Genomic DNA, 56,304 nt, shown 5'->3' with positions numbered 1-56,304 from the left:
GCGTGGGTTCTTCGGGTACGTTTCATTGCTTTCTTTCTCTGCTTTCTGCCGCCTATCGGCTGCAAGGTTAAGCAAGAATATCACTTAAAACACTGTCCAGTTTTCCGGGTCCACCTCTGGTGACTAAGTTCAGCAAGTGTTTCTTGTGACCATTTGCGAGAGTTTCTAGTCATTAATACTAGCAACCCAAATTCAATTGGAGTTAGTAGGCGTGGGGGATTTTTATTAGTCTCAATCATTTTAACTCTCCTTGTTTGAAAAAACGTTGAGCTATTATGAAACCATCAAGAGTTTACAAACACGACAGCAACCTGACAAATACACGACATGATTCTTTGAAAAAATGAAATATGGATTTATTAGGTTAATCCAGGCTTTTGGATACCCGCGGGTTTCATTTTTCGAATTCTTTGGTAAGTTTCTTCAGGTTTTGGAGCTTGGTCATCTAACAAAGACATCATATCGATCTCAAAAATAGAAACAGCGATTTGATGATTTCCATGATTGTGAACAATAGTGCGATGATGAGGCAATTTAAAGGGCGCTTTTGCAGCACTGCCGCCATACTCCCCCGTGTTCACTAAGAGAACATGTTGGTACATATGATAATGTAAGGCATCAATCATGTTATCAAAAGTTGTAATGTCGTTATTTAGTGCCACTACCAAATATGCATCAGATATATCTCGCAAATCTGCTGTTAACTTCATATCGGTAGCGTCATAGCAAACAGAACCAGACAATCTATATCCTCGATTTTTTTCAATCGGTAGAGAGTTCTTCAATTCTATAATTAGTTGATATGGTCTCCATGGTGAAATATGGCCTAGCTCATCGTTGGTCATATTTTCCTTACCTTGCCAACGTTTAATCCATCGAATACCCTTTTCTGGTGAGTGATTTGGTATCAACCATAAGGCGCGATTAATTAACTTACCTTCATGCTTATGGAAAACAATTCCAGCAAAAATTATCGCGTTAGTTGTGGCAGATAGCGCTTCCAGAAGGTCAATATCGCCCTGATGAACTGATAGTTCTGGAAATATAATCAGGTTAGCTTCCGTTTTTATTTTCTGTTTTTTAATTTCAGATTTAGGTTTTAAAACATCATCGGTTGCCTTAAGCTTTTTTAGAATAATGTTGCAAATATCAGATAAATGATTTCTGTGCGCAACTCTTATGTCTGGAGTATTTTGCTCAAAATCCTCTTTTAAACTCTCGTTTGTTGGCATCAATGTTTGAACATTTATCACTCTTAAATTGCCATTAAGAGGCGAAACTGTTTTGATTCTTTCTATGTAAAAGGCAGTATCGGATGCCACACCAAAAATTCTCTTTTGGTGATCTTCTCTGGATGAAAGTCCCTTGAGTAGGGTGTCGATATTAATTTCAGTTGGCCATTCATACTCCCAGTTTTCAATATCTAAACCTGGCCATTGCAGTAAATTAAATAACAACTCAGTTACCCAACTAGACATTGGTGCTGTTTCACCAACCAGAGCTTCTGGTGAATGCATCATCCCTGTGGTGCGCTTAAACCAGCAACTCTTAATTCCATAATAAACACTCTGATTTTGACGGAAGAGTGCTTTTTGCGCAGTAAAGTCGCAGTCACTAATAGCACATGCCCTTAACAGACAACCCAATTCATAAAGCTTATTCGATGCAACATTATTGCTTAACCATGTTGGTTTTTTATACCTTGTATCCTCAATTAAGTCGTGGACGTCATTTACATGGGATAAAGAGAGTTTGACCTTATGAGGATTCTGTACGCTAAACCAATCTTCGCATTTAATCATGAGCAAATGCGGTAACAACTTTACATCAGGATTTATTTTTATTGCATCAATTGATGCCTTTGCAAGAGCAATCAGAGCGTTTTCATGAATAAAAGGATTTGATGGCGACTTGATAACAGAGGCGAGATTAGCTTCGCTACTCCATATTGATAAGTCAGGTGGTAATGGAACAATTTCCATTCCATAACTTCTTCTAATTTGGTTATAAATGACCCTCCTATCATCATCAATTGCTAAATAAAGACGATTAAACAATTCTGAATCATTTTCTAGCAGTAGGATTAATGATTGTTTTTTTTGTAGCTCATCAAGGGTGGCGAGCCAATGTTTTATACAGTCTATTACCTTCTCTGACTGCGTTATCTGCCAAGCTACAGTGGCAGCAGGTAATACCTGACTGCTATCGCCATGAACTAACTCTCCATTTGAGATTTTCAAAACGTAGCTGAGTACTAAGTCATTTTCTGATTTTACAGAATATGCTTTCCCAACAAGAACAAGGCAAGCTTGTTGAGTTAAATACCAAGGGGTAGCGTGTGTTTCTAACAGAGACCTTGTTGCATTCTCTAACCAATCAAAATACTCAGCGAGTTTAATTGAGTCTGGGACGTCAATGTCAGTGATTTTTTTTAATTCAGTTGCTGAAAATCTGCAAATTTCTGCCAAACAATAATAAGCAATGTATCTTTCACGTATTGGCGTTTTATCACTGAGTTTGTTTATTAATGAAGTCCAAACTGTTTCAACTAATTCTTTATTAGGAAAAAGTTGGAGCCCTTTTTTTAATAAAAGAGTGAGCGCAGGGTTTCTTGACCAACTTGCAACAAATCTTCTTGCAACAGCTTCTTGAGCTGCATCTAAAGCCAACATTTCTTTCTGGTTTGTTAGCTTTCTTCGTGATTTAAAAAGCTTTGTCCAACGATTAGCTGCAAACCTCAATAAGGTGTCTTCACGCACTTCTAATTTAGGTTGGTGGATAATCGCTAAGGGGTGCTGAGCAATGTCCTCATTTAGATGAGGTGCCTCTGCACGGGTGAAAAGGTTGTCTAATGAACTCTCTGCAAATTCTAATGAATCCATATCAATCGGACCACTAGCGAGAGACTGTATCCCTTCCATTTGTTTTACAGTTTCGCCTTCTTCACCGTTCCATTTAATAATCTTCGTTTTATCAGGATTTAATATAATCCCTTTGGGTAGTAAGTCTTGCAGTTCATTTACAAGGTTCTTTTTAATTAACTCTTCAGCACTTTCTATTTTTTCTTTATCAATTGAAATGATCAGTCTAATGTCATCAACATATCGACAATAGTCATGAATTGAAATATCTAGGCCATGAGAACGCTTGAGTGCTTTACAGGCGTTATCAAACTTAATTAAGTAAACGTTGGCAAAAAAACCACTCGCAACCAACCCCTGAGGTAGACCTTCATCTTTTAAGGGTACTTTTAAGCAATCATTCAAGACAAATTCGGTTTTATGCCATTGCCAATTAAACGCGTCATTCACTACATTCCAGAACGCATCTGTTTCGCTTTTAGCCAACTTATAAAAATCATCAACTAATTCTCTTAGCTCCTTTAACAATTCATCACGATGGATAGAGTCATAAAAAGCAGACATGTCCAGTTGAACTTCATATACCTGTTGAGAGCCCTCAAAAATTTGATTCAACTCATCTATTAAATTAGCAGATTTTGCTGAACGAGTTAAAAATCTCTCGTAATCCTGAAAGTACTTGCTGTATGTTGTGCTATTTCCCCATCCAAAATTTGCCTTTGTTTTTTTATCGTCCCATTTGCAAAATAAACGATTCCCATAACTACTGACATTATCTCTATCAGATGTAGCACCTTGGATTGTCTCTACCGCGTCTGCGACACACATCATAATTGCAGTGGCAATGGTCTGATCTTTAATGTTTATATGCGCCAAAGGACGTAATGGCTCACTGCCAATGTCTTTATTGGGCTTCCACTCCCATTGACCTTTGATTTTTTTAAATGACCAAACATCTCCCTTTGGCGCTGGTACGAGACGCATTGGAGAAGGTTTGTATGTTTGCTTTTTTAACTCTTCTGACCAATTATGGATGTTTTCTTCTAAGTTAAAAGTCGAGGCATCAAGCTCTAGCGTATCTGCATACCAATTATGCGAGCGAATGTAGCTATGACTTTTTTTCCACGCTTGGGCTAAAACAACAGGGTCAGACAAATAATCCAAGGTCGGCTTAAGCTGTTTATATTTAGGGTTGACTAAACTCATAATCTAAGCCACCGCCTGCGCCACCAAAGCATCGGCAATGGTTTGTTGAACGCGGCTTTTGAGTTGGTCGCATAGCGCTATCAGTGCATCGACTTTGGCGACGATGCAGTGTTGCTCTTGGATTGATGCTATCAGAAAAGGAATATTGGATTTGTAATAGAGGATGTAATCGGCACGTTTGCGTTTGCCACGACTATGTAACTTGCCGCGCTCGATAATGCGGCCTTTGGTAAAACTCACCTCTTCACGGACTTGGGTTTGAATATCCCAACCCGCTTTTTGAATGGCGGGCGTGATGAATTTAGTACAGATGTCACGTTCAGTTAATTTCATATTGGTATCTGAAGAGTCTTATTCAATTTATTGTGGCGAAAAATGCATCTTACTTCATTGATAATGATTAATTGCAGGATTCTTAGCACTTCTTAGCTGTTTGGGTAATATGCTAACCAATAGAACTTGCAAGCCTCATCAGGCTAGTATGAAACTCAAGCGCGCTTGAAATATTTCTATATTTATGGAAATATAGTGCATGGATAAAAAAACAGCTGTTGCACAACTCGGCGCCATCGCTCAGGAAGCGCGCCTGGATATTTTCAGGTTGCTGGTGCAAGCCGGTACGCCAGGTCTGGCGGCAGGGGCCATTTCAGAAACACTCAATATCCCCAACAGTACGCTGTCATTTCATTTGAAAGAGTTGAGCCACGCGGGCTTGATTGCTGCGCGGCAGGAGAGCCGCTTTATTTATTACTCGGCGGATTATGCCGCGATGAATGGCTTGCTGGCCTACCTCACAGAAAACTGTTGTGCCGGAGACACCGCATGTTGCCCGGATAGCTATTGCTCGCCCCCACAGAAAGGCTAACACATGAAACGGATGCACTTACATATTGCGGTGGCGGATTTGCCGCAAAGTATCACTTTTTATTCCACGCTGTTTGGTGCGCCACCAACCGTGGCCAAGCCGGATTATGCAAAGTGGATGCTGGATGATCCACGTGTGAATTTTGCCATCAGTGCGCGCGGCGCTGTACCCGGCATGGACCATATCGGCATTCAGGCCGAGTCGGAAGCAGAGCTGGCGGAGATCAAGGCCAGGCTCGATCAGGCGGAGCTGGCAACACTGACTGAAGCAGGCACAGTGTGCTGCTATGCAAAGTCGGACAAGCACTGGGTGCAGGATCCTTCGGGGATTGCGTGGGAAACCTACCATACGCTGGAAAGCGCCCCCACTTTTAATGATAGCCAGACCAGCAGCGACGCCAGTCAGGCTTGTTGTGCACCAGCGCCACAAAAGGTGGCGTTTATTGCGCGCAGCAAACCGTAATACCGGCAGCTTTTGCATCGCCACTCTATTAGGGATTAAAAATGACCGCATCCAATACACAAGCAAGCCCTGCAAGCGCGGGCATCGGCACGTTTGAACGCAACCTGACCTGGTGGGTGCTGGGTTGCATCGTGGTGGGAGTTTTACTGGGCAAACTGTTTCCAGATGCCTTCCAATGGATAGGCGGCATCAAGGTGGCCGAGGTCAACCTGCCAGTGGCGGTGCTGATCTGGCTGATGATTATCCCGATGCTGCTGAAAATTGATTTTAGCGCCATGCGTGAAGTACTGGACCACAGTCGTGGCATCGGTGTGACGCTGTTGATTAACTGGGTAGTCAAACCGTTTTCCATGGCCTTGCTGGCATGGCTCTTCATACGCCACCTGTTTGCCAACTGGCTGCCTGCGGAGCAGATTGACAGCTATATCGCAGGCCTGATTTTGCTGGCCGCGGCGCCATGCACCGCCATGGTATTTGTGTGGAGCGGGCTGTGTGGCGGCGAGCCAAAATTCACCTTGTCGCAAGTGGCGATTAACGATGTGATCATGCTGTTTGCCTTTGCGCCACTGGTGGCTTTGCTACTGGGTTTATCAAGCATCACGGTGCCATGGGCCACCCTGTTTTTATCGGTCATGCTGTTTATTGTGGTGCCTGTCATCATCAGCCAGTTATTGCGCAAGCAACTGTTACGGCGCGGACAAGGGGCGCTGAACAGGCTGCTTAACACGGTGCAACCGCTCTCGCTCTCGGCTTTGTTGCTGACTCTGGTACTGCTATTTGCTTTTCAGGGCGAGCAAATTTTAGAACAGCCGGTGATTATCGGCTTGCTGGCAGTTCCGATCACCATTCAGGTTTATTTTAATGCGATGCTGGCTTACTGGCTGAATAAGAAACTCAAGGTGGCCCACTGTGTGGCCGGGCCTTCTGCCTTGATTGGTGCCTCCAATTTTTTTGAACTGGCGGTCGCCACCGCCATTGCCCTGTTTGGTTTTCATTCCGGCGCCGCACTGGCAACGGTGGTGGGCGTATTGATTGAAGTGCCGGTGATGCTCTCGGTGGTGTCTATCGTCAACCGCAGTCGCTCATGGTATGAAGCTTGATTGATGCAGAAAGTCATCCAATGAATATTTTATTTTTATGCACCGGCAACTCCTGTCGTTCTATTCTGGGCGAAGCCACCTTTAACCACCTGGCCCCGCAAGGCTGGCGCGCCATGAGCGCGGGCAGCAAACCGACTGGCTATGTGCACCCGCGCTCACTGGCCCTGCTGGCCAAAGAAGGGATTGCCAACGAAGGTTACTTCAGCAAGTCGTGGGATTCTTTGCCCGTCACGCCGGATATTGTGATTACAGTCTGTGGCAGCGCGGCGGGGGAAACCTGCCCGGCCTATCTGGGGCCGGTGATTCGCACCCACTGGGGCGTGGACGACCCGGCACATGCTACTGGCACAGAGGCGGAGATTGAAGCGGCTTTTTACACGGCTTACCGTATTTTACGCGCGCGTATTGAAGCTTTTCTGGCCCTGCCGCTGGCACAACTGGCGACTGACAAAACCGCCTTAAAAGCAGCGATGGACAAAATTGGGCAGGAGATTGTTAACGCTTAAGTGCATACCCCCGCGCCAGTTTTTGCGTGCATCAAAAAAGCCCCGACCGAGGCTTTTAATATAGCTTGCGTGAGCGCACGGCACGGGTCACGCCTTAAGCCAATTTGTCATCCGATACCCGATATTTCGGGTCTTCCAGCAGATTCACTTCTATCATGTCTTTTGCGTTTTCCAGCAGCTCCTGACAATCCTTACTCAGGTGCCTGAGCTGCAATTGCTTGCCTGCGGCCCGATATCTGGCCGCCAGACTATCCACAGCCACCAGCGCAGAATGGTCTACTACCCTGGCCTGTTTAAAATCAATCACCACTTGCTGGGGATCCTCAGCAATATTGAACAAGGCCTGAAAGTTGGCCACCGAGGCAAAAAACAGCGTGCCATTCAGGGTATAGACTTTCTTGCCGCGAGCGTCTGTTTCCGCCTGCACCGTCATCTGCCTGGCGTGATTCCAGGCAAACACCAGTGCCGACACGATCACCCCGGCTATCACGGCAATCGCCAGATCGGCCACGATGGTCACGCCCCCTACCAGCAAACCGACAAACACATCCTGCCTGGGCACTTTGCCAAACAGGTTCAGCGTGCCCCATTCAAAGGTTTTTTCAGCCACGACAAACATGACGCCGATTAATGCAGCCAAGGGAATCATCTCGATCCATTTGGAAGCAAACAGAATGAAAGAGAGCAGGAACAATGCAGTCGCAATGCCTGACAGCCGTTTTAACGCACCATTATTGATATTGATCATGCTCTGGCCGATCATGGCACAGCCGCCCATGCCGCCAAACAAGGCGGTGACCACATTGGCGGCTCCTTGTGCCATCGCCTCACGGTTTGGGCGGCCACGCGTTTCTGTCATTTCATCAATAAGGTTCAGGGTCAGCAAGGTTTCAATCAGGCCAACGGCGGCCAGAATCAGCGCATAGGGGAAGATGATGGTAAGCGTTTGCAGATTCCATGGCACGTCTGGCACATGAAAACTTGGTAGCCCGCCTGCAATAGACCCTAGATCACCCACAGTTTTGGTCTCGAACCCGCCATAAATCACCCCGAAGGTGACCACCATAATCGCAGCCAGGGTCGATGGAATAGCTTTGGTCAACTTGGGCAGCAGGTAAATAATGACCATGGTCAGCACAATCAGGCCCACCATGGTGTATAACGGCGGGCCAGTCATCCAGGTCACGGTTCCATCCGGGGCGGTGGTTTTAAAGTGGCCAAACTGCGCCAGAAAAATCACAATGGCCAAACCGTTGACAAAGCCCAGCATCACCGGATGCGGCACCATGCGGATAAACTTGCCCAGCCTGGCTACGGCAAACAGTATTTGCAGCAGGCCCATCAATACCACGGTGGCAAACAGATATTGCACACCATGCTGCACGACCAATGCCACCATCACCACTGCCAGGGCACCGGTTGCACCGGAAATCATGCCGGGGCGGCCGCCAAATGCAGAGGTGATCAATGAAACCATCACGGCAGCGTACAAGCCGGTGAGTGGCGAAACATGCGCAATCAAGGCAAAAGCAATGGCTTCCGGCACCATGGCGAGAGCCACGGTCAAGCCGCTGAGCAGGTTCACCTTGACCTCCTCCAATCGAGACAATCGCTGGGGGATGGATAACATAAACTCTCCAAAAAATGTTGCGGCACTTGCTTGGCTGCGCTGCCAATGGCATGGTCAAGTGCGTCAATGAGAAAATAGGAACAGGGGTGTCAAACGTGGGCAATGCTGGGTGCAGCATGCATAGCCCGGATGAAGAAAAATGCGCAATCGAAAATGACATGCATATACAACACATTGTATGTGCTAAATTATATTTTCTTTTCCCCTGCAAGTCCAGACACCGCTATGCGGAGATTAAACTGCACGGGTGCAGGATATGGAAAACTAGCCTACCTCACGCGCAGAGCGTCCTGGCATCGAGTGCGCGACAAAGGGCTCAAACTGCTCGATAGGGAGCGGTTTGGTAAAATAATAGCCTTGGAAAGTATGACAGCCCAACCATTTCAGTCGGTGTAACTGTGCCTCGGTTTCCACCCCTTCTGCCAGCACTTCAAGACGTAAACTTTGACCGAGCGAGACAATGGCCTTCACAATACTTTCGTGATCACTGCCCTGTAGCATGTCGCGGATAAAAGACTGGTCAATTTTAAGCTGGTCGAAGGGTAAGCGCTTCAGGTAAGACAGCGAAGAGTAGCCAGTCCCAAAGTCATCCAGCGAGAAACAGACACCGGTCTGCTTGAGCGCTGTCATTTTATCGATAATATCTTCTATATTGTCCACCAGCATACTCTCTGTCAGCTCAAGCTTTAATTTAGCCGGGTCTATGCCTGTGTCAGCCACCAATGCTTGCACCTGAGGGACAAAATCGGGTTGCAAACATTGCTTGGGACTGACGTTCACCGAAAGCACAAGGTGCTGGTATTGTGCGTGCTGTGCCCAGCGTAATAATTGATGGCAGGCCGCACGCATGACCCACTGGCCAATCTCCACAATCTGACCGGAGCTTTCGGCTACCGGGATAAACTCTCCTGGCATGATCAAGCCGTGCTCAGGATGTTGCCAGCGCACAAGCGCTTCTGCCCCGACAATACTGTGATGCTGATCGTACTGTGGCTGAAAATGCAGCAAGAATTGCGCATGCGCTATTGCTTGATGCAAGTCCGCTTCCAGCGCCACCCGTGCACGCAATTCGGTTTCCATGGAGGCATCAAAAAAGCGAAAGGTATTTCTGCCGGCTTCTTTTGCCTGATACATCGCCAGATCTGCGCGACGTAGCTGCTCCTCAACGCTGGTCGCCACGTGCGGGTCAACCATGGCAACCCCGATACTGGAGGTTGTGTAATGCTGATAATGCGCCAGATTAAATGGTTGCTTGAAGGCAGACAGGATTTTTTCACATACTTGTGCCGTTTTGTGGGCGGCCTGTTGCGGGTCCTTGCTTAACTTATCAAGGACCACCACGAACTCGTCTCCACCGAGACGGCTGACCGTATCCGTACGACGCACAGATTGCACAATGCGCTGGGCGACCTCGACCAGCAAGGCATCGCCGACATCATGACCATGGGTGTCATTCAGCGATTTAAAGTTATCAATATCTACAAATAACAAAGCTACGCCCGAGCGAGTACGGGCGGCACTGTCCAGATGCATTGCCAGCTTTTCCTGTAGCAACAACCGGTTGGGCAACCCGGTCATGGTATCGTAATAAGCCAGTTGTCGAATGTGCGCGTCGGCCCGCTTGCGCTCGGTGACATCACGCATCACAACGACCCAATGGGTATACCAGCCGCTTTTATCATGGAGGGGTAGCGCATCCATTTCAAGCCAGATTTGATCACCCTGGTGATTGTGGGTGATGATATCTGCTTTGACCGGCTGCATGTTTCGCAGCGCAAACTCTACGTTTTGCAGCACTTCCTGCTGGGATTTTGTCCCCTGAAAAATCTCAAATGGAGACAGACCCATGACATCTTTCAGAGGCTTACCGGTAATTCGATAAAATGCCTCATTCAAAAAAACCACTTTTTGATGCATGGGTTCGTTTAAAGGCGCCTCGGTAATCATAAAAATATCATTTAACCGGGAAATACCACTCTGCATCAAGTCAAGCTGCTCGTCCGAATGTTGACGCTCGATGGCCAGGCCAAGAATCTGTGCATAGCTTTCCACAAACTCAATTTCTGCTGCCGTTGGCACATAGGGCTCTCGACGGTAAATCGCCAACATGCCCAAATGATGCTGGCTATGTGAAACGATAGACGCCATCCAGTAAGCCTGCAAGCCATGAGCGAGGGCGGCACTTTGGCAGTGACTGGCCAGCGGATGCGCGCGGATATGCGCTACTACCAGGCGGCGCTGCTCAAATCCAACCGCATCGCGCCCATCCACCGTAATCCCATCGATGGCACGCAGATAATCTTCAGGCAACTGTGTGGAGGCCGAATGCAGCAACCGCTGACCATCCTTATCCAGCATAAAAGCGGCACAAATTGCATCAGGTAATTGGGCCTCTATCAATTGAACCGCGGCATTCAACACTTCGGACAAAGGAAGATTCGCCAGCATCATCGCCTGAATTCTGGCATGTCCCTGTTTAATCGCCTCTAGCTGTTTGCGCGCTGATATATCCTGAAAAGAACCCTGTAAACGGACAATGTTTCCATCCGCATCCCGTACAGCCCGGCCCATGGTGCGTACCCAGATGCGCCTGCCAGTGGCCGTCATTTTTTCCAGCTCCAGATCATACGGCGTGCCGTCTTGCAGGCACTGGATCACTGCGTTCTTGATCAGCGCCCGATATTCAGGCACAAACAATGCAATCCCCTCATCGACGGTCGGCGAGTAGCCTGCCGGCATTTCATGAATGGCAGCCACTTCATCTGACCAGCTGACCAGCTCCGTCCTGACATCCATGCTCCAGCCACCAATTTGCGCCACACTACCTGCAATTTTAAGCAGGCTTTCAGCCTGGGTACGCCTGTCTACCTCATTTTGCAAGGCACGCGTGCGATGCACGACCTGTCGACGAATTTGTATATTCCATAATACGCTCAGGCCCAGCACAACCAGCAGCGCCAATGAGCCTGCCAGCAGCCACTTCAGGGGAAACTTTCTGGCACCCTGATACATAAATCCGTCCAGAGCGTAATTGGCCGGAATAATGCCAAGATCGGCATAGGACTGGGCAATGGTTTCCCAACGCTCTTCATTCATGTGTCCGATGGTGACTACATCGGTGAGCACATAGGGAGCCATCAGCGAAGCCTCTTTTTGCAACAGTTGCTGATCAATGCCGCGCTGGGCGACACCCGGCATGGTCGCAATCTGTGCGCCCAGTTCCTTGCGATGATTGAGTGCATACATCCAGCCTCTTTTGGTTGCACGCAGAAACTTTTCTACCCGTGCAGGATGGTCTGCCAGCTCCTGATCAGTGGTGAACAGCACGTCGCCGTAAAAATCCACACCAAACGTCTGGTAACTGATCATCGAGGGGGTATAGCCCATTTTTTCAAGATGGATGGGCTCATCGATGGCATAAGCAGAAATCACATCGACTTTGCCTTCAATCAGGTCTTGCAAGCGCCAGCTATGGGGCACAACCGTCATATTGGCCACATCGAGATGCTGCTTTCTGAGCAAGGCACTGAATTGGGTGGCGCCCTGATCGTTCGACAGCATAATCCGCTTGCCAATCAAATCGGCTGGATACGCGATATTTTGCTCTTTGAGGCTTAGCAATACATAAGGGGAATGTTGAAAGATAGCCGCCAATGCAACCACCGGTTTGCCAGAAATACGAGACAACAAAATATCCGAATCGCCGACTCCATATTGGGTGTGGCCTGTCAACACTTCTTGTAAGGGAGGTTTGTTTGCGTGGCCTTCTACAATATGAACATCCAGTCCTTCATCTTTGTAGTAACCATTGAGCTGGGCAGCGTAATAGCCGGCAAACTGAAACTGGTGGCGCCACTTTAATTGCAGGCTGATACTTTCAGTTGCGCTCACTGTAGAAACCACGACACCAAGTGCGATGCATGCCAGATGTAGAAGGTAATGACAGAATTTGGGGTTCATTAAAAATCAGCCAACATAAACGCGGGAGAATCCATACAGCACAACGATGAAGCGGGGCATCACATCATCTGTCACAGATCAAATATCCTCATCTTTATACAGGATGCTGGCGCTTTCCAAAAGCAAAAACAGCCATGCGTTTTCACGCAAACTATGCGCTTTAACAACGAGCGTTAATGGTTAATAAGTATAAAAAACTTAATCTGTTTTTTGCGGTTTGAGAAAAGGTGCAATCATTACCATCAACAGTGAGACGCCAGCGAGCATTTGATAAGCCTGCACAAAATTTCCGCTTTCATCACGGATGACGCCCATCAGAAATGGCCCGCTTGCTGCAATCAAGTACCCGACGGTGAGCACAAAGGCATTCCAGCGATTGGCCTCATCCGGCGAATGGGTATAGTCCAAGGGTAGCGTCATTGCCAAAGCAAATGCACCGCCGAGGCCACAAGCAGACAATGGCACCCATACCCATGGCCATGCACCGGGGGTAGCGACCATGCCAACCAGCCCAATTGTTGAGAGCATGGCGCAGCCAAACAACCAGCCGCGACGGTCCAGCTTCTTACTCAGCATACCTACCAGCAGGCTGGCCAACATAAAAAAAACAGTGAAGCCGGCTAACACGGCCCCTGCCGCTGTCACAGAAATACCGGCTTCCTGATACATGTCCGCCGTCCAGGTCAATAGTGAGTAAAACAAAAAGTTGATGCAGGCAAAGTAAATCGCAAGCAGCCAGGCTTTGGCGTTACGCAGTGGCAAACCGACATGTCCAGCATTGATTGATCCGGCTGGCAATAAATGTGTCGGATGCAGCACTGAAAAAGGCTGTCGTATCACCACATACCAGATGACCATTGCACTCAACCCAAACAAAGCCCATACACCCACAGCCAACCGCCAGCCAGCCACTTGCAACAGCCAGCCGGTTAGTCCGGCAGACAAAGCGCTGCCCAATGAAAGTGCCGTTGCATAAATACCCATCATCAGTGCTGCCTGCCTGGCAAAACAGGCTTTGACAATGCCGGCAAACATGGCGCCAGCCACTGCAATACCACCTCCTACCCCGATGGTCGCCAGCATCAGTTGCAAGCTGTCAGTAGCAAAGGCACGCAAACCAGTGGACAGACAAAGCAGCAGCAAGGCTGACAGCAGCACGCGATGGACACCGAACCGTCTTACTAGCCAAGGGGTGGGCAAAGCCAGCGCCCCCATCAGCAAGTCGGGAATCGCGGTCAGTAAAGAGGCCACGGTATGGCTGAGGCTAAACGCCGCAATCATGCTAGGCATGGCTGGCCCCATAGATACAATGCCGGGCCGCAAATCTATCGCCACCAGAATGATGGCCATGACAAGCAGCCATTCGATACGAGAAAAGTGAGGAAAAATATGGCGTTTGCCTGCTACTTTAGTACCCATGACATGGCCCTGACTATCGATTCAAACCACCACTTTACCGAGTACCGGCCTACAGCAAAATACGCTATTTGTCTGATAGCCGATGCGCCAGCAATGATCGTCACTAACCTGCTGGTATGACTCGTGTAAAATAGCGAGATCTCCCTGCAACCTGGAAAATATAATCGTGAGCACTGCGTTAAAACTTGCCACCTGGAATGTCAATTCACTGACTGTGCGTTTACCCCATGTACTCGACTGGTTAAACAGCCAGCGGCCAGATGTGCTATGCCTGCAGGAAACCAAGCAGGAGGACAGCAAGTTCCCGTATGCAGCATTGGCTGAAGCCGGGTTTAATGCGGTGCATAATGGTCAGAAAACCTATAACGGGGTGGCCATCATCAGCCCGCATCCCATTGCGCAAGTCCAATTTGACATCCCAGGGTTTGTAGATGCGCAAAAGCGCATTGTAGCGGCCACCATAGGAGGCATTCGTGTGGTGTCGGCCTATGTGGTCAATGGCCAGTCCGTAGATTCCGACAAATACCAGTATAAGCTGCAATGGCTGGCAGCGCTGCAAGACTGGCTGGCAGCAGAGCTAAAACAGCACGACAGACTGGCGGTACTGGGCGATTACAATATAGCTCCGGATGACACTGACTGCCATGATCCAGCGGCGTGGGAAGGGCAGGTACTGGTCAGTCCGCCGGAGCGAGAAGCCTTTCAGCGCCTGCTGGATTTGGGATTCCATGACAGCTTCAGGCTATTTAACAAAGAAGCCGGGCAGTTTAGCTGGTGGGATTACCGGATGGCGGCATTCCGTCGAAACATGGGGATGCGCATAGACCATATATTGGTCAGTGAAGCGTTGAGATCGCACTGCCTTGACTGCATCATAGACAAAGCACCACGTAAACTGGAGCGCCCCAGTGACCACACTCCAGTGATGCTGACACTGGGCATATGATTGCAATCAGCATCACTGGCATGCATCGCCTGCCATATAAAAATATGGTTTTTATCGGGTAATCATACAGTAGGCATCACAAACTTGATGCCTTGCAACACTTCTAGAATTTTAGACTTGAGTTGAGCGGTCAATTGCGCCTTGATTTCTTCCATGTGCGTTGCCACCAGCGCATTGATCTTATCTTCCAATGCCTTTTCCACAGCCGGCAAATCTGCTGTGAACTGATACTTGAACTCTGCAGTTTGCTTGGCAGCAAATTCGGAAAAAGCTTTTTCAAGTGACTGACGATATTCCAATGTCAGGTTGGACTCAACCACTTCGTGCTCGGTTGCCAGCTTATGCTGACTTTCGTCTTGCAGCTGTTTGACATACACCTCCAGCGATTGCTGCAATTCTTCTGACAGCTGCTGGCGTTTTTCAGCAAAACTTTCGTGTTGTACGGCCAGCAATCCTGATAGCGTTTCTTCAACGGCCTGCACTTGCTGCTTGCCAACATTGGTCATCGCTTCACGAAAAGCTTGCTCAATCGACTGTATGCTGTCACCAATTTGTGCACGGGCTTCTGTAATTAACGATTGCTGAATCAATTGCGCATAATCAGTAAACGTGCGCTGCTCAGCTTCGGCATGCCTGGTTAACATGGCCTCAAGTGGTTGCTGTAAGGATTGCTCCTGGCTCTGCACCTGTGATTGCATATGTGCACTGACCTCATGCTGCATGTGCTCGGCAAGCTCATTGCGCAACGCTGCGCTTAATTCTGGCAACAATGCCTGCTTGACCTGCGCAACCAGCTCCGCCATATCGACTGCGGCAGGCACATTGTTTTTAGATACTTTCTTGGTCAATACCGGAATATCGGTGTTATCCACGCGTGGCTCTCCTTGTTGCATTATGCAGGCGGCGCTTTGATATGTTGAATGTCATAGCCGCGATCACGATAGAACGCATAGCGTTGCCTGCCTGCCGCCTTTTCTGCGGCATCAGATCCAATAATCTCAAACAGATGGCGAAAGCGGCTGAAAAATGTCGGTTGCTCAGGCTGGCAGTTAAACAGCAGGTCATCCTGCTGGATCTGCGCAGGCTGCCATGCAAACAGCAGCGGCGTGTAAGCTGCATGACTGTCATCCGCCAATGCATTGGGCATAAATGATGGGCCGGGCTGCTGCCATAAAGCATCCGCCAGCGTGCTTGCATGTAACTGATCTCGCACATACACAGTCACTCGGCGCTGACGCGTCAGCGCCTGTTCAGCCAGATGCCTGATCAATACAATCGGATCGGCGACATCCGTATAAAACCGAATCTTGGTCATCGCATGGGTCCAGTCAATTTACAGCCTTGGAGCACATCAGTCACTTACACACCGGCTTCTTGCAGCAGATAGGTCACCAGCAAGGGCACCGGACGCCCGGTACCGCCCTTTTCCTTACCTGATTTCCAGGCAGTACCGGCGATGTCCAGATGCGCCCAGTCGTACTTTTTGGCAAAACGCGATAGAAAACAAGCTGCGGTAATGCTGCCACCAGCGCGGCCACCAATGTTGGCAATATCAGCAAAATTGCTGTCCAGCTGACTTTGATAATCGTCCCACAATGGCATTTGCCATGCGCGGTCATGCGATTTTTCACCCGCGGCCAGCAAGGCTTTGGCCAGCCCTTCGTTGTTGGCAAACAGGCCGCTTGGATGATGGCCCAACGCAATCACACACGCACCGGTCAAGGTGGCAATATCAATCACGGCGGCGGGTTCAAACCGCTCGGCATAAGTCAGCGCATCACACAAAACAAGACGCCCCTCGGCATCGGTATTCAACACTTCTATGGTCTGGCCTGACATACTGGTCAGCACATCTCCCGGCTTGGTAGCACGACCACTCGGCATGTTCTCACAGGTCGGGATCAGCCCGACCACATTGAACGGTAAATCCAGTTCACCAATCGCTTTAAACACACCAAGCACGGCCGCTGCGCCGCACATGTCATATTTCATTTCATCCATGTCAGCACCCGGCTTGAGCGAAATACCACCGGTATCAAACGTAATGCCTTTACCTACCAGCACCACCGGCTTCTGCGATTTTCTGCCTTTATGATGTTGCAAGACAATAAAGCGAGGAGGCTCTTCGCTGCCACGCGTCACACCGAGGAAAGAGCCCATTTTTAATTTTTCAATGTCCGGCTGCTCCAGCACTTCGACCTTGAAACCATAGTCTTTGGCGAGCTTTTCGGCCTGCTTGCCCAGATAGACCGGGGTGCAAATATTTGGCGGTAAATTGCCCAAATCTTTGGCCAGCGCAACCCCTTTGCCCAACCCCTCACCTTGCTTAAGGCCGGATTCGGCTGCAGCAACCTCTGCTTTTTCAACCAGTAAAATCACCTGCTTGAGTGGATGCGGGTCCGCCTTCTTTTCTTTGACTGCATTCACCTGATAAGTGGCATCGAGTGCCACCTCTGCCAATGCAGAGACTGTTTGCTGCACCGCAAATTTTTTGATAGTCAGGCTGGCAAAATCTGTTGCAACGGATTCAACACCGGCTGGCAACGCCTTGAGTGCGGCACGAAAAGCCTTGCGCAACACCGGCGCACTGAACTCGTCCGCTTTACCCAAACCTACCAGCATGACACGTGCAGCACTCACTCCCGCCAATTGCCGTAGTAACAAAGTGCCACCTGCCTTGCCTTCCAGATCGCCAGACTTCAATGCCGCCGAAATCGCTTTTTCGGAAATACTGTCGATCACTTTGGCAGCTTCCGTCAGCTTTTTACCTTCAAAAACACCCACAATCAAACAATCAGTACGCAATTTTTCCGGGCTACCGTTTTTTATGCTAAATTCCATCTTTGTCCTTTTATATTCAGCCTTGCAGGTTGAGCAATAATTCTATTATCTAGTGTTTTGAGCCGATTTCAAAGCGGTGCGTTCAAATTGAAAATTTTCAAACGTGCATTGTCCATGGAGCTGATGACCTCAGCTTCAGCCATTTTTCTGATTATCCTCGGGATCGTTGTCGCACAACGTGCGGGCAATATTGTGCGCCAAGTTTCTAAAGGCATTTTGCCAAATGATGCGATTGGCACCATCCTTACGTTCAGCCTGATCAAGCTGATGCCGATGATTCTGTCACTGGCTATCTTTTTATCAGTATTACTGACATTGACACGTTGGCATCGCGATTCTGAAATGGTGATCTGGTTCAGCGCAGGCCTGAGTCTGAAACAATGGCTATGGCCGATACTGCGTCTGGTGACGCCTGTCATTTTAATCATCACCCTGCTCAGCCTGTATGTCATGCCCTGGGCCACCGACAAAGCCGAAGCTTACCGGGAACAATTAAAAAAACGGGATGAGCTGGCATCCATCAGTCCTGGTACATTTAAAGAATCCAGCAATGGAGAACGTATTTACTTTGTAGAAAGTTTTGACAAACTGGGCTATGAAGTGAAGAACATTTTCGCCCAAACCAGGCAAGACAATAAAACCGGCATTATTACGGCCAACCGCGGCAGTCGATATCAAGCTGAAAACGGTGATCACTTTTTGGTACTGCACCACGGCCAACGTTACGAAACGCAGCCTAATGTGCTTGAAATCTCCACCACCGAATTTGAACGGTACGAGATTCGCATTGAAACCAAAGAATCGGCGCCGGAGCCCATTACCACCCAGGCCAAGTCGACTTATGATTTACTGACAGATCCGTCACAAGCTGACCATGCCGAATTTCAATGGCGGCTGGCCATTCCAATTTCTGCAACCATTCTGGTACTGATGGCGATTCCGCTCAGCTTCGTCAATCCGCGCGCTGGACGCTCACTCAATATCATGAGTGCCCTGCTCATTTTTATTGTATATAACAACATTCTAAGTATTTTTCAGGCTTGGCTCTCTCAGGGAAAAATCAATCCGTGGATAGGCTTGTGGCCAGTGCACGGCTGCTTTGTACTACTGACCGTTTATTTGTATTACAGACGGCAACATTTGCAGCCATTGGTGCCGCAACTGTTTAACCGTTTTTTTCGCAAGCCTTAAGCCCAGACCAAGAATCAAATCCAGACCGTGAACATTCTCAGAAAATACTTTTGGCGCGAAATCAGCTTTAACATCATGCTGGTGATGCTTGGACTGCTTGCCATGTTCTCGTTTTTTGACTTGCTACAGGAGTTGGATAGCTTGGGACGCGGACATTATGGCATTAACAGCATACTTATCTTCGTACTGCTTAGCGTTCCAGGGCATATCTATGAAGTTGCACCTGTGGCTGTTCTATTAGGTGTGGTTTACAGCCTGGGAACCTTTGGCGCCAATTCCGAGCTGATTGTCATGCGCACCAGCGGATTATCCTTGCTGGATATCAGCAAAATTCTGCTCCGCATAGGAGCACTGTTTGCGATTGTGACATTTTTAATCGGTGAATCAATTGCGCCGTTCACCGAAAAGATGGCTCAGCGTATCCGTATTCAGGCGACCGACTCGGTGGTCGCACAGGACTTTCAGTCCGGTCTGTGGATCAAGGATGGGCGAAGTTTCGTCAATGTTAAAACCGTGATGCCTGACAGTAGCTTGGTCGACATCCACATCTATGAATTTGACCAACTGTTCCGCCTGCGTAAAATCAGCTCGGCGGCAGATGGTCACTTTGAAGACGATCACTGGTCACTCACCAATGTGACGCAGACGACCATTGAGCGCAATCAGCAAGTTGAACAAAATGCCGTTAAGTCAAAACACCTGCAACAGGCCAATTGGGACTCACTGATTCGTCCAGAACTGCTGAATGTGTTGCTGGTGTTACCGGAAAAAATGTCGGCCTGGAGCCTCTATCATTTTATTGAACATTTGCATCGCAATGCGCAAAAAAGCACGCGTTACGAGGTGGCATTATGGTCCAAACTGATTTACCCCTTGGCCTGCCTTGTGATGGTGGTGCTGGCATTGCCATTCGGTTTCCTGCAGCAACGCGCAGGCGGCATCAGCGCCAAAATTTTTGCCGGTATTTTTCTGGGCGTGGTCTATCAGATCATGAACCGTGTATTTGTCCATCTGGGCGTACTCAATGACTGGTCCCCGCTGCTCAGCGCCATCAGCCCGACTTTGCTGTTTTTAGTCACCGGACTGGGCATGCTGTATGTGGTAGAGCGGCGTTAATACCGTACAATTAACTACGCACAATGCGGGTCCCCAACAGCCGGTCATGTAAAAAGCAGTGTTCGGGATCAATCAGTGCCCACCACAAGGTCAGCCCTGCCGGAAGCAGCAACACACTGACCACCGCATAACGCAACAAGGCCGCAGATAAAGTCAACCGCCCACCGGAGGCACTCACGACACGCAACCGCCAGGTTTGCGAAGCCAGTGTTTGGCCACTAGCCACCCAGCAACGTACAAAATAAGCCCCCATTGCCAGATACAACAACACCTGCAAGCCAAAACGCTTGAGTCCACTATTTGCCTCACCGACAAACAAGTAATAAAGCGCAGTCAGGCTGAGGGTCAACGCCAGCATCAGCAAGGTTTCATATACGACTGCCAGATATCGTCTGATCAATGCGCGCATCAACATTCCCCATGGATAACAAAAACCCCGCAACCGCGGGGTTTGATTGCAAGCAGTCAGAGTTATTTCTAATCTCGACTGACCTTTGATGCCTGCTTACTTTTGATCCCAGCTATCTTCCCACATACAGTGTTTGATTTTGTGACGGTTGGCAATCAGTTCATCAATACTAGGCTCGTCGTTCAAAGCACGTTTCAAGGCCAGCTTGATCGCTTCGTAGTTATTTTTGTACAAGTCAGCCTTGTCCAGATTGGCTTCTTTAGCACAGCCCGGATCCACCCACAGCAAAGCAATAATGCACAAGTCATTCACCAGTTCTTTAGGGATAATGCCTTCGATCACCGCATCGGTAATACCATCAGCCACGCCGGCTTGAACCACGCCACCGAACAGCTCAATATTCAGCGAATCTTTCAAAGTCACTTTAGGCACCATCATTGTAGCTGGACGCACCATCTGGTTGATATCACGTACAGCAAACATGGCAGTGTGGCCTTTGGTTTGCGCCATCATGTTGGCAAACGCAGTCCCTACCGGGCCATCAACAGCACCAATCACGATTTCAGGCATGGCGGCAGTCACATCTTTGCCTTCAGAAAACACGGTGGCTTCACCGGCTTTTAATACGATTTTTGACATGAAAATTCCCTTAATATGTCTGGAGGTTAAACAAAACTCAGGCGCTAATTATACCAGCTTGAGCACCATATCGACATGCGGGATATTGGCGTCGAGATAAGGCGAACTGCAAACGATAAACCCGGCGCGCGCATAAAAACCAATTGCATGACTTTGTGCTGACAGCTGCGCCTGTGCAACGGGCAGTTCCCGACATATGTTCACCGCATACTGTAACAGTGCCGCACCGACACCCCGCCCGCGCCATTCTTTTAATACTGCCATACGGCCGATATGACCATCCGGAAGCACACGTGCACACGCTACCGGCCTGGCATCAGCGCGTACCAGTAAATGAATGGCTTTGACATCAGCGACATCCCACTCTAATAAATCAGGGACATGCTGTTCGACAATAAAAACGATCTTTCGGATTTTCTGGCAGTCCGGCCATGCCCACTGTTGGTAGCTGCATTGTTCTATCGTGAGGTGTGTCAATATCAACCTTACTTAACTTTTTCGGTGAATAACAGCAATCAATATGAAACTGGACCGAAACACAACGACAGAAACTCGCGTGATAACACCGACGCTTTTCAGAAAAGGACTGAAAAGCGTCGAACCATCGGATGAGAAAGTGATTTACTCTGATTGGGATTGAACCGCCGCTTTTAATGGACTAAGCGCAATAGTCACTTCTTCAGGATAACGATACATCGCCCCTGTAATCATATCGGTAATCCCAAAATCCAGCAGCACGCCGGTCACGCCTGCACCAGTAGCACCACTCACGACCTTGGTTGTGGACTGTTCATACCCAGGCGCATTGCAAGTGACAATAATGTCATCCTTATCTTTGCCCACATAAATAGTGTTTGATGACGCACTGACACGACCAAGTTTACCATCGCCAACACGACTCACCTCACATAAAGTAGTTGGGGGTTCGAGTTTAAAGCTGATTGCCTGTTGAGTACCCTGAGTAACAGTCGCACATCCATTTAAAAGCAAATGGATAAATAAAGCAGGTAATACTATAAGTTTATTATTTTTCATACATCCCTTTTCGATGAGTCGTTATATTAAATAAAAAGTTAATGCCAACCTTAACTTTCTTTTCAAATTTTAAACGATTAAATGCACTTCTTCGCATGTCTCTTCATCAGAATTCAACCCAACATTTCAAATAATGATCTTGCAAACAACTTCAAAACCCACATGGGCGCGACCCGACTATCTGTAATGTTGCATTTGTGATTAGCGACAGGCATCATACCGCCTTCATTAAAATAAAATTTGAGGAAAAGTTATGTGTCGTTTTCAAACTGCAGCGGCCAGAATTTTGCTAGGGCTGGTGTTTTTCGGAGTAGTCATTTTAAAGCTGATGGCAATTTTAAACACGCCTGACGGCTATGTGCAATATCAGATGATGCTAGGGCAATTTGGCTTACCCGCTGTCTTTGCGCCACTGCTGATTTTGATTCAGTTTGTGTTCGGGTTGAGCTTGATTCTTGGCTTTAAAACCAAACTCTCGGCAATTGTGCTGGGCTTATTGGCTGTATTCATGGCGCTGGTATTAGGCCAGGCTTCATTGGATGCGCTTTTTGCTTATATGGGGATTGCCGGTGGCATGTGGCTGTTAAGCATTTACCCACAAACTGCATGCAGCCTGGATAACCGTAAGTAATTAGCAATTGCATGGTAGTACAAAAAAGCCGGGGACAATCCGGCTTTTTGCTTTCAGGTTTCCCGATTCAGGGAATATTATCCTTTGATTTTAATGCCTAATTGCTTAAGTTTTCGGTATAGGTGCGTACGCTCAAGGCCTGAAATTTCGGACAAACGGCTCATGTTATTTTTGACCAGACGCATATGATACTGAAAGAAATAACGCTCAAAATCATCGCGAGCCTCGCGTAAGGGTTGATCAAGATTGAGCGGCATATGCTGCTCAACCGTCTCGGCAGGTTGCCCGTGAAAATCGGCGAGAACTCTGGCGACATCAGCTTGCGTAATGACATCCTCCAAACTGGTCATCAGGAGATTTTGAACAACCGCCTCCAGTTCATCGAGATCTCCAGGCCAATCAGCATTGCGCAAGGCATTCAAGGCGGCAATATCAAACGCTTTGTAGTCTATTTTGCTGGCCTCGACCATCAAGGTCGCCATCGCATTGACCAGGTCTGGAATATCTTCTTTGTGTTCGTCAATACAGGGGACTTTGACGGCTGACCCTGCGAGCGTTTGCAACAACGACTGTTCAAGCAGTGATTTCTCTATCAACTTGGGCAATCCATGTTCACTGGCACAAATCACCCGTGCACCATACTTTTCGGCTTTGGCGATAATCAGGCTTAAGCCTTTTTGTTCGGTTTTACCCAGTCTGGTGACTTCATCAACAAACACCACGCCTTCGCGCGCCTGTTCCAGAATTTCCATCGGGGCAGACACCAGTTTGTCATACTCGGTGAGCGCCACCCACGGCGCGTTTTGCGGACGTAGAAATTTGGCACACAAGGCCACACTGCCGCCTTTTTTACCAATCAGGAACAAGACGTTTTTATGGCGCGCCAACTGCTCCAGGCGCTGCTTGAGCTCTTGAATGACGGCACTTTTGCCAAAACTGGAAAGGTTGACTTCGGTATGCGCCAGGTGTTCGGTATGTTTGATCGCAGCGCCTACAGTTTTGAGCAGTTTTTGCAGGGCAATAGGTTTTTCAAGGAAGTCGAATGCGCCCAGCCGTGTGGCTTCAATGGCAGTATCTATGGTGCCATGGCCTGACATCATGATCACCGGCATGGTCAGCAGGCCGGCATTGGCCCATTCTTTGAGCAAACTGATGCCGTCACAATCCGGCATCCAGATATCCAGCAGCACCAGATCAGGACGCAGCTTGAGACGTTCTTCTCTGGCCACTTGCGCATTTTCAGCCAGACGCACATGGTGACCTTCATCACGCAGGATGTCACTTAACAACTCGCGAATGCCAATCTCGTCATCAACCACCAATATATTTCGTGATGCCATGTTGCTGCACTTCCTCACACGATGCGCTCTACGCGCCGACGTTGTTGTTTATCTACTGGCAGGCTGATGGTGACACTGGCACCGCCCTGAGGCAAATTATCGATGCGAATTTGGCCTCGCTGCTCTTCTATCATTTTTTTCACAATCGCCAACCCCAACCCTGTGCCATGCGATTTGGTTGTGACATAAGGTTCAAATACTCTGGCCATGACCTCGGTTGGAAAGCCACTACCGTTATCCGTGACAGACAATTTTACACGCTCGCCATCATAATCGGTCAAAATGACGATTTGTGGGTCCTCCACCAGTGTCAGTGCATCCTGAGCATTTTGCAGCAAGTTATGCAGAATCTGCCGCATCATGGTGGCATCAATCTGTATTTCCGGCAGTTGGTGATGCAAGGCCAGCACCAGTTTAACTGAAGAAGCATTGTACAGCCGGCTGACATCTTGAATTAAAGCATTTAAATCCAGTTTAACCAACTGCGCAGAGGGCGTTCGCGCATATTCACTAAACTCGTTGACCATATTTTTCATGGCTTGCACCTGATTAACAATGGTATCGGTCGATTTAAGCAGCATTTCTGCATCACGGCTTTCCAGCTTGTCATGCAATTTGAGTTGCAATCTTTCGGCAGACAACTGAATAGGTGTCAGCGGATTTTTAATTTCATGCGCCAGACGTCTGGCCACTTCCGCCCAGGCAGCATCTCGCTGCGCCTGCGCCATGGTAGTCACATCATCAAACACCACAACCAGGCCGTGGCCCTCGCCTTCAGGCAGACGCGTTACCCTGAGCATCAATACTTGCTTGCCATGCACGCCTTCAATCTCTATCTGTTGGGTCAGGTGGCGCTCATCATCATCAAACTGCAAGGTTGCCTGATAATGTTGCATCACCACTTCTACAAACTGGTTGAGGTAAGGGCTCTCAACTGCGATTTCCGTAAACACCTTATTTTTGAATGACACCAGTGAAATACCGAGAATGCCAGTCGCTGACAAGTTGTACACGCGTAACTCTGCACGTTCGTTAATCGTCATCACACCCGAACTCAAGTGTGAAAGAATGGTTTCCAGATAAGCTCGCGCTGACTCTACATGCTGTCGGCTTTGCTCTGAGGCTTTCTTGGCTTCCTGCAACTGACGGGTCATACTATTAAATGACTTCACCAGAACGCTTAACTCATCGTTGCCAAACGAAGGCAACTGTTGGGAGTAATCTCCGGTTGCAATAAGACGCGTTCCCTCGGCCAGTACCGTCAATGGCTGCGCCATCCGACGGCTCAAGGCAAATGCGATAGCCAGTGCACCCAGCATGGCCAGCAGCAGGATCATGGTCAAGGTGAGCATGAAAATATCTTTGAGCGACTGCCGGCTGTACGAGAGTGTTTGGTACTCACGGTATACCTCTTGCACTGACTCCGCCGTATTTGACAGGGCTTTGGGCACGGGCTGCATTAATTGCAAGATGCGCATTTCACCGGTGATTCCAATCGCCTCAACCGGCGCCAGCACCCGCATGTAGAGCCCCTTCCCCACTACTGGCTCAATTTTTCCGTATACTGCAAGGCGTGCCTGCCGTAATTGTGGAACGGAAGGCAAATCGGGCAGAAAACTCCTGGGGTCAGCACTGCTAACCGCCAGAATAGCCCCTTGCGGACTCAACAGTGCGGCATCCTGGATACCGGCCTTTTCGCGTAAATCATTCAATTGACTGTAATGCGAGCCTGAATTTTGCAGCGCCAGTGAAACGGCCATGCTTTGCGATTTCTCTTTTACATCGGCCAGCATAATATCAAGCGCACGCTGACCAAGATTCAAGCCGCCATCCAGCGCAGACTCAACTTTCACGTTAAACCAGGATTCAATAGATCTTGAAAGAAAATTAACCGATACCAGATAGACAATCAAACCAGGAATCAATGCCATCAGCGCGAAGGTGACCAGCAATCTGAAATTAAGACGACTGCCTACCTGCTTGGTTTTGGCTGCCAGATACAAATGTCGTAGCTGATACCCGATCACACTCAGCATCAACAGTGCGAGCGCACCATTGACATAAAGCAGGACAATATAATAATCACCACTGATCGCCGTATTGGCACTGGCCAGCGACAACAGATAAAGCAAGGCAGCTGCCAGCGCTATACATAAAAAGAGCACGTAACGCATAAGTTAGCGCACACTCTCCTTAACCCACCAGCTAAAAGTTGGGCTGACCAGTTCCCATTCACTTTCACCCAACGCATCAACCTGCAATGCTTTTGGCAATTTGCTGCGATCCAAATGCATTTTCAGCGCAGCCTGATAGGATTGATTTTTTTCTAGCACGGCATGTGGCGCCAGACGCCAGTCACGAATGGCGCCGAGTTCGCGCCTCGCATCCCCCAGCGTATCAAATGCTTTCTGGGTCTTGTCAAACTGCAACAGATATTGTTTGGTCAGCGCATGGTAATTGAGGCTGATTGAGCGACGTTCGGTGACAACCTCGTCATCAAACCAGTATTTTAATGGCTTTGTAAGCTGGAATTCATAGAGAAAAGTCAGTGCAATCCCTTTACTCAAAGCTTCTTCCAGTGCATGCCCTAACTGCACATCCAGATCGGCATCCAGTGTCCAGGTTTCGTCTCTCAATACCATTTCTGCATTTTTCACGTGGGCGTGATTACCTGCTGCCTGCACCAGCAGTGCAACAACAGACAACATGATCAACAGTATCAAGTGTTTAGAGTTTTTGTAATAACGCATAAAACAATCCGTCATGAGCAGACGTAGGAAGTAATTGCCCGCCTTTTGCCAATACACATGGCAAATCCGATTCATTAAAGAGTACCGGTAACCGCTGCGCATCGGTATGCTGACTTAAAAAATGCTGGATTTGCATGTCGTTTTCCTGATGGAATACCGAGCAGGTCACATAGAGCAATTTACCGCCTTTTGCCAGCATTTGCCACAAATTAGACAAAATTTGCTGCTGCTGTGTGGCAAAGCGTTCGATATCTTGTGGTCGGCGCAACCATTTCATGTCCACATGCCGACGAACAATCCCGGAAGCACTGCAAGGCACATCTGCCAGAATACGGTCAAACGGGCACCCGTCATACCAGTCGGCGTTACCCGCATCCCCCAGTTTGACATGGGCCAGCAATGACAGCCTGTGCAGGTTGTCTGCGACACGCTGCAAGCGGACCGGTTCCAGATCAACCGCCGTCACCTCGGCTTCTACGCTTTCAAGAATATGGCAGGTTTTGCCGCCGGGTGCACTGCACGCATCCAGCACACGCATGCCGGTCTGTACATCCAGCAATGGCGCAGCCCACTGTGCACCGGCATCTTGCACACTGATCCAGCCTTCGGCAAATCCGGGCAATTGATGTACAGGGACAGGTTTCTCCAGTTTAACGGCCGCCCCTCCCAAAGCTTGCGCCGCCATGCCTGCCTGCAATAACGTCTCCAGATATGCCTGCACCGAGGTTTTACGCACATTGACACGCAAGGTCATGGGGGGATGCTGATTACCCTGTACCAGCATGGCTTGCCATTGCTCGGAATATTGCTGTTTCAGCAGGTCTATCCACCACTGTGGATAGTTGAAAACCACTTCTTCACGCGCAGTGAATCGCGATTGCAGTTCGGCGCGCTGGCGCAAAAAATTACGCAGCACAGCATTGACCAACCCTTTGGCCCAGCGCAGCCTGGTTGCGCCGGCAGCCTCCACGGCCTGATTCACCACGGTAAAATGATCAGCATCACTATGCAATAGCTGCGCCAGTGCCACCAACAACAGCGCGTGTATCCTGTCATCACTGACCGGCTTGGGCGTAAGTGCTGCAAGATAGGCCGCAGCCTCGGCATAAAACCGCAACGTGAGATAACTTAGATCCTGTGCAGCCGCCTGCTGCTGCGGGGTCGCCTGCCTGACACGGCTCAGCGCCTTGGGCATGGAAACCGTTAAATTATGACCGGCCAACACCTCGGTCACCGCATAGGCGGCAATCATCTGTGCAATCTGCAAGTGAGCACTCTTTAAATAAAAGCGTTATTCTACTTGATGCGCAGCAAATACACAGTTTAATCATCGATGAAACTCTACCCAACAAAAAAGCCTGTTAAAACAGGCTTTTCTGACGTTAGCCATCACACTGCGTGCGTTTAATATTGATGCGCCAGCGACAGCAAACGCCGTATCCGCTCTTCAGTTTGCGGGTGGGTGCTAAATAGTCCCGCCAGATCTGCACCTGACAACGGGTTAATAATCATCATTTGCCCAGTTTCGGGGTGCGCTTCAGCCACCGGATTGGGAATGCGATGGGCGTAACTGTGAATTTTTTCCAGCGCGGCGGCCAGCGCCTTGGGATCGCGACTGATCTCGGCGCCCATACGGTCCGCTTCATATTCACGTGAACGCGAAATGGCCATCTGGATCAGCGAAGCGGCCAGCGGCGCCAGCACCATGATCAAAATACCGATGATCGGATTGGGCCTGTCATCGCCGTCGCGATGGCCGCCGCCGAACATCATGCCAAATTGGGCAATCGATGAAATTGCCCCGGCAACAGTCGCAGAAATGGTAGAAATCAGTGTATCCCGGTTTTTGACGTGCGCCAGTTCATGCGCCATCACGCCGCGCAGCTCGCGCGCATCCAGAATCTGCATAATGCCCGTGGTGGCAGCTACCGCAGCATGTTCAGGATTACGGCCAGTCGCAAAAGCATTGGGCTGACTTTCGTTGATCACAAAGACACGCGGCATGGGTAACTGCGCATTTTCGGCCAGTTCTTTCACCATGCTGTAATAGCCCTTGAAACGCCCTTCGCCAAAATTGTTTTCTGGGTTAATTTCTACAGCACCGTACATTTTCAGTACAGCCTGGTCACTAAACCAATAGGCATAAAAGTTCATACCGCCCGCCAGCAATAATGCAATCAACATCCCACCCTGACCACCCAATGCCCCACCTACCGCCACAAACAGTGCGGTAATGGCTGCCATCAGCACAAAGGTCTTGGTCCAGTTTCCAAACATTAAAATCTCCTAGAATTCTTGCATGCGTTCACAATGCTATATGCGGTGATGGCGGCCGTTTTTCAATGCCCGCCATCAAAGAAACCTGTCGCCTGCCTGTACATGCTGCCCTTGCACAAACTGCTGGGCCGTTTGCCGCTTGCCACCGGGCATTTGCAACGCATGGATTTCCAATACGCCGCTGCCACAAGCCACTTGCAAGGGTTGGGTATGGATGACGATCCCTGGCGTACCCGAGCCTTCAGCGGCCTGCGCAAACCACACTTTGCACACCTGTTCTTTAAATTGGGCAGTCGCTACCGGAAACGGGTTAAATGCACGCACCTGTCGAGACAGCTGCTGCGCGGATTGCGTCCAGTCAATCGCCGACTCGGATTTTTCGAGCTTGTGCGCATAGGTCACCAGCGACTCATCCTGAACCTCAGAAGGTAACTGGCCGGTGGTTTGTAAAGTATGCATGGCGGCCACCATCAAACGTGCGCCTTCACGGCTAATCGCGTCATGCAGTGTTTGCGTCGTATCGGCCTCGGTAATCGGCACAGCCCATTTGCTGACCATATTACCGGCATCCAGCTTGGGCACCACTTCCATGATAGTGACACCGGTTTCGGCATCCCCAGCCAGTATCGCGCGATGAATAGGGGCAGCACCGCGCCAGCGTGGCAATAGCGAACCATGAATGTTATAGCAGCCCCGGCTGGGAAAATTGAGCACGGCGGTAGGAATAATCAGGCCATAAGCGGCCACAATCAACACCTCGGCCTGCACCGCAGCAATTTCGGCCTGTACCTCAGGCGGTTTCAGGCTTTCTGGCTGATACACGCGCAAGCCGTGTTGCAAGGCCAGTTGTTTGACCGGGCTGGCCTTGAGTTGCATGCCACGACCGGCTGGCCGGTCAGGCTGCGTCAGCACCATGCCGATCTCGTGTCCGGCATCCATCAGCCCTTGCAAAGCAGGCACCGCAAACTCCGGCGTTCCGGCATAGATCACACGCATGAAAAATCCTTTTTTAATAGCTGTTGCGGTCAATTTCACGCGCATGCTTGACCATTTTGGTGCGAATGCGGTTACGCTTGAGTGAGGAAAGATATTCGACAAACACTTTGCCCTTGAGATGATCCATCTCATGCTGGATGCAAACACTGAGCAAACCGTCAGCATCCAGTTTGAAGGTCTTGCCTTGCGCATCCTGCGCCTCCACCGTAATAAACTCGGCGCGAGTCACGCTCTCATACACCCCGGGCACCGACAGGCAGCCCTCTTCGTAATCCTGACTGCCGGACTGCGCGGTGATTTTAGGGTTAATCAATACCAGTAAATCGTTTTTTTCTTTGCTCAAATCGATCACAATCAACTGAATGTGCTGATCCACCTGGGTCGCCGCCAGCCCAATGCCGGGGGCATCGTACATGGTCTCTGCCATGTCTGCGACCAGTTGCCGCAAAGCGGCATCAAAAACCTTGACCGGTTTGGCGACGGTGTGCAGTCGCGGGTCTGGATATTGCAAAATCGGAAGTAATGCCATGCTCTACGATTCTCTCAACTTAAATAGCCTTTTAAAAACAGGGTAAAACGCCCTTTTTTTCGCCTTGATTAGATGTGAACTACCATGCTAGATTGGTCAAAGTTGCGCAACTGGCTTGCGCGGGTTCCAAGCTGTGGTTCCAGGCTGCTAATTACAGAGACGCGTTCATGACCAAAATTGTTCAAATTATAACCTCGCTCGTGCTTGCGTGTGGCAGCTTGTTTGCGCATGGTGAAGAAATTCCGCTGCGTCCGTCTCATCCCGACCGCCACGTGGTAGTGAAAGGCGATACGCTGTGGGATATTTCGGCAAAATTCTTGAAAAATCCATGGCAGTGGCCCCAAATCTGGCAACTCAACCGTGAGCACATCAAAAATCCGCACTGGATTTACCCGGGTGATGTGATTGTACTGGACACCAGTTCTGGCAAACCCGTGCTGAAACTGATGCGCGAATCCATCACCCTGGAACCCGGTGTCATTGTATCGCCGATCAAAGCTGAAGCCATTCCGGCTATCCAGCCCAATGTAATTTTGGCCTTTTTAAACAAGCCCATGCTGGTCACCGCCGAAGAGCTCAACGCAGCGCCGCGTATTGTCGCGGCACAGGAAGAGCGCCAGATATTAAGCCCAGGCACGCATATTTACGTTAAAAACATGCCAGAGACTCCGCGCCAATTCTGGGCCATTTATCGTGAAGGCGATCCAGTCAAGGACCCTGAAACAAATGAGAGATTGGGACTGGAAGCCCACTATCTGGGCGAGGCCAAATTATTGCGTAACGGCGAGACGGCTACGCTGAATATTACTCAGGCGAAAGAAGAAATTGCGGTCAGAGACAAATTGGCAGAGATGACAGATGACCTTTCACAGACTTATATCCCGCATGCGCCGGAAAAATTAATACGCGGTCAAATTGCGCGCATCAGTGACGGTATTGTGGAAACCGGCTCCGGCCGCGTAGTGGTATTAAACCGTGGCGAAAATGACGGCCTGGAAAATGGGCATGTACTTGCCATTTTGCGCAAAGGCGCCAGCATGACTGACCCGGAGTCAGACCCCAAACACCCGCAAACATTAGAGCTGCCAGACGAACCTCTTGGGCTGCTCATGGTGTTCAAAACGTTCCCGCGACTGTCTTATGCACTGGTCATGCAGGTTTCGCAACCTGTACACGTTGAGGATGTCGTCCAAACGCCTTGAAAAACCGTGCCAATGCAAACCGAACCACAGACAAGTGAAACGCAACACTGGATAGCCCTCAGTCTGGTACAAGGACTAGGCAGCGCAACGTTCTGCCAGCTGCTGCTTCACTTAAAAACACCCGAAGCCATTTTACAGGCGCCTTATACGGCACTGCGTGAACTCGTCAGTAAAGAGGTGGCAGAAGCGATTCAACAAGCACCTGAAAATCCTAAGCTGGCAATCACGCTAGAGTGGCTAGCATTGCCTGATAACCATCTGATTACCCTGGCAGACAGCACCTACCCCAAGCGCCTGCTCGACATCGACCAACCGCCACCGGTGTTGTATGCAAAAGGTAACTTGCAAGTATTGAATCGCCCTGGCCTGGCCATTGTCGGCAGTCGGCACGCCACCCCGCAAGGCGAAGCCACTGCCGAAAACTTTGCCGAAAGCCTGTGCCGCGCCGGATTCAGTGTGGTGAGCGGTCTGGCATTGGGCATTGACGGTGCCGCCCATCGCGGCGCACTCAAAGCAGACGGCGCAACCATTGCGGTAGTAGGCACCGGACTGGACATTGTCTACCCTGCACGACACAAAGCGCTGGCACATGCCATCGTACAAAACGGCTTGATCCTTTCAGAGTTTGCGCTGGGCACCCCGTCGATCTCTTACAATTTTCCGCGGCGCAACCGCATTATCAGCGGACTGTCTGAAGGCTGTCTGGTGGTAGAGGCCAATCTGGACAGCGGCTCACTGATTACTGCCAGACAGGCCACCGATCAAGGCCGTGAAGTCTTTGCCGTGCCCGGCTCCATTCACTCCCCGGTTTCCAAGGGCTGTCATGCGCTGATCAAGCAGGGGGCAAAACTGGTGGAATCTACCGAAGACATTTTGAGTGAAATACGCCTCGCGGTATCGCCTGCCAGTGCGTTTTCGATTAGCCCGAATGGGCTATTACCCGAACGGGCCATACTCCCCGATGAAGCCAGCACTGTATTGGCTTGCATGGGGTTTGACCCGATCTTTGGCGAGCAGATTGCGGCCCGCTCAGGCTTGACGGCCAGTCAAGTTTCGACCATGCTAACACTACTTGAGTTAGAGGGTGTGGTCGCGAATCTGGCCAATGGCCAATTTCAACGATTAGCGTAACTACCCCATTGTGTTGGCAACGCACACTGAAGTGCCTCAATGTCGAAGCAAAGTGACCAAGTACACTTATTGGAGAGTGAGCATGTTGGAAGTATTGATATTTATCTATCAAAACTATTGGGACAAACACGAGGCAACAGACCTCAAGGAAACAGACGAAGCCATCATGGCTTACGAACTGTCTCAGGCTGGATTTAATCATCAGGACATTTTACATGCTGTTGACTGGGTCAAGGATTTACGCAGATCAGTGCAACAACCGCAATATCAGCATGACCCGGCAGCTATCCGGATTTTCTGCGATATGGAGCGCAGCAAAATCAATGATGAAAGTCTCAATTTTCTGAGCCTGCTGTACAGAAGCGACATTATTTCTGCGTACGAACGTGATTTGATCATTGATCGTGCCATGGTGTTGCCGCAGGAAACGCTGAGTATGGAAGATATTCGCTGGATCACCATGATGGTACTCTGGGATGATACCCGCAAGCAGGACTACCTGTTTGTGGAGGATGCCCTGTTTAACCCGCAAGGGATTTCCTTGCAGTAAAGAGGTCGGCAGTTACAAAAAAGCGCGATAGACTCGCGCTTTTTTATTGCCCAGTGCATGCTTAAGCGGGAAGTTGTTCAATAATCTGGCGTATGGTGCCTGCCTGATTCAGCGTATAAAAATGCATTTTATTCACACCCGTCTGCGCCAGCTTGGCACAAATCTCGGTGACCACATCCACACCAAATGCGCGCAACGACGGCAGATCATCGCCGTAAGCTTCCAGACGCATGCGTAACCAGCGCGGAATTTCAGCGCCACACACACTGGAAAAACGTGCCAGCTGGGTATAGTTATAGATCGGCATAATGCCTGGAATGATCGGGGCCGTAATGCCCACCATTTGCGCGGCTTCCACAAAACGAAAATACGCATCCACATTATAGAAATACTGTGTAATGGCAGAATCAGCGCCTGCATCCATCTTGCGCTTGAAATTGTCCAGATCCTTTTGCGCGGAACCAGCTTCCGGATGAAACTCAGGGTAAGCCGCCACCTCAAGATGAAACCAGTCACCGGTTTCGGCACGAATAAATTGCACTAGCTCGTTGGCATATTTGAAATCGCCGCTGCTCACTTCACCGGAAGGAATATCGCCACGCAAGGTCACCAGACGCTTGATGCCTTTGGCCTGATAAGCTTGCAACAACTCACTGATTTCAGCCTTGCTCGAAGAAATACAGGAGATATGCGGCGCAGCGCCATAGCCCTCGGCCTGAATTTCCAGCACGCTCTCCATGGTTCGGTCACGGGTAGAGCCGCCCGCACCAAAGGTCACCGAGAAAAATTCAGGCTTAAACGGCGCCAGTTGCTTGCGCACCTCGCGCAGATTAGCCATCCCCTCCGCAGTTTTAGGGGGGAAAAACTCAAAACTGTAATCGATTTTATTATTCACTTGTTTAATCTTTATCCAAGACAATGGCACTGAATATCCAGGCAATCACACTGTATACCAGCGCACCGAGCACACCTGACATGAATGAGCTGACCGAGAAACCCTGCAGCCAATCACCCGCCAGCCAGAAAATCAATCCATTAATCACCAACAGAAACAACCCGAGTGTCAGCAAAGTAATGGGCAGCGTCAAGATCACCAGCACAGGTCTTACCAGCATATTGGCCAGGCCGATCACCACAGCCGCCAGCAAGGCGGCACCAAAACTGGCTACATGAATACCGGGCACCAGATAAGCGACCGCCATCAGTGCCAATGCATTTAATACCCAGACTGCAAGTAGTTTAATCATGATACGCCTCTGTTCAGATGATGATACGAGGCAGTGTATCACCTAAGCGTCATTGCGACATCCGGTCAGGCATGACAGCATGCGCGCCGTGCAGTTTGTCGTTTCACTGACTCAAGTCAGTCAATTGAAAGCCAGATGCACAGCAGCTACGCGCCATGTGACTGTCAGGAATTCAGCCAGTCCTGCACGAGTGGTCGTGCAGGACTGGGCATGCAACATTAGTAACGATAGTGCTCAGGCTTGAACGGGCCGTTCTTGCTGACGCCGATATAAGCCGCCTGTGCATCAGACAATGTGGTCAATTGCGCATTGAGTTTTTTCAACTGCAACACAGCCACCTTTTCATCCAGATGCTTGGGCAAGGTGTACACACCGACCGGATACTTGTCAGTCTGGGTGTACAGTTCGATTTGCGCAATCGTCTGGTTGGCAAAGCTGGAACTCATGACATAGCTTGGATGACCGGTGCCACAGCCCAGGTTGACCAAGCGGCCTTTGGCCAGCAGAATAATCCGTTTGCCATCCGGGAAAATAATGTGGTCCACTTGTGGCTTGATTTCTTCCCACTGGTATTTTTCTACACTGGCGACATCGATTTCGTTATCAAAGTGACCGATGTTGCAGACAATGGCCTGATCTTTCATTTTGGCCATATGGTCATGGGTAATCACATGGTAGTTACCAGTGGCTGTCACAAAAATATCGGCATGCTCGGCAGCGTAATCCATGGTCACCACACGGTAGCCTTCCATCGCGGCCTGTAAGGCACAAATCGGATCAATCTCGGTCACCCACACCTGTGCAGACAACGCACGCAACGCTTGAGCCGAACCTTTACCGACATCGCCATAACCGGCCACCACAGCCACCTTGCCGGCAATCATCACATCGGTGGCACGCTTGATGCCATCGACCAGCGATTCACGACAACCGTACAGGTTATCGAACTTGGATTTGGTCACGGAGTCATTGACGTTGATGGCAGGGAAAGCCAGCTTGCCTTCTTTATGCATCTGGTACAAACGGTGTACGCCAGTCGTGGTTTCTTCCGTCACGCCTTTGATTTGACTCAACCGGGTGGAGTACCAGTTTGGCGCCACTTTGAGTTTTTCTTTAATGGCATTAAATAAACAGACTTCTTCTTCTGAACCGGGGTTAGCCAATACAGACAGGTCTTTTTCAGCACGGGTGCCCAAATGCAGCAACAAGGTCGCATCGCCACCATCATCCAGGATCATGTTGGAGTAACCGCCATCAGACCACTCAAAAATACGGTGGGTGTAATCCCAGTACTCTTCCAGCGTTTCACCTTTGACGGCAAACACAGGGGTCCCTGCCGCGGCAATCGCAGCAGCTGCATGGTCTTGCGTTGAGAAAATATTGCAGGAAGCCCAGCGCACATCAGCCCCCAGGTCTTTCAGCGTTTCAATCAGCACCGCTGTTTGAATGGTCATATGCAGAGAGCCGGTAATACGCGCACCCTTCAATGGTTGGGCAGCCGCGTATTCTTCACGAATCGCCATCAAACCCGGCATTTCAGTTTCAGCAATCGCGATTTCTTTACGACCCCAGTCGGCCAGCGCGATGTCCGCAATGACATAATCTTTGATATCAGCCACAGTATTCATGTTTCAAATCCTTAAAAAAATGAAAACTGGGCAGGAAAAGCTTGATTGAACATTCGACTTAACAAAAGCTCGCCCACTTTTTTCCGTGCCCGCACAGTTAAAAGTGAACGCCGTTGGAATGCTATTGAGTAGCAAACGCTCTGAGCCTGGGAGTCGGGAAACTCTCGCAGCGTTCCTCAGAAGTTGTGGATTATACCGTCAACCCTGCCATTTTACAAAAAACCGCAGTAAGCAAATCCCTGAATACACAGACCAAGCTCTGTCAAATCAATTCCCTGACGGTGCAAAAAATCCTGTATGTCCAATTTTTAAAACTGAAATACCAACGCAATCTTTATTCACAGAATCAATTCTGATGCCTGATGTCATGCTAGTCATACCACGTCAACACACGCGAACCAGATCTCAGGAAAGGTAGCCATCATGACCCAATACCAAGTAATGGATGAAGAAAATCATTGTATTGCAACCTGTCAGCATTTACAGGAAGCCATGTATACGGCGCAGGATTTCACACTCTGGGATGAGGAACATTATTACCACGTGGAGGAACTGGACATAGAAGTGGTTTGATCCTGATCAATGCTCTGGCGCATCTGCTGACTTGCCAACTTCAGCAAACCACGCAGCAACCTTCCAGGCACCAAGCAATAGAACACAAGCAATAAAAAAGCGCCCGCATACGGGCGCTTTTCATATACCAGCCAGATTAAGGCAGTATTTTCATGGCCACCTTAAGCTCTTCAGCTTTGTCCACATCCAGATGGCTAAGTACATCCACATTTGCCATGGCTTCACGATGCTGGCCATTGCTTTCTGCAATCATCCCGAGATAGTAAAAAGCCTGGGCATGTTGATCGTTCATGCTGACTACGCGATGCAGGTGTTGCTCAGCCATATTCAAATCTTTGGTTTCATACTCGGCGGCAGCCAGATAAAACCATGCTTCAGTATTGCCGGGCTCTTGGCTGGTCCACTCCTGCGCTACGGTTTTCAAGCCCTTCCAGTCTTTATGCAGATAGGGATAAACCACTTTCATAAAGTAAGGCCACTGTGCAGCAGGCTTACCCCAGAATGGCAATTCGCTTTTCACCACAATCGGCCCCGCAGGCTTGCTGATCAGCGCCTGCACCCAATCAATGGACATGTAGTAATAGTAGGCATCCTTGCCAGGGCTTTTCAGGGTAATCAAACCAACCAGTGCACCTGACTCATCGAACAGGCCACCACCGCTCGCCCCTTGTCTAAAACTGCTGGTTGCGCGCACGATCACCGAGTCATCCATGGTAAACAGGCCTTTAACAACACCTTGGGTGCTGACCGGGGCGGGGACAAAGCTGGGGTAACCAATGGTGAATACCGATTGCTCGTATCTCAATTCGCTACTTGATTTCATAGCGACAGGGGTCAATGGCAGATCTTCCATTTGCAGCATGCAGACATCATGCTTCCAGTCTGGCTTCACCCCTACAGCATGGTAGGCCGCGCCACCGCTGATCACGCTGATACTGCTGGCATTTGCCACCACATGGCAATTGGTCACGACCTGATTTTCAGCCACCACGACGCCTGAGCCTAACCCGTATTGTCCATTGATTAACCCAACCTGAATACGCAACACGCGACTATTGAGCGCTTGCATCAATTCAGGAGATGTTTCTGCCATTAATGGTGCACTCAGACACCACATCAGTAAACCCGTTAATAATTTCGACATACGGTGCTCCAATCTGTAACTGCTTCTTGATTGTTATCCTCATTGCCAGCGATTACCCTAAGGCTTTCAGTAATGATTCAGCAAGATGCATTCCAACTTGAGCGCTCCGTGTAAAGGGGGCTTTTTCAGATGAGGCTTACTCCGTGAAAAGCCACCAAAGTCAAATTAAATAATTAAAAAATACTTTTATAATCATAGTGATACATAGAAAAATATAGAAAGTAAGGGGGCAATTACATACGGGAGAAACCAATGCCGAGAAAGCCGCTCAGCCATGATCCAAAAGCTTAAATTCGCTCACCTGGGCAAAGATGCACCATAAGTGTGCATTAAAAATGCGAATGCACACTTACTTACCGCACCATCCATGCTACCCATAGACTTCTGCTGCTAACGGTGTCTCACGATCAGAAAGGGAGAGAAGCTTGTACAGGCTGCACCACTGAAATCGGGCGTGCTGTGTTGACTGACGTTGCGTCTAGCGGTCTGATTGAAGCAGGCCGTGGCGAAAAATGAGAGGATTTACGGGAAGCATGCTGCTGCAAAATGCGCCGCATTGCACCATTATTTTGCATCTCGGCACGAACCTCACCAAGTGACTGCCTGGCCTGCCGGGCGGCTGTTGCAATATCCACCAGCGGCGCCGGGTAATGCTGACCGATGATGCACCCATAGCGTCGTTGCAAATTGACCAGCATGCGCCAGGGCTTAAAACTCCAGCTATTTGGCACGGATCGCAGGGTAAGTAACCACGAGGAATACCGTGCCTGTGGCACACGCAGCCAGCAGTGGTGCCTGGTCTTCAATGCGTATATCGCGTTTAAACCAAACCCTTTGCAAGGGGGGATTAGCCAGGCTGCTGCATCCACTGCACAATATCGTCTAGCAAAGTACTTTGCCCGCGCAGCGGTTTGGCGAGCTTGGCGACCATGTCCACATGGTCATACGTGGCGTAATCGATCACTTGCACCGGCCCGCCATGCGTCTGAATGCTAGTGGCGAGGTTGAAGGTATTGCGGGGCCAAACCACTTTATCGCGCAAGCCAACCAATAACAGCATGGGCGGGTTGTGGCCATTCACGAAACGGATCGGTTGCGATGTCCACTCGCTGGCCTCAGGCGCAAAAATCGCTTTCAGCCGCGCCGAAGTCAGGGGCAGAAAATCATAGGGACCTGCAAGGCCTATCATGCCGGCAATCTGCTGTGGTTGCAGGTTCACCGCTGCCAGATATTCCGCATTGAGTGACAGCATGGCTGCCAGCTGTGCCCCGGCCGAGTGCCCCATCAGAAACACCCTGTCCGGGTTGCCTGAATATTCGGCAATATGCTGCTTGACCCAGCTAAACGCCAGTGCCGGATCTTGCATCAGCGCTGGAAATTTGACTTCAGGATACAGCCGATAGTCGGCGATCACCACAAGGTAGCCTCTGCTCACCAGCGCCTCGGCAACAAACAGATAATCCGACTTGCTGCCTGAATCCCAACTGCCTCCGTAGAAGAACAGGATCACAGGCAGAGGCTGCGCGGATATTGACTGTGGCCGGTAAATGTCGAGGCGCTGTCTGGGCGACATGCCATAGGCAATATTGTTGAAACACTGTAACTGCCGGGTGGGAATCATGGCGTTGAGCAAGGTGGCCGGTTTGCATGCCGAGAGCATCAGGGCAATCAAACCAGCCAGCGTTCGCCGCCGGAGAGGCAGGGGTAAATGATTTCTCATGGTCAGGCAGACCGGCAAACGCGCTGGAAATTCCGCGACAGCGAGAAAAGAATGAGGCTATCCCTTACCGGCAACCACCAGTGCGCCATACTCTTCCGGACTGATCAGACCTTTGGCTGCCGCCTGTGCCTGCGTTTCTGCATCGAGTACGGGCTGCAACGGCTCAATGCGCTTCCACTGCGCCAGTGGCGTTTCACAGTGCGCCTGTGGCACATACTGACTGGTCTGCGCGCGCGCATAGCGATGGATGTAGCGCGGACAATTGATAAACATCTCTTCCAGCGTCACACGCACCATCAATTCAGCCTCTTTATACTCGGCCAGCAAGGGATCATCGCGACTGACAGTTGCCGTGCCATGTACCCGTACCCGGTGCGGCGTTTCAAAGTCGATAAACAGCATGCCCATTTTTTGATTGGCAGTCATATTGCCCATGGACAGGAACATGCCATTACCATCATAACTGGGAAAAGCAATGGTGCGCGCATCCAGCACTTTAACAAAGCCGGGAGCCCCTCCTTTATACGAGCATGTCGGGAACCCGCGATGATCAATCGTGGAGAGAAAAAACATATCCCGGCTTTCGATAAATGCCTGATGTTCCGGGGGAATTTCGTTGACTACAATAAAGCTGTTGACCGCATCTGCCAGCGCTGTCGTCTCAAATTCGGACTGCATGGCACGATGTTGTGTTCCGTATAAAGATTCACTCACAAGCTTCTCCATTTTTTGTTAAATCCAGCATTGATAAGTCTACAGTGACCCGTTAGCAATATACACGCGATTGCGCCCCTGCTGTTTGGCGTTATAAAGCGCAGCATCGGCCGATTTCATCATTTGTGTCAGGCTGAGGTCCAGATGATGATGAGAGGATGCCACCAGCCCGAATGACGCTGTGTAGTGAATTTGCTGCCCGTTTTCGGTCACTACGCTATGGTCAATTTCCGAACGTAGCCGCTCAATCACGCGGGCTGCTTCATGCAAATCGGTCATTGGCATTAAGATCCCAAACTCCTCACCGCCCAAACGCCCAATCATATCGCTGGTGCGCAAGGCGCTCACGCATTTGAGGCAAAAATTCTGTAGTACCAGATCACCCACCAGATGGCCGTAGCGATCATTGATTTTTTTGAAATGGTCAATATCCACCATCGCAAATGAAAAAGGCGATCCATAGCGCTGGCTACGCCGGATTTCCGACTCAAGCTCAAACATAAAGCGGCGGCGATTGGCAATGCCAGTCAGAAAATCGGTAAAGGCAAACTTATCCACCTCGGCATGCAGACGATACATGCGCCATACCAGCACTACACTCACAATCAAAAACAGAGTGAGCAGCAAAGTCGCATACATCAAGCCTTTTCTGGTGTGCCCTTCGAGTTGTTTCTGACTCTCGCTGACATAGGCATTGGCCCGCTGCTGGGCAAACGCCAGCACTGACTCGGTAAGCTTGGCAATCTCAACAAACTTTGGACTGCCGTTGATTTCAATTATACGATCGGCCTCAACATAATGTCCGGTTTGCAGTTTCTCCAAAATCGCAGCCCGTATATGATACAAGGCCTGCAATTCGGCTTGAAGCTTAGAGATTTGCTGCTTGTCCCCTGAATAGCTGCTCGCGATTATCCGAATATTTTTTTCGAGCAAGCTCTCCTGATCACGAATAAACTGGATCGTGTCTTGCAGCGCCTGCCCCTTAGATTGCGCCAGGGTAGCGAATAGCAGGCTACTGCGAATCTGGTACAAACTTGTTTTCAGCTGGAGGGCCGCATTGGTCACGGCATAAGGATGTTCATAAAGATCGCGCGTGGTTTGATGCATGGCACGCATGCTGGAAAAGAAAATCCACAAAAAAAGCAAGGCGCCAACAAAAGCGATCATAAATCCTGAAATCAGGATATAAAGTATTCCATTCGGTCGTTGCGTTTTCACCGCGGCATCAATCAGAAATACATCGCATCAATAAAGGCATATAGTCCTCAACACAAAGATGAGCTACGTATTTAACAATGTGTGAATAAATGCCCACTCTCTGGGATCGACTGGGGTAATCGATAGTCGGTTGCCTTTTTGCAACACCCGCATAGTGGCCAGTGCAGGCGTATCACGCATTTCTTTCAAGCTCAGCAAGCGGGTTTTACGCACCAGTTTGACATCGACATTGACCCAGCGCGGATTCTCCGGCGTGGATTTAGGATCAAAATATTTGTGGCCCTGCACAAACTGGAAGCGATCCGGGTACGCCAGTGCACTCACCTCACACAAGCCGACAATACCGGGGGTCTCACAGTTAGAATGGTAAAACAGTACGCCATCGCCAACCAGCATCTGGTCACGCATAAAGTTGCGTGCCTGATAATTGCGAATGCCATACCAGTCCACCGTCTGGTTGGGAAACCCGGCCAGATCGTCAATTGAAACATCAGCGGGTTCAGACTTCATCAGCCAATAACGTGCCATGCGAGAAAACCTTCTTCTATATCGTGAATCTGCGTATCATAAACGAAGTCACCTCACTCTTAAAAAAACATGGCAAAAAACGTCCTCGGCACTCCGCTTATTTCTTGCAGTACCCGTCCGGTTACCGGCTTTATGCGTGACGGTTGCTGCAGCTTTCATCCAGAAGACCGTGGCCGTCATACGGTATGCGCTGAAATGACAGATGAGTTTCTGGTATTTTCGCAGGCACAAGGCAATGATTTATCCACACCAAGGCCTGAATTTGATTTTCCCGGACTCAAGGCGGGGGACAGATGGTGTTTGTGCGCAGCGCGCTGGCTCGAAGCGAGCGAAGCTGGCTACGCACCGCCCATTGTGCTGGAGGCCTGTCATGAAAGTTGTCTGGAAGTGGTGACGCTGGCAGACCTGATGTACCACAGCCTGCGTTGATTGATTTGAAATGAGTCCATGCACTGAAGATGTACTAAGGGGTTACCTGAGCCATTAATCCTGAACCAAAAAAGTTCAGGTGGTAACAGCCTAAGGTACATTAGGTTCACACGCCAGGGGAGCCTTAAAAGGACCCCCAACTTAGTGCGATCGCACAGCACCTGATGAGCCGAAACCTATAACAGAGACTAGTTCAAGGAATTTAGACTCAGGCAACGCCTTAGTACACCCCAGCTTATCGCAAGAATGTTGAATAATGATACGTCATTCACTATCAATAACGGTGAAAATTTTGTGAAATGAAGAGGGTTATAACAATTTATGCTGACCAGACAGCACATCATCAATCTGCTGCTGCATGGTAGAAATGCTTTTTTTCACCTGACCCACATCTACCCCACCACTACGCGTATTTAATAATTCGTGGGCAATATTTAATGCCGCCATAATGGCGATGCGCTCCACACTGACCATTTTACCTGCATCACGAATTTCGCGCATTTTACCATCCAGATATCCCACCGCCTGTAACAGGCTGTCACGCTCTTCATCAGTGCAGGTCACACTGAATGCACGCCCCATGATCTCGATATCGATTGGATTACTGGCCATACTCAAGCTTCCTCATCGGGCAATGCAGTAAGCAGACGCTCAAGCTGGACACTGGCTTGCGTCATATTCAGCTTAAGAGATTGCGACTCCTGATGCAAGCGCGTCACTTCCTGCCGCATCTGCATATTTTCCTCACGCAGAGTCTGGCACAAGGCAATTAACTTTGCCACACGCTCCTCAAGACTTTTAAAATCAGCATCCATCGTCGCACTATAATTGAAAAAATCCATTAAAGTCAACAGCTAAGCGCAGTTTTTAAAAGTGACTTAATAATTTCAAACCCTTGACACACCTCAGCTGAGGCTAGGATAAACCTGCATTCTCGGCTACAATCCGGCCAAGTTGTCAGGTGTCTTGCGCCGTATTCGCGGCAAAAGATGAAACTGGGAAACAGGTGCGTAACCATACGCGTTACTAATCCTGTGCTGCCCCCGCAACGGTAAGCAAGTGCGGATGTATCAATAGGCCACTGGGTAACACCGGGAAGGCGATACATCAAGACTTGCAAGCCCGGAGACCGGCCTCGCGACGATTAAGTGTTGAAACACCGCGGGGTGACGGGGTTCGAATCAAGAGATCATCAAGCCTGAATATCTCTTGCCATTCTTGTATTCCCATTTCCGCCATGCTTTCAACGTGTCCATTACGGCATGCGGGGTCGCATGCGCTCAGGGAATATCATGTATAAAAATATCTTTACGGCACTCATCGCCGCCTATCCAGCATTAGTATTTGCTGAAAATAATGCTCAAGACCACTCCTCGCTGCTGGCAGCACTCATGCTTGACGACATCACGGTCACCGCAACCAGAACGCCAATTTCAACCAAAACTGCGACAGGTGATATTACGATTATTGATCGTCAGGAAATTGAACGTGTTTCTGGCGGGGGATTGGTTGACTTGCTCAAGCTTCAGCCTGGCATTCAGATTCTTACCAATGGCGGCATGGGAAATGCGGCAAGCGTATATATGCGAGGAACAAATGCCGACCAACTGGTAGTGTTAGTGGATGGCATCCGCATCAACTCTGCCACAACAGGGACCACGGCCTTTGAAAATTTGCCGCTCTCACTCATTGACCGCATTGAAATACTGCGTGGACCCGCTTCAAGCTTGTACGGTGCAGATGCCATTGGTGGCGTCATCCAGATATTCACGCGCAGAAGCCAACAGAACAAAACCCTTTTTTACGGGAATGTTGGCGCGGGCAGTTACGATACTTATACTGGAAATGCAGGGTTTGACTCCAAATACAAAGCTCTGCAATTCGGTGCTCAAATGACCAGCTACGATACAAGAGGGATTTCTGCAAAAAAACACCCTCCCACTGCAATAGACAAAGACCGGGATGGATACAACAATCAGGGGGGCTCCGCTTACGCCACCCTTAACATTGCTGACGGGCACAGTTTGAGTGTCAATTTTTTTGAATCTGACGGCAAAAATCATTACGACAGTGGCTTTGAAAATTACGCTACGATGCACCAGCAAGTTTACAGTGCAACCTTAAAAGACCGTGTGACAGAATACTGGAACAGCACCCTGAAATTTGGCATCGGGAAAGACCGCTCATTCAACTTTGATAGACCAACGCGTCAAAGTAAATTCGAAACAGAACAGGCGCAATTAACTTGGCAACACGACTTTAAGCTCCCGGTTGGGGTGCTCACTTTCGCCTATGACAGACTCGAGCAGGATATCCAGACCTCCACCAATAACACGCGCAATATTGATCGCACCCGAAACAATGATAGTTTCACGCTTGGATACACTGCGCAACATGAAGCACACAGTGCACAACTCTCATTACGAGAGGATCACAACACCCAGTATGGCAACTTTGTGACCGGCGGGATTGGCTACGGCTACGCACTGTCACCCCAGTGGCAAATCACGGCGCAATACGGATCAGCATTCAGGGCGCCAACATTCAACCAGCTATATTTTCCCAACTTTGGCGACCCGACACTTCAACCGGAAAAATCTGATAACTTTGAAGCCAGTTTGCGCTATCAAAATGCAACAGTCCAAGCCAAGCTGACGATGTTTGACAATCATATTCGCGACCTCATTCAAAATGCTGGGCCAGTGACCGCAACCTGTGGCACAAGTTTTGCCGGATTCTGCCCTATAAATGCAGGTAAAGTGGAGATACAAGGCGTCACTGCAGAAGGGGCTTATGCATTTAATCAGCAGTGGCAACTGACGGGTAACTTTACAATACAATCACCACGTAACGAAAATACCGATAACTTATTAGCGAGACGCAGTCAGCGCTACAGTAATCTTGTATTGCAATATAAGTATGGCGACTGGAACTGGAGCACTGAAGTCACAAGTGCGTCAAAACGTTATGACAATGCTGCCAACACCAAAGTGCTGGCAGGTTACTCTTTACTTAACTCAACACTGAGCTACAAGCTAAATGAGGACTGGCGCCTGCAAGCCCGTGCCAATAACATTTTGAACAAAGACTATGTATTGGCCGCAGCCTCATCAACCGTGGATTACAACACCATGGGGACCAATGTGTTTATCAGCCTAAACTACGATATGAAGTAACCCCGGAAAGGTGGATTTTGCCCACCCCAAGCTGAATTGGGCTAAAATCCACCTCTTGCAATTTATTACAATATACTTTTAGGGAGACGCTGGCATGCCACGTAACATTTCAACTCAATCTCTGGCAATCGCGTTGGTCATTGCACTGATGGTCATTGTCACACGCGGCCATCACTTCGCATCTATCGATTTTTTGCCTAGCGCGTCTTATGCTGCGTTTTTTATCGCCGGTTATTACCTGCGCTCAACTCTCCTGTTTGTCGCCCTACTGGCTTTGTGTGCAGGTCTGGATATGGCTGCAGTGACCTGGGGCGGCGTGAGTAATTTCTGCGTTACACCTGCTTACGGTTTCCTGTTACCCGCCTATGGCACCATGTGGCTGGCAGGTCGCTGGACGTCAGACAACACACAATGGGCACTCAGCAGCCTGTTTAAACTGACTGGCATAGTCGTGGTTGCATCCGCCATTGCTGAGTTGTTCTCCAGCGGTGGCTTCTACTTCTTTGGTGGCCGCTACACTGACCCAACCATAGCCGAGTTCTTGCCACGCCTGGTGAAATACTTCCCCAAACAGCTGGAAGCGATTGCTTTCTGGGTGGTTGCGGCATTGATTGCGCACGTGGTGTTTGGTCTGGCCAAACGCTCTGTTCACGAAAAAGTTTAATTCTTTAGAATTTAGTATGGAAACGAATGATCGCGATAGCCGCCACAAGGCGCGCATGGTCCGCAAAAAAGCGGTCATCGATGAAAAAATAGAACAGGCCAACCAGGAAAAAGGCCTGCTGCTGATCCTCACTGGCAACGGCAAAGGCAAAAGCTCTTCCGCCTTTGGCATGGTGGCCCGCTCACTGGGCCATGGTATGCGTGTCGGCGTGGCCCAATTCATCAAAGGCCGCTCAGATACCGGCGAAGAAGCTTTTTTCCGCCAACACCCGGCCGTCACCTGGCATGTGCTGGGCGAAGGCTTTACCTGGAACACCCAAGACCGCCAGAGCGATACCGAAACCGCCATGCGTGGCTGGCAAATCGTGGCCGGGATGCTGCAAGATCCTGCGATCAATCTCGTGGTGCTGGACGAACTCACTTATACCTTCAAATATGGTTACCTGGACGAGCAGATGGTGCTGGATGCGATAGCCAAACGCCCACCCATGCAGCACGTGGTGATCACTGGCCGCGGCGCGTCCGAGGCGTTGAGAAATGCTGCCGACACCGTGTCTGAACTCATGGACGTGAAACACGCCTGGCGCGCAGGCATCAAGGCGCAGGCTGGGATAGACCTGTAATGCAAGCAACTGTAGCTACCTGCCATGCCATGCTGATGGCCGCCCCTGCTTCAGGGCAAGGCAAAACCATGACCACGGCCGCCCTGGCGCGGGCCTATAAAAACCGTGGCCTGCGCGTACAAGCGTTTAAATGCGGGCCGGACTTTATTGACGGCATGATTCTGCAAGTAGCGACCGGCAAGCCGGTGTATAACCTGGACCTTGGCATGTGTGGAGAAGCTGATGCGCAACGCCTGCTCTACAAAGCCGCACAAGAAAATGACGTCATTCTGCTCGAAGGCGTGATGGGGCTCTACGATGGCACGCCGTCGTGCGCCGATATTGCCGAGCGTTTTGGCATCCCGGTCGGCTTGGTGATCAATGCCAAATCCATGGCGCAAACCTTTGCTGCGATTGCGTATGGCTTGTATGCCTTCAGGCCCGCTTTAAAAAAGGCAGGCGTCATCGCCAACCAGGTCGGTAGCGATGGCCATGCCAAGATGATTCAAGCTGCGCTGCCAGCAGATATTCCCTGGCTAGGCGCGATGAAACACGACACGCAACTGAGCCTGCCAGAACGTCACCTGGGTTTGCATCTGGCACAGGAAATTACCGATATTGACCAGCGCATAGAAGCGGCTGCACAACTGCTGGGGCCAGAGATTCCATTACCGCCGGCAGTGCAGTTTGCAGCGCCAGAACCGCATATAACCGCACCACTGTTACAAGGCAAAACCATCGCCGTGGCCAAAGATGCAGCCTTCTGTTTCACTTATCAGGCCAACCTCGATCTGCTGCAAACCCTGGGTGCCACCATTCAGTTTTTCTCCCCCTTGCAGGATGCGCAATTGCCCGAGGCAGATGCTTACTGGCTCCCGGGCGGTTACCCAGAATTGCATCTGGATCAACTGCACCCTAACACCGCGATGCGCGAAGGTTTGCTCGCGGCTGTTCAGGCGGGTAAACCCATTTTGGCTGAGTGCGGCGGCATGCTTACACTGGGCGAAACACTGAATGGTCAACCTGTTTTCGGCCTGTTGCCGGGTAGCGCTGAGATTCAACCCAAACTACAAGGCCTGGGGACACAGCATGCCGCCTTTACCTATGCAGATGAGGAATCCATCAGCATAGGCGCACATACCTTTCACTATGGCCGTTTTGACACCACTTTACCGGTGATTGCGCAAGGCAAAGGAAAATATGGCGTGGGTGAGCCGGTCTATCAACAAGGCAGTATTACGGCCAGCTTTTTGCATTTTTACTTTCCGTCTAACCCAGCCCTGGCGGCACAGTTTTTCCTGCCATGAGTTTTGCCTATTCAGACGCCGATAAAGCGGCGATTTACAAGGTAATTGCCGAGCGGCGCGATATGCGGCATTTTCTGCCGACGCCGATTGCACCCGAATTACTGCAAAAACTGCTGCACGCCGCGCACCACGCGCCCAGCGTGGGATTGATGCAACCATGGCGTTTTATCCGCATTAGCGATGCTACCTTGCGCCAGTCTATCCACAAGCTAGTCGATGAAGAGCGCAAGCACACAGCACAAGCAATAGGCGAAGTTGAAAATACGGCTCGGATGGCGGAGTTTATGCGGCTCAAGGTGGAAGGTATTCTGGACTGTGGTGAAGTGCTGGTCGCGACCTTGTGCGACCAGCGTGAACAACATATTTTTGGCCGCCGTACCATGCCAGAGATGGACCTGGCTTCAGTCAGTTGTGCCATTCAAAACCTGTGGCTGGCGGCGCGCGCCGAAGGCATAGGCATGGGCTGGGTCAGTTTGTTTGACCCGCAACAACTGGCGCAGTTATTGAACATGCCTGAGGGCGCCAAACCGGTGGCGATTTTATGCCTGGGCTACGTGAACAGCTTTTACAAGTCACCCATGCTGGTAGAAGAAGGCTGGACCACAGAAAAACCGCTCTCAGAGATGCTGATGGAAAACGGCTGGCAAAATAACGAGGGGCAATCATGAAACGCTGGCCTGAGCGCATTGTTTGCCTGACCACGGAAACCGTCGAAGTGCTTTACCTGTTGGGTGAGCAAGACCGCATTGTCGGTATTTCGGGCTTCACCACACGGCCTGCAATTGCACGTAAAGAGAAACCCAAGATCAGTGCCTTTACCAGTGCCAATATCGAGAAAATCCTGGCATTGCAACCAGATCTGGTGCTCTGTTTCTCCAACCTGCAAGCCGATATTGCGGCCTCATTAATCAAAGCCGGTTGTCAGGTACATGTGTTCAACCAGCGTAGCCTGGATGACACATTGCAGATGATATTGACCGTCGGCGATCTGGTCGGCGCAAGTGAGAAGGCACAGCAGCTGGTAGACACTTATCAGGCACAACTGGCAGCTGCGCGGCAGCAAGCGGCCACCTGGACGCGCAAACCCAAAGTGTATTTTGAAGAGTGGGATGAGCCCATGATGTGCAGTATCCGCTGGGCGGCTGAGTTGATCACGGCCGCCGGTGGCGAGGATTGCTTCCCCGAACTCAGCGCCTTTCATAGCGCACGTGACCGCACAGTCACGGCAGAACAAGTGCTGGCCAGGCAACCGGACATCATCATCGGCTCGTGGTGTGGCAAGAAGTTTCAGCCAGAAAAAGTCAAAGCACGCGCGGGCTGGCATGCCATGCCTGCCATTCGTGACGGGCATGTGTACGAAATCAAGTCTGTCGATATTTTGCAGCCTGGCCCCGCCCTGTTTGGCGAAGGCCTGCCGCAACTGCAGGCCATCATGCAACGCTGGCAACAGCAAAGGAGCGACACATGAGCACCCATTTGATTTTAGGCGGCGCCCGCAGTGGCAAAAGTGCCTACGCCGAGCGCCTGGCCTCTGTGCTTGAACTGCCGGTGACTTATATTGCCACCGCACAGGTGTATGACGATGAATTTGCCAAACGCGTGGAACATCACAAAACCCGCCGCCCGCCTTACTGGGGCTTGGTAGAAGCGCCGTTTAACCTGGGCCAGACTTTGCTGGACAACGATGCACCCGACACCTGCCTGATTGTGGATTGTTTGACTTTGTGGCTGGCACAGTGCATCTGCCCTGACTGCGACAAACCGGAACGGCTGGACTGGCAGGCAGAAAAACAGGCCTTGCTGGCCGCACTGCCACAACTGCAAGCCCACGTTTTTTTAGTCAGCAACGAAGTCGGCATGGGCATTGTGCCGCTCGGTGAAATCAACCGCCAGTTTCAGGACGAACAAGGCCGCCTGAACCAGCATGTAGCCAGCGTGGCAAACCAGGTCAGTTTTATTGCGGCAGGCTTGCCCTTGAAGCTTAAATAACAAGAAAGAAATCAAATGCACAAGATATTATTGACGATTATTGCATGTGTAACTTCGCTCTCTGCGCAAGCCCATGTCCCCTTTTTAAAACCCAACCAGTTCAATGTCACGCATCACCGCCTGACGATTGAATCTGCGTTTACCGAGTTTCCGTTCCAGGCTGACTTTGCCATGGACTCGCCGAACTTTACGATCACCGCGCCCAACGGCACGGTCTCTGCCATTCGCCCAGTCGCAAAAACCAAAGCGGCGGTATATCTGGAACCGCAATTGACCGAAGAGGGCTCCTACCGGATTAGCACCGGCCAACGCGTTGGACCCATCTATAAAGCGGTCGAAACGGCGGATAAAAGGCTGTACTTTGCAGATGACATGAAACGGGTGACGGGCAAGGCCACCACCATGAATTACTACAGCTATGCCGACACGTATATTTTCAAGGGTCAACAAAAGTATGCGCCCAAGCCGTTTAACAAAGGCCTCGAAATTATCCCGCTGGCTTCACCTAATGGCCTGCTGTTAGGCAGTGCGCTGGCCTTCCAGGTACTGGAAAACGGCAAACCGGTGCCCAATGCGCGTATTATTGTGGTCACCGACAACGAGCATTTTACCAAGCGCAGAATTGAAGATTTGTATGACATTGATAACGTCAGAGCATCCAATATACATGCGAATGCGCAAGGGGAATTTAGCTTCTATCCGCAAAAAGCCGGGCTGAATTTTTTATTTGTGACTGTCCATCACCAGCTGAATGAGCTGCTGTGGGAAAGCCAGAATGCTTCGCTGACGCTGGAAGTGAATTTGCCCCCCGAATCACAAAGCAAGCCTTAAGCACACGCTTGTTAACAAAGGAAATCCTGATGACCACTTCAACATTTCAACTTAAAGGTGAATATATCGCCATATGCGACCTGCTTAAACTGGAAGGCGTGGCTGACAGCGGTGGTCAGGGAAAATCCATGGTGGCCGAAGGCTTGGTTTCAGTAGATGGTCAGATTGAACGCCGGAAAACCGCCAAAATCCGCGCCGGGCAAGTGGTGCAGGCATTTGAGTACACCATTCAAGTCGTCGCCGCTTAAGCGGCGTTAAACCCATATTTTCCATAAGGACTTGAAATGGCAACGCTGGACAGTTTGATGGATTTATTGGGGAAATTTGAGGGCAATAGTCATTCTATTGGCCGATTAATTTGCGCAAAAAAGACACAAAATGGATAAGTTGACGTTCAAGTAGATTGAAAATCGCCTAATGGAAAATCTGGGTTAACCCCTGCTGGCAGGTAAGGCGCCAGCGCTTTCCAATCCAGGTGCTGGCGCAAACTGTCCGCCAGCTTCTCCAGACTCTGTTCACGCAATTGCGTGTAGTCATACGCCACCTGGGTAGATATCCCCGCCCATTGCAACCATGCAGCGCAGGCTTGCGGGTGGTCAAACAGGCCATGCATATAACTGCCTGCCACCTGCCCATCTGCTGAGATCGCACCTTCAGCCTGATCCTTAATCAGGTGTGCCGGACGCGCTAAAGCAGACCCGGTACTGACGCCCATATGAATTTCATACCCTAACAATTCTGCATCAGCAAAAGCTAACTTGCCAGATACTTGCTTGAGCTGTTTGTGTGTTTCCAGCGTAGTTTCCATTTCAAGCCAGCCCAGGCCTGCACTACTGCCTGCCTCGCCTTCAATCGCCAAGGGATCATGCAACTGCTGGCCCAGCATCTGAAAACCACCGCAGATGCCCAGCAGTTTGCCGCCGTAGCGTAAATGCCGTGCAATGGCGCTCTCCCAACCATGGGCTTTTAGGGCTGTCAGGTCACCACGGACATTTTTGCTGCCTGGCAAAATGATCAAATCCGCGGCCGGGATAGGCTCACTCAAGCGCACAAACTGGAGGTCAACTTGCGGATGCAAACGCAGGGCATCAAAGTCGGTATGGTTGGCGATATGCGGCAACACGGGCACGATCACCGTGAGCTGAGCATCTGCTTTTTTCGTATGGCTGTTGGCAATGGCATCCTCTGCTTCAAGGTGCAAATCGTGCAGATAAGGCAGCACGCCGATCACCGGTTTGCCGGTACGGGCTTCCAGCCAATCCAGACCAGGCTGTAGCAGAGCAATATCGCCGCGGAATTTATTAATGACAAAGCCCACTACCCTGGCCTGCTCGCTGTCAGAGAGCAATGCCAGCGTGCCGACCAGGTGCGCAAACACGCCGCCTTTATCAATATCCGCCACCAAAATCACCGGGCAATCCACCGCTTCGGCGAAGCCCATATTGGCAATATCATTCGCGCGCAGATTGATTTCAGCCGGGCTGCCTGCGCCTTCGACCACGATGCAGGCATACTGTTGTTGCAGACGCTGATAGGATTGCAGCACTGCCTGCATGGCGGTTTTTTTGTAGTCGTGGTAAGTACTCGCTTCCTGATTACCCACTACCTGGCCATGAATGATCACCTGGCAACCGGTATCCGAATTAGGCTTCAATAGCACCGGATTCATATCGGTATGCGGTGGCAAGCCACACGCCATCGCCTGCACCGCCTGCGCGCGGCCAATCTCGCCGCCATCTTCGGTCACGGCCGCATTCAAGGCCATGTTTTGCGGCTTGAATGGCGCCACCGCCACCCCGCTGCGGTACAATACGCGACACAATCCAGCCACCAGCGTACTTTTACCGGCATCCGAAGTGGTGCCCTGAACCATTAATGTTTTCACTGCCTGCATATTCATTACCCGATTATCTCACACTCGCCGGGCTTGCCTGCGGTGCTGTGCTGCTTGATGACTGGCTAGGCGAACCGAAACGCTGGCACCCGCTGGTGGGCTTTGGCTGGCTGGTCAACCAGTTGGAAAAGCGGCTGAATCCAGCACACAAACAGCCATTCCGCAGCCAATATCTCAGGGGTGCCGTTGGCATCATCCTGCTGGTATTGCCCCCCATCCTTGCGATTGTTTTACTGATGCACCTATCCGTCTGGCTGGCCTTGGCGCTGCATGTGTATTTACTGTACTTTGCCATTGGTCACCGCAGCCTGCGCCAGCATGGTCTGGCTGTTTATCATGCTTTGCAGGCAGGTCAATTTCAGCAGGCGCAACGCGCGACCTCGTATATGGTCAGCCGGGATGTAGAAGCAATAGAACCGGTCAGTGCCACGATTGAATCGCTACTTGAAAACGGCAATGACAGCGTGTTCGGCACCTTATTCTGGTTTTTTGTGGCGGGTGGCCCCGGCGCGCTCGCTTATCGTTTGGTGAATACGCTGGACGCCATGTGGGGCTATAAAACCGCACGCTATTTTCACTTTGGCTGGGCCGCCGCAAGGCTCGATGATGTATTGAATTATATTCCGGCACGCCTGACCGCCATCACTTACGCCTTGCTCGGACACACGCGCCTCGCCTGGCAAGCCTGGCGAACACAGGCGCCGTTATGGGATAGCCCGAATGCCGGGCCAGTGATGGCGGCAGGCGCAGGCGCACTGAATGTGCAACTGGGCGGACGCGCCCGCTATCACGGCGAATGGCATGACAGGCCGCGCCTGGGCACCCAAGTGACGCCCACTGCTGAAGATATTCCCAGAGCCTTGCAACTGGTACGTCGTGGCATGCTGAGCTGGCTGAGTATTGCCTTATTGCTGGGAGCCCTCCCACATGCTTGAACATGGTGGCAACCTGCAACAAGCGGCGCAACGCTACGGCATCCCGGTGACCGAATGGCTGGATTTATCAACAGGCATCAACCCGCAACACTACCCGATTCCGCCGTTGCCGCCCTCGTTGTTTCAGCGCTTGCCCGCAGAAGCCGATGAACTGCTGGAAGCTGCAGCGGCCTATTATGGCTGCCAGCATGTGCTTGCCACGGCCGGGTCACAAGCGGCCTTACAAGTACTGCCACGCCTGCGCGCACCCTGCCGGGTGGCGATTCCACGCACCATGTATCAAGAACACGCCCATGCCTGGAAAACTGCCGGACACACATTAACCCTATTGGATACATCACCAAGCGACGAAGTGATTGCCCACTGTGACGTGCTGGTCGTGTGCAACCCCAACAACCCTACCGGGCATCGCTATGCACCGGAACAATTGCTAGGCTGGCACCAAACCCTGCAACAGCGCGGTGGCTGGCTGGTAGTGGACGAAGCCTTTATGGATTGCACCCCTGAGCACAGCATTGCCAGCCACTGCGAACAACCCGGCTTATGGGTGCTGCGCTCGCTGGGTAAATTTTTTGGGCTGGCAGGGCTGCGCGTGGGATTTTTATTAGGCGAACCGCAGGCGCTGATGCAAGTGCAGGCCTTACTGGGTCCATGGACAGTCACCGGCCCAAGCCAATTGATCGCCACCCTGGCACTGCAAAATCGCGACTGGCAACAAGCCATGATCAGTCAACTACAGCAAACCTCACTGAAGCTGGCACAAACACTCACCCGTTACGCCCTCGCCCCGCAAGGTGGCAGCGCCCTGTTTCAATATGTGACCCACCCCAATAGCCATGCCCTGCATCAGGCACTGGCAGAACAAGGCATCTGGACGCGCTATTTTCCAGCACCCAATGCGATGCGTTTCGGGCTACCTAACGAGGTGGATTGGCCCAGGCTGGAAGCGGCACTAAAACTGTCTACTTTAGAGAAGTAGTTTGCCTACTGATCACTCTCCAGGCCCTTGGCCTTTCTTTACTTTTTTATGAGAAAATGCACTCATTAAAAAAATAACTTTTCTAGGGTAGGTATGGTTGCCACCGAGTACCAAATCGAAAAAGATTTAATTCGCAAACTTGCAGAGCTTAAGTATGCGTATCGGCCCGATATTCGTGACCGCGAATCGCTGGAAGCCAATTTTCGTCAAAAATTTGAAGCACTCAACCGCGTCAACTTAACCAACGCCGAGTTTGCCCGCCTGCGTGATGAAATTATTACGCCAGATGTTTACCTGGCTGCCAAAAAGCTACGCGAGACCAACTATTTTCAGCGCGAAGATGGCACGCCACTGCACTACACCCTGGTGAACACCAAAGATTGGTGCAAAAACGATTTTGAAGTCATCAATCAACTGCGTATAAACACCAGCAATAGCCATCACCGTTACGATGTGATTTTGCTGATTAATGGCATCCCCGCGGTACAAATCGAGCTTAAAACCTTTGAGGTGATTCCGCGCAAGGCCATTGAGCAAATCGTCCATTACAAAAATGACGCAGGCAATGGTTACAGCAATAGCTTGCTGTGTTTTATGCAGTTGTTTATTGTCAGCAACCAGAGCAATACGCTGTATTTTGCCAATAACAAAAACGAGCATTTCAGCTTTAATGCCGATGAGCGTTTTTTGCCGATTTACCAATTGGCTGATGAGCAAAACAAAAAAATCACGCACCTGCACGACTTTGCCAATCTGTTTTTAGCCAAATGTACCCTGGGGCAGATGATTAGCCGCTATATGGTATTGGTCGCCAGTGAGCAAAAATTGCTCGCCATGCGGCCATATCAAATCTATGCAGTTAAAAAAATTGTCGATTGCATCCACCAAAACCGTGGCAATGGCTATATCTGGCACACCACTGGCAGTGGCAAAACACTCACCTCGTTTAAAGCTTCCACGCTGCTCAAAGATAACCCAGACATTGAAAAATGCCTGTTTGTAGTAGACCGTAAAGACAGAGGTGGACCCGGAAAACTGGACAGTGTTTTAAGTGATATTCTTGCTTAACCTTGCAGCCGATAGGCGGCAGAAAGCAGAGAAAGAAAGCAATGAAACGTACCCGAAGAACCCACGC

The 56,304-nt window shown here is 50.1% G+C and carries 55 protein-coding genes, 1 pseudogene and 2 riboswitches; of the genes and pseudogenes, 25 read left to right on the top strand and 31 right to left on the bottom strand.

Going from position 1 to position 56,304, the window contains the following annotated elements; translation table 11 throughout:
• Positions 1 to 359: 359 nt before the first annotated feature.
• Together Q9291_RS04325 and Q9291_RS04320 are read right to left on the bottom strand one after the other, a co-directional pair.
• Entirely contained in the window at positions 360 to 4,067 is a 3,708-nt protein-coding gene (locus tag Q9291_RS04325; RefSeq protein WP_306388800.1) for an RNA-directed DNA polymerase, read from the bottom strand.
• A gap of 114 nt (positions 4,068 to 4,181) precedes the next feature.
• Positions 4,182 to 4,400 (bottom strand): annotated as a pseudogene (locus tag Q9291_RS04320) (hypothetical protein); the annotation flags it as partial.
• A 199-nt stretch (positions 4,401 to 4,599) separates the two neighbouring features.
• Here Q9291_RS04320 and Q9291_RS04315 point away from each other — a divergent pair.
• Genes Q9291_RS04315 through Q9291_RS04300 form a run of 4 tightly spaced genes read left to right on the top strand, consistent with a single transcriptional unit; the run spans position 4,600 to position 7,000 of the window.
• The gene (locus Q9291_RS04315) at positions 4,600 to 4,932 is read left to right on the top strand and encodes an ArsR/SmtB family transcription factor (RefSeq protein ID WP_306388798.1); all 333 of its coding nucleotides are present in this window, start codon (positions 4,600 to 4,602) and stop codon (positions 4,930 to 4,932) included.
• A 3-nt stretch (positions 4,933 to 4,935) separates the two neighbouring features.
• Positions 4,936 to 5,394 carry an ArsI/CadI family heavy metal resistance metalloenzyme gene (locus Q9291_RS04310; RefSeq protein ID WP_306388797.1) on the top strand — a complete coding sequence of 153 codons (459 nt, stop codon included), beginning with the start codon at positions 4,936 to 4,938 and terminating at the stop codon, positions 5,392 to 5,394.
• A 41-nt stretch (positions 5,395 to 5,435) separates the two neighbouring features.
• Positions 5,436 to 6,494 carry an ACR3 family arsenite efflux transporter gene (gene arsB, locus Q9291_RS04305; protein ID WP_306388796.1) on the top strand — a complete coding sequence of 353 codons (1,059 nt, stop codon included), beginning with the start codon at positions 5,436 to 5,438 and terminating at the stop codon, positions 6,492 to 6,494.
• A 20-nt stretch (positions 6,495 to 6,514) separates the two neighbouring features.
• Complete coding sequence (locus tag Q9291_RS04300; protein ID WP_306388795.1) at positions 6,515 to 7,000, top strand: arsenate reductase ArsC; 486 nt, start codon at positions 6,515 to 6,517, stop codon at positions 6,998 to 7,000.
• 94 nt (positions 7,001 to 7,094) lie between these two features.
• On the opposite strand, the gene Q9291_RS04295 is transcribed toward Q9291_RS04300, so the two are convergent.
• From Q9291_RS04295 to Q9291_RS04285, 3 genes are all read right to left on the bottom strand, one after another.
• Positions 7,095 to 8,630, bottom strand: coding sequence for a SulP family inorganic anion transporter (locus Q9291_RS04295; RefSeq protein ID WP_306388794.1), 1,536 nt, complete (start codon positions 8,628 to 8,630; stop codon positions 7,095 to 7,097).
• Between the two features lie 264 nt (positions 8,631 to 8,894).
• Positions 8,895 to 12,590, bottom strand: coding sequence for an EAL domain-containing protein (locus tag Q9291_RS04290; protein ID WP_306388793.1), 3,696 nt, complete (start codon positions 12,588 to 12,590; stop codon positions 8,895 to 8,897).
• 198 nt (positions 12,591 to 12,788) lie between these two features.
• Complete coding sequence (locus tag Q9291_RS04285) at positions 12,789 to 14,009, bottom strand: MFS transporter (RefSeq protein WP_306388792.1); 1,221 nt, start codon at positions 14,007 to 14,009, stop codon at positions 12,789 to 12,791.
• A 166-nt stretch (positions 14,010 to 14,175) separates the two neighbouring features.
• Between Q9291_RS04285 and xth the strand changes: the two genes are divergently transcribed.
• Complete coding sequence (xth, locus tag Q9291_RS04280) at positions 14,176 to 14,955, top strand: exodeoxyribonuclease III (RefSeq protein ID WP_306388791.1); 780 nt, start codon at positions 14,176 to 14,178, stop codon at positions 14,953 to 14,955.
• A gap of 62 nt (positions 14,956 to 15,017) precedes the next feature.
• On the opposite strand, the gene Q9291_RS04275 is transcribed toward xth, so the two are convergent.
• From Q9291_RS04275 to Q9291_RS04265, 3 genes are read right to left on the bottom strand one after another with little or no spacing between them, the layout of a single operon-like run.
• Positions 15,018 to 15,827 carry a hypothetical protein gene (locus Q9291_RS04275; protein WP_306388790.1) on the bottom strand — a complete coding sequence of 270 codons (810 nt, stop codon included), beginning with the start codon at positions 15,825 to 15,827 and terminating at the stop codon, positions 15,018 to 15,020.
• A 20-nt stretch (positions 15,828 to 15,847) separates the two neighbouring features.
• Positions 15,848 to 16,270, bottom strand: coding sequence for a DNA polymerase III subunit chi (locus Q9291_RS04270; protein ID WP_306388788.1), 423 nt, complete (start codon positions 16,268 to 16,270; stop codon positions 15,848 to 15,850).
• Between the two features lie 44 nt (positions 16,271 to 16,314).
• Positions 16,315 to 17,796: a leucyl aminopeptidase gene (locus Q9291_RS04265; RefSeq protein ID WP_306388786.1), complete on the bottom strand. Its 1,482-nt coding sequence runs from the start codon at positions 17,794 to 17,796 to the stop codon at positions 16,315 to 16,317.
• Positions 17,797 to 17,883: 87 nt separating this feature from the next.
• On the opposite strand from Q9291_RS04265, the gene lptF reads away from it, so the two are divergent.
• Together lptF and lptG are read left to right on the top strand one after the other, a co-directional pair.
• Positions 17,884 to 18,987, top strand: coding sequence for an LPS export ABC transporter permease LptF (gene lptF / locus Q9291_RS04260; protein ID WP_306388784.1), 1,104 nt, complete (start codon positions 17,884 to 17,886; stop codon positions 18,985 to 18,987).
• A 27-nt stretch (positions 18,988 to 19,014) separates the two neighbouring features.
• Entirely contained in the window at positions 19,015 to 20,103 is a 1,089-nt protein-coding gene (lptG, locus tag Q9291_RS04255) for an LPS export ABC transporter permease LptG (RefSeq protein WP_306388782.1), read from the top strand.
• A 10-nt stretch (positions 20,104 to 20,113) separates the two neighbouring features.
• Here the strand turns inward: lptG and Q9291_RS04250 are convergent, their stop codons facing one another.
• From Q9291_RS04250 to Q9291_RS04235, 4 genes are all read right to left on the bottom strand, one after another.
• Positions 20,114 to 20,512: an RDD family protein gene (locus Q9291_RS04250; protein WP_306388779.1), complete on the bottom strand. Its 399-nt coding sequence runs from the start codon at positions 20,510 to 20,512 to the stop codon at positions 20,114 to 20,116.
• 96 nt (positions 20,513 to 20,608) lie between these two features.
• Positions 20,609 to 21,151 (bottom strand): formaldehyde-activating enzyme, encoded by a 543-nt coding sequence (fae, locus tag Q9291_RS04245; protein WP_306388777.1) that lies wholly within the window; start codon positions 21,149 to 21,151, stop codon positions 20,609 to 20,611.
• Positions 21,152 to 21,199: 48 nt separating this feature from the next.
• Positions 21,200 to 21,628, bottom strand: a complete 429-nt coding sequence (locus tag Q9291_RS04240) for a GNAT family N-acetyltransferase (protein ID WP_306388775.1) — start codon at positions 21,626 to 21,628, stop codon at positions 21,200 to 21,202.
• Between the two features lie 144 nt (positions 21,629 to 21,772).
• Complete coding sequence (locus Q9291_RS04235) at positions 21,773 to 22,186, bottom strand: hypothetical protein (RefSeq protein ID WP_306388773.1); 414 nt, start codon at positions 22,184 to 22,186, stop codon at positions 21,773 to 21,775.
• Between the two features lie 253 nt (positions 22,187 to 22,439).
• Between Q9291_RS04235 and Q9291_RS04230 the strand changes: the two genes are divergently transcribed.
• Positions 22,440 to 22,817 (top strand): DoxX family protein, encoded by a 378-nt coding sequence (locus Q9291_RS04230; RefSeq protein WP_306388772.1) that lies wholly within the window; start codon positions 22,440 to 22,442, stop codon positions 22,815 to 22,817.
• A gap of 77 nt (positions 22,818 to 22,894) precedes the next feature.
• On the opposite strand, the gene Q9291_RS04225 is transcribed toward Q9291_RS04230, so the two are convergent.
• The 7 genes from Q9291_RS04225 to def all read right to left on the bottom strand — a co-directional run bounded on the left by Q9291_RS04225 (position 22,895) and on the right by def (position 30,709).
• Positions 22,895 to 24,157 (bottom strand): sigma-54-dependent transcriptional regulator, encoded by a 1,263-nt coding sequence (locus Q9291_RS04225; protein ID WP_306388770.1) that lies wholly within the window; start codon positions 24,155 to 24,157, stop codon positions 22,895 to 22,897.
• A 14-nt stretch (positions 24,158 to 24,171) separates the two neighbouring features.
• Positions 24,172 to 26,331 (bottom strand): sensor histidine kinase, encoded by a 2,160-nt coding sequence (locus Q9291_RS04220; RefSeq protein WP_306388769.1) that lies wholly within the window; start codon positions 26,329 to 26,331, stop codon positions 24,172 to 24,174.
• Between the two features lie 3 nt (positions 26,332 to 26,334).
• Positions 26,335 to 26,907: a DUF4390 domain-containing protein gene (locus Q9291_RS04215; protein WP_306388767.1), complete on the bottom strand. Its 573-nt coding sequence runs from the start codon at positions 26,905 to 26,907 to the stop codon at positions 26,335 to 26,337.
• Positions 26,885 to 28,174 carry a 16S rRNA (cytosine(967)-C(5))-methyltransferase RsmB gene (gene rsmB / locus Q9291_RS04210; RefSeq protein ID WP_306388765.1) on the bottom strand — a complete coding sequence of 430 codons (1,290 nt, stop codon included), beginning with the start codon at positions 28,172 to 28,174 and terminating at the stop codon, positions 26,885 to 26,887. Before rsmB ends, Q9291_RS04215 begins: the two co-directional genes overlap by 23 nt.
• 137 nt (positions 28,175 to 28,311) lie before the next feature.
• Complete coding sequence (gene htpX / locus Q9291_RS04205; RefSeq protein ID WP_306388763.1) at positions 28,312 to 29,184, bottom strand: zinc metalloprotease HtpX; 873 nt, start codon at positions 29,182 to 29,184, stop codon at positions 28,312 to 28,314.
• A gap of 75 nt (positions 29,185 to 29,259) precedes the next feature.
• Positions 29,260 to 30,180 carry a methionyl-tRNA formyltransferase gene (gene fmt / locus Q9291_RS04200; protein ID WP_306388762.1) on the bottom strand — a complete coding sequence of 307 codons (921 nt, stop codon included), beginning with the start codon at positions 30,178 to 30,180 and terminating at the stop codon, positions 29,260 to 29,262.
• 13 nt (positions 30,181 to 30,193) lie between these two features.
• Positions 30,194 to 30,709 carry a peptide deformylase gene (def, locus tag Q9291_RS04195; RefSeq protein ID WP_306388761.1) on the bottom strand — a complete coding sequence of 172 codons (516 nt, stop codon included), beginning with the start codon at positions 30,707 to 30,709 and terminating at the stop codon, positions 30,194 to 30,196.
• Positions 30,710 to 30,876: 167 nt separating this feature from the next.
• Between def and Q9291_RS04190 the strand changes: the two genes are divergently transcribed.
• The 3 genes from Q9291_RS04190 (at position 30,877) to Q9291_RS04180 (ending at position 33,592) form a co-directional block, all read left to right on the top strand.
• A complete protein-coding gene (locus Q9291_RS04190; protein WP_306388760.1) occupies positions 30,877 to 31,911 on the top strand; it encodes a LysM peptidoglycan-binding domain-containing protein in 1,035 nt (344 codons plus the stop codon).
• Between the two features lie 12 nt (positions 31,912 to 31,923).
• Positions 31,924 to 33,042, top strand: a complete 1,119-nt coding sequence (dprA, locus tag Q9291_RS04185; RefSeq protein ID WP_306388758.1) for a DNA-processing protein DprA — start codon at positions 31,924 to 31,926, stop codon at positions 33,040 to 33,042.
• A gap of 82 nt (positions 33,043 to 33,124) precedes the next feature.
• Positions 33,125 to 33,592, top strand: a complete 468-nt coding sequence (locus Q9291_RS04180) for a Smg family protein (protein WP_306388757.1) — start codon at positions 33,125 to 33,127, stop codon at positions 33,590 to 33,592.
• Positions 33,593 to 33,653: 61 nt separating this feature from the next.
• Here Q9291_RS04180 and metF read toward each other — a convergent pair whose 3' ends face one another.
• The 3 genes from metF to ahcY form a co-directional block, all read right to left on the bottom strand.
• The gene (gene metF, locus Q9291_RS04175) at positions 33,654 to 34,487 is read right to left on the bottom strand and encodes a methylenetetrahydrofolate reductase [NAD(P)H] (RefSeq protein ID WP_306388756.1); all 834 of its coding nucleotides are present in this window, start codon (positions 34,485 to 34,487) and stop codon (positions 33,654 to 33,656) included.
• Positions 34,488 to 34,491: 4 nt separating this feature from the next.
• Positions 34,492 to 34,839: a phage holin family protein gene (locus tag Q9291_RS04170; RefSeq protein WP_306388755.1), complete on the bottom strand. Its 348-nt coding sequence runs from the start codon at positions 34,837 to 34,839 to the stop codon at positions 34,492 to 34,494.
• Between the two features lie 218 nt (positions 34,840 to 35,057).
• Entirely contained in the window at positions 35,058 to 36,467 is a 1,410-nt protein-coding gene (gene ahcY / locus Q9291_RS04165; RefSeq protein WP_306388754.1) for an adenosylhomocysteinase, read from the bottom strand.
• Between the two features lie 98 nt (positions 36,468 to 36,565).
• Positions 36,566 to 36,651, bottom strand: a riboswitch (S-adenosyl-L-homocysteine riboswitch).
• Between the two features lie 239 nt (positions 36,652 to 36,890).
• On the opposite strand from ahcY, the gene Q9291_RS04160 reads away from it, so the two are divergent.
• Positions 36,891 to 37,040, top strand: coding sequence for a hypothetical protein (locus Q9291_RS04160; RefSeq protein ID WP_306388753.1), 150 nt, complete (start codon positions 36,891 to 36,893; stop codon positions 37,038 to 37,040).
• A 136-nt stretch (positions 37,041 to 37,176) separates the two neighbouring features.
• Here the strand turns inward: Q9291_RS04160 and Q9291_RS04155 are convergent, their stop codons facing one another.
• From Q9291_RS04155 to Q9291_RS04130, 6 genes are all read right to left on the bottom strand, one after another.
• Entirely contained in the window at positions 37,177 to 38,184 is a 1,008-nt protein-coding gene (locus Q9291_RS04155; protein WP_306388752.1) for a S1 family peptidase, read from the bottom strand.
• A 407-nt stretch (positions 38,185 to 38,591) separates the two neighbouring features.
• Positions 38,592 to 38,960: an FAD-binding domain-containing protein gene (locus Q9291_RS04150; protein ID WP_306388751.1), complete on the bottom strand. Its 369-nt coding sequence runs from the start codon at positions 38,958 to 38,960 to the stop codon at positions 38,592 to 38,594.
• Positions 38,961 to 39,031: 71 nt separating this feature from the next.
• Entirely contained in the window at positions 39,032 to 39,904 is an 873-nt protein-coding gene (locus Q9291_RS04145) for an alpha/beta hydrolase (RefSeq protein WP_306388750.1), read from the bottom strand.
• Between the two features lie 57 nt (positions 39,905 to 39,961).
• Positions 39,962 to 40,582, bottom strand: coding sequence for a pyridoxamine 5'-phosphate oxidase family protein (locus tag Q9291_RS04140; RefSeq protein WP_306388802.1), 621 nt, complete (start codon positions 40,580 to 40,582; stop codon positions 39,962 to 39,964).
• 75 nt (positions 40,583 to 40,657) lie between these two features.
• Positions 40,658 to 41,836, bottom strand: coding sequence for a diguanylate cyclase (locus Q9291_RS04135; RefSeq protein WP_306388748.1), 1,179 nt, complete (start codon positions 41,834 to 41,836; stop codon positions 40,658 to 40,660).
• Positions 41,837 to 41,899: 63 nt separating this feature from the next.
• Positions 41,900 to 42,364 carry an EVE domain-containing protein gene (locus tag Q9291_RS04130; protein ID WP_306388746.1) on the bottom strand — a complete coding sequence of 155 codons (465 nt, stop codon included), beginning with the start codon at positions 42,362 to 42,364 and terminating at the stop codon, positions 41,900 to 41,902.
• A 69-nt stretch (positions 42,365 to 42,433) separates the two neighbouring features.
• Between Q9291_RS04130 and Q9291_RS04125 the strand changes: the two genes are divergently transcribed.
• The gene (locus Q9291_RS04125) at positions 42,434 to 42,793 is read left to right on the top strand and encodes a DUF2237 family protein (protein WP_306388745.1); all 360 of its coding nucleotides are present in this window, start codon (positions 42,434 to 42,436) and stop codon (positions 42,791 to 42,793) included.
• 309 nt (positions 42,794 to 43,102) lie between these two features.
• Here Q9291_RS04125 and Q9291_RS04120 read toward each other — a convergent pair whose 3' ends face one another.
• Together Q9291_RS04120 and Q9291_RS04115 are read right to left on the bottom strand one after the other, a co-directional pair.
• Positions 43,103 to 43,405, bottom strand: coding sequence for a cell division protein ZapA (locus Q9291_RS04120; RefSeq protein ID WP_306388744.1), 303 nt, complete (start codon positions 43,403 to 43,405; stop codon positions 43,103 to 43,105).
• A gap of 2 nt (positions 43,406 to 43,407) precedes the next feature.
• Positions 43,408 to 43,608 (bottom strand): coiled-coil domain-containing protein, encoded by a 201-nt coding sequence (locus Q9291_RS04115; protein ID WP_502306679.1) that lies wholly within the window; start codon positions 43,606 to 43,608, stop codon positions 43,408 to 43,410.
• Positions 43,609 to 43,735: 127 nt separating this feature from the next.
• Positions 43,736 to 43,945, top strand: a riboswitch (cobalamin riboswitch).
• A 140-nt stretch (positions 43,946 to 44,085) separates the two neighbouring features.
• Between Q9291_RS04115 and Q9291_RS04110 the strand changes: the two genes are divergently transcribed.
• The 9 genes from Q9291_RS04110 to Q9291_RS04070 all read left to right on the top strand — a co-directional run bounded on the left by Q9291_RS04110 (position 44,086) and on the right by Q9291_RS04070 (position 51,609).
• Complete coding sequence (locus Q9291_RS04110) at positions 44,086 to 45,969, top strand: TonB-dependent receptor domain-containing protein (RefSeq protein WP_306388741.1); 1,884 nt, start codon at positions 44,086 to 44,088, stop codon at positions 45,967 to 45,969.
• Positions 45,970 to 46,063: 94 nt separating this feature from the next.
• Positions 46,064 to 46,633 (top strand): hypothetical protein, encoded by a 570-nt coding sequence (locus Q9291_RS04105; protein WP_306388739.1) that lies wholly within the window; start codon positions 46,064 to 46,066, stop codon positions 46,631 to 46,633.
• A gap of 16 nt (positions 46,634 to 46,649) precedes the next feature.
• Positions 46,650 to 47,255: a cob(I)yrinic acid a,c-diamide adenosyltransferase gene (cobO, locus tag Q9291_RS04100; protein ID WP_306388738.1), complete on the top strand. Its 606-nt coding sequence runs from the start codon at positions 46,650 to 46,652 to the stop codon at positions 47,253 to 47,255.
• Positions 47,255 to 48,541, top strand: a complete 1,287-nt coding sequence (locus tag Q9291_RS04095; RefSeq protein ID WP_306388737.1) for a cobyrinic acid a,c-diamide synthase CobB — start codon at positions 47,255 to 47,257, stop codon at positions 48,539 to 48,541. Before cobO ends, Q9291_RS04095 begins: the two co-directional genes overlap by 1 nt.
• A complete protein-coding gene (gene bluB, locus Q9291_RS04090) occupies positions 48,538 to 49,209 on the top strand; it encodes a 5,6-dimethylbenzimidazole synthase (protein WP_306388736.1) in 672 nt (223 codons plus the stop codon). The genes Q9291_RS04095 and bluB overlap by 4 nt, the downstream gene beginning before the upstream one ends.
• Entirely contained in the window at positions 49,206 to 50,009 is an 804-nt protein-coding gene (locus Q9291_RS04085) for a cobalamin-binding protein (protein ID WP_306388735.1), read from the top strand. Before bluB ends, Q9291_RS04085 begins: the two co-directional genes overlap by 4 nt.
• Entirely contained in the window at positions 50,006 to 50,530 is a 525-nt protein-coding gene (cobU, locus tag Q9291_RS04080; RefSeq protein ID WP_306388734.1) for a bifunctional adenosylcobinamide kinase/adenosylcobinamide-phosphate guanylyltransferase, read from the top strand. Before Q9291_RS04085 ends, cobU begins: the two co-directional genes overlap by 4 nt.
• A gap of 15 nt (positions 50,531 to 50,545) precedes the next feature.
• Positions 50,546 to 51,361 carry a DUF4198 domain-containing protein gene (locus tag Q9291_RS04075; protein ID WP_306388733.1) on the top strand — a complete coding sequence of 272 codons (816 nt, stop codon included), beginning with the start codon at positions 50,546 to 50,548 and terminating at the stop codon, positions 51,359 to 51,361.
• Between the two features lie 29 nt (positions 51,362 to 51,390).
• The gene (locus tag Q9291_RS04070) at positions 51,391 to 51,609 is read left to right on the top strand and encodes an RNA-binding S4 domain-containing protein (RefSeq protein WP_306388732.1); all 219 of its coding nucleotides are present in this window, start codon (positions 51,391 to 51,393) and stop codon (positions 51,607 to 51,609) included.
• A 146-nt stretch (positions 51,610 to 51,755) separates the two neighbouring features.
• On the opposite strand, the gene Q9291_RS04065 is transcribed toward Q9291_RS04070, so the two are convergent.
• Positions 51,756 to 53,234 carry a cobyric acid synthase gene (locus Q9291_RS04065; RefSeq protein WP_306388801.1) on the bottom strand — a complete coding sequence of 493 codons (1,479 nt, stop codon included), beginning with the start codon at positions 53,232 to 53,234 and terminating at the stop codon, positions 51,756 to 51,758.
• Positions 53,235 to 53,236: 2 nt separating this feature from the next.
• Here Q9291_RS04065 and cbiB point away from each other — a divergent pair, with 2 nt between their 5' ends.
• The 3 genes from cbiB to Q9291_RS04050 all read left to right on the top strand — a co-directional run bounded on the left by cbiB (position 53,237) and on the right by Q9291_RS04050 (position 56,237).
• The gene (cbiB, locus tag Q9291_RS04060) at positions 53,237 to 54,190 is read left to right on the top strand and encodes an adenosylcobinamide-phosphate synthase CbiB (protein WP_306388730.1); all 954 of its coding nucleotides are present in this window, start codon (positions 53,237 to 53,239) and stop codon (positions 54,188 to 54,190) included.
• Complete coding sequence (gene cobD / locus Q9291_RS04055; protein WP_306388729.1) at positions 54,183 to 55,169, top strand: threonine-phosphate decarboxylase CobD; 987 nt, start codon at positions 54,183 to 54,185, stop codon at positions 55,167 to 55,169. The genes cbiB and cobD overlap by 8 nt, the downstream gene beginning before the upstream one ends.
• 93 nt (positions 55,170 to 55,262) lie before the next feature.
• Positions 55,263 to 56,237 (top strand): type I restriction endonuclease, encoded by a 975-nt coding sequence (locus Q9291_RS04050; RefSeq protein WP_306388728.1) that lies wholly within the window; start codon positions 55,263 to 55,265, stop codon positions 56,235 to 56,237.
• Positions 56,238 to 56,304: the final 67 nt, after the last annotated feature.

It is taken from the genome of Methylophilus aquaticus (assembly GCF_030769565.1).
Classification (GTDB): domain Bacteria; phylum Pseudomonadota; class Gammaproteobacteria; order Burkholderiales; family Methylophilaceae; genus Methylophilus; species Methylophilus aquaticus.
This window is presented reverse-complemented; position numbering and strand designations above follow the sequence as displayed.

Bases quoted from the DNA above. Each gene is read 5' to 3' on its own strand.
- Q9291_RS04325 (WP_306388800.1), bottom strand. From the start codon at position 4,067: ATGAGTTTAGTCAACCCTAAATATAAACAGCTTAAGCCGACCTTGGAT.
- Q9291_RS04315 (WP_306388798.1), top strand. From the start codon at position 4,600: ATGGATAAAAAAACAGCTGTTGCACAACTCGGCGCCATCGCTCAGGAA.
- Q9291_RS04310 (WP_306388797.1), top strand. From the start codon at position 4,936: ATGAAACGGATGCACTTACATATTGCGGTGGCGGATTTGCCGCAAAGT.
- arsB (WP_306388796.1), top strand. From the start codon at position 5,436: ATGACCGCATCCAATACACAAGCAAGCCCTGCAAGCGCGGGCATCGGC.
- Q9291_RS04300 (WP_306388795.1), top strand. From the start codon at position 6,515: ATGAATATTTTATTTTTATGCACCGGCAACTCCTGTCGTTCTATTCTG.
- Q9291_RS04295 (WP_306388794.1), bottom strand. From the start codon at position 8,630: ATGTTATCCATCCCCCAGCGATTGTCTCGATTGGAGGAGGTCAAGGTG.
- Q9291_RS04290 (WP_306388793.1), bottom strand. From the start codon at position 12,590: ATGAACCCCAAATTCTGTCATTACCTTCTACATCTGGCATGCATCGCA.
- Q9291_RS04285 (WP_306388792.1), bottom strand. From the start codon at position 14,009: ATGGGTACTAAAGTAGCAGGCAAACGCCATATTTTTCCTCACTTTTCT.
- Q9291_RS04270 (WP_306388788.1), bottom strand. From the start codon at position 16,270: ATGACCAAGATTCGGTTTTATACGGATGTCGCCGATCCGATTGTATTG.
- Q9291_RS04265 (WP_306388786.1), bottom strand. From the start codon at position 17,796: ATGGAATTTAGCATAAAAAACGGTAGCCCGGAAAAATTGCGTACTGAT.
- Q9291_RS04250 (WP_306388779.1), bottom strand. From the start codon at position 20,512: ATGCGCGCATTGATCAGACGATATCTGGCAGTCGTATATGAAACCTTG.
- fae (WP_306388777.1), bottom strand. From the start codon at position 21,151: ATGTCAAAAATCGTATTAAAAGCCGGTGAAGCCACCGTGTTTTCTGAA.
- Q9291_RS04235 (WP_306388773.1), bottom strand. From the start codon at position 22,186: ATGAAAAATAATAAACTTATAGTATTACCTGCTTTATTTATCCATTTG.
- Q9291_RS04230 (WP_306388772.1), top strand. From the start codon at position 22,440: ATGTGTCGTTTTCAAACTGCAGCGGCCAGAATTTTGCTAGGGCTGGTG.
- Q9291_RS04225 (WP_306388770.1), bottom strand. From the start codon at position 24,157: ATGGCATCACGAAATATATTGGTGGTTGATGACGAGATTGGCATTCGC.
- Q9291_RS04220 (WP_306388769.1), bottom strand. From the start codon at position 26,331: ATGCGTTACGTGCTCTTTTTATGTATAGCGCTGGCAGCTGCCTTGCTT.
- Q9291_RS04215 (WP_306388767.1), bottom strand. From the start codon at position 26,907: ATGCGTTATTACAAAAACTCTAAACACTTGATACTGTTGATCATGTTG.
- htpX (WP_306388763.1), bottom strand. From the start codon at position 29,184: ATGTTTGGAAACTGGACCAAGACCTTTGTGCTGATGGCAGCCATTACC.
- fmt (WP_306388762.1), bottom strand. From the start codon at position 30,180: ATGCGTGTGATCTATGCCGGAACGCCGGAGTTTGCGGTGCCTGCTTTG.
- def (WP_306388761.1), bottom strand. From the start codon at position 30,709: ATGGCATTACTTCCGATTTTGCAATATCCAGACCCGCGACTGCACACC.
- Q9291_RS04190 (WP_306388760.1), top strand. From the start codon at position 30,877: ATGACCAAAATTGTTCAAATTATAACCTCGCTCGTGCTTGCGTGTGGC.
- dprA (WP_306388758.1), top strand. From the start codon at position 31,924: ATGCAAACCGAACCACAGACAAGTGAAACGCAACACTGGATAGCCCTC.
- Q9291_RS04180 (WP_306388757.1), top strand. From the start codon at position 33,125: ATGTTGGAAGTATTGATATTTATCTATCAAAACTATTGGGACAAACAC.
- Q9291_RS04170 (WP_306388755.1), bottom strand. From the start codon at position 34,839: ATGATTAAACTACTTGCAGTCTGGGTATTAAATGCATTGGCACTGATG.
- ahcY (WP_306388754.1), bottom strand. From the start codon at position 36,467: ATGAATACTGTGGCTGATATCAAAGATTATGTCATTGCGGACATCGCG.
- Q9291_RS04160 (WP_306388753.1), top strand. From the start codon at position 36,891: ATGACCCAATACCAAGTAATGGATGAAGAAAATCATTGTATTGCAACC.
- Q9291_RS04155 (WP_306388752.1), bottom strand. From the start codon at position 38,184: ATGTCGAAATTATTAACGGGTTTACTGATGTGGTGTCTGAGTGCACCA.
- Q9291_RS04145 (WP_306388750.1), bottom strand. From the start codon at position 39,904: ATGAGAAATCATTTACCCCTGCCTCTCCGGCGGCGAACGCTGGCTGGT.
- Q9291_RS04140 (WP_306388802.1), bottom strand. From the start codon at position 40,582: ATGCAGTCCGAATTTGAGACGACAGCGCTGGCAGATGCGGTCAACAGC.
- Q9291_RS04130 (WP_306388746.1), bottom strand. From the start codon at position 42,364: ATGGCACGTTATTGGCTGATGAAGTCTGAACCCGCTGATGTTTCAATT.
- Q9291_RS04125 (WP_306388745.1), top strand. From the start codon at position 42,434: ATGGCAAAAAACGTCCTCGGCACTCCGCTTATTTCTTGCAGTACCCGT.
- Q9291_RS04120 (WP_306388744.1), bottom strand. From the start codon at position 43,405: ATGGCCAGTAATCCAATCGATATCGAGATCATGGGGCGTGCATTCAGT.
- Q9291_RS04115 (WP_502306679.1), bottom strand. From the start codon at position 43,608: ATGGATGCTGATTTTAAAAGTCTTGAGGAGCGTGTGGCAAAGTTAATT.
- Q9291_RS04110 (WP_306388741.1), top strand. From the start codon at position 44,086: ATGTATAAAAATATCTTTACGGCACTCATCGCCGCCTATCCAGCATTA.
- Q9291_RS04105 (WP_306388739.1), top strand. From the start codon at position 46,064: ATGCCACGTAACATTTCAACTCAATCTCTGGCAATCGCGTTGGTCATT.
- cobO (WP_306388738.1), top strand. From the start codon at position 46,650: ATGGAAACGAATGATCGCGATAGCCGCCACAAGGCGCGCATGGTCCGC.
- Q9291_RS04095 (WP_306388737.1), top strand. From the start codon at position 47,255: ATGCAAGCAACTGTAGCTACCTGCCATGCCATGCTGATGGCCGCCCCT.
- bluB (WP_306388736.1), top strand. From the start codon at position 48,538: ATGAGTTTTGCCTATTCAGACGCCGATAAAGCGGCGATTTACAAGGTA.
- Q9291_RS04085 (WP_306388735.1), top strand. From the start codon at position 49,206: ATGAAACGCTGGCCTGAGCGCATTGTTTGCCTGACCACGGAAACCGTC.
- cobU (WP_306388734.1), top strand. From the start codon at position 50,006: ATGAGCACCCATTTGATTTTAGGCGGCGCCCGCAGTGGCAAAAGTGCC.
- Q9291_RS04075 (WP_306388733.1), top strand. From the start codon at position 50,546: ATGCACAAGATATTATTGACGATTATTGCATGTGTAACTTCGCTCTCT.
- Q9291_RS04070 (WP_306388732.1), top strand. From the start codon at position 51,391: ATGACCACTTCAACATTTCAACTTAAAGGTGAATATATCGCCATATGC.
- Q9291_RS04065 (WP_306388801.1), bottom strand. From the start codon at position 53,234: ATGGTTCAGGGCACCACTTCGGATGCCGGTAAAAGTACGCTGGTGGCT.
- cbiB (WP_306388730.1), top strand. From the start codon at position 53,237: ATGTTTTCACTGCCTGCATATTCATTACCCGATTATCTCACACTCGCC.
- cobD (WP_306388729.1), top strand. From the start codon at position 54,183: ATGCTTGAACATGGTGGCAACCTGCAACAAGCGGCGCAACGCTACGGC.
- Q9291_RS04050 (WP_306388728.1), top strand. From the start codon at position 55,263: ATGGTTGCCACCGAGTACCAAATCGAAAAAGATTTAATTCGCAAACTT.